Below are 57,671 nucleotides of genomic sequence, written 5' to 3'. Positions count from 1 at the left end.
GCGGCTCGCCGGGCGCGCTTCGCCTCGTGCGTGCTGGCTTCGCATGCGCGGCGGCGGGGCCGGGCGGAATTGCTATGTTGGCAGGCGTCGGCATGCATCCGACGGCGCGCCGCCCGCTGCACGACCGGCCGGCCCGTTTCCCTTTCTTCGCAGGAGTGCGTTGCCATGACCGTAGACACGCCCGAGTACCTGAACTGCAGCCCCGAATTCATTGGCGGGCTGATCGAGACCGTCTCCGTGGCGCTGCTGGACAATTTTCCGAACACGCACGTCGACCTGTTCGACATCGAGCAGGTGATCGACGCGTTGCGGCTGCTGCGCCCGCGCGTGGTCGAGATCGATGCGCTCGACGGCCTCCTTCGCATGGCGAAGGGGCAGTGGCAGGAAGCGAACCAGGTGCTGCTGCGGGTGATCGAGATGCGCCCGAAGTTCGGCTATGCGAAGGCGCTGCTCGCGTTCTCGCTGTCGTCGATGGGCGATCCGTCGTGGCGGCAGATCGCGACCGAGGCGCTCGCGGACGACCCGGACAACAAGGACACGCGCGCGCTGGTGCGGGCGCTCGAAGTGAAGGACGAGGTCGATCGCGCGATCCGCGAGCATCGTCCGGGCCAGCCGTTCGTCGCGCCGGCATCGCTCGAGGAAGCCGGCGCCAGCGCCGACGAGCCGGAGCACACCGCACGGCACGACTCCGCGCCGGCGGCCGAGATGTTCCACGGCGGCGCATTCCTGCGCGCGTGATCGGGAGGCACCGGCATGTCCATCGATCCCGTCAGCCAGCTCGCACCGGCCGCCCTCGACGCAACGGCGGCGACGCCCGCGACCGCCGCCCCCGCGACGACCGAACTGGGCGACAAGTTCACGGCGCTGATGGCGCGCGCGCCGATGGCGCCGCCCGAGCACGCGGGCAGCCATCTGTCGTCGTCGGTGTCGAAAGCCATCGAGGCGCAGGACGTGCAGTTCCGGCACACGATCGAGGATGTCGGCAAGCTGACGGCCGACCTGCCGGGCATGTCGATGACGGAGATGACCCACCGCACCATCCAGATGATGTACGAGATGACCAGCATGCAGATGAACATGCAGGTCAAGATGAGCCTGGCGGAATCGTCGAAGTCGTCGGTGCAGACGCTGATGAAGAACCAATGAGTCCCGTGGTCCGCCGGCGTGCGGAGCGGAACGTCGCGAACGGCAGTGCCCGAAGGGCGGGTGGCAATCCCATGAAGTCGAATCGTCGCGCGGCACGCATTGCGGTCGTCGCGCTGTACATCGCGCTGCTCGGCGGATGCAAGAAGGAACTGTACGGCAGTCTCACCGAGCAGGATGCGAACGAGATGCTGGTCGCGCTGCTGGAGCAGGGCGTGTCCGCGAGCAAGACGAGCCCGGACGGCGGCAAGAACTGGACGCTCGACGTCGACGACGCGCAGGTCGTGCGTGCGATGGAGGTGCTGCGTTCGCGCGGGCTGCCGCACAGCAAGTTCAACGATCTCGGCGAGCTGTTCAAGAAGGACGGCCTCGTGTCGACGCCGACCGAGGAGCGCGTGCGCTTCGTGTACGGCATCTCGCAGGAACTGTCGTCGACGCTGTCGAAGATCGACGGCGTGCTGGTCGCGCGCGTGCAGATCGTGCTGCCGAACAACGACCCGCTCGCGCAGGAGATCAAGCCGTCGTCCGCCGCCGTGTTCATCAAGTACCGGCCGGACGCGGACATCAACACGCTGATCCCGCAGATCAAGACGCTCGTGATGCACAGCGTCGAAGGGCTGACCTACGACCACGTGAGCGTCACGACGGTCGCCGCCGATCCGGTCGAACTGTCGAAAACCCCGCCGCCCGCGTCGAACCCGTGGTGGATGGTCGTGCTCGGCGCCGCGCTCGCGGCGCTCCTCGCGGGCGCCGGCTTTGCCGCGTACCGGTTCGGCGCGAAACGCGGCGCGAACAGCGGCGCGCCGTCGCTGCAGGGCTGGCTCGACGCATTCGCCGGGCGGTTCCGGCCGGCCCGCAAGGAGCCGTAGGCGATGGCAGGACTCGCAGCGCCCGCCGGGCTCGGCGCCGGCGTGCCGGCCGTGCGCGTCGCGACGGCGCTCGACCGCTATCGCGACAACGTCGACGGCGTCGCCGACTGGGTCGACCCGTCGTGGATCGCCGCGTCGCTCGGCGTGCCCGAAGCACGGCTGCAGGACTGGCGGTCGCTGCTCGCCGGTGCGCCGGCCGGCTCCGTCGTCAGATGCTCGCGCGCACTGGTGCGCGCGCTGGGCGTGACGCCGCCGGCGTTCGCCGACCTGTCGCAGGGCGGCTTCGTCCGCGTCGGCTCGGCCGTCGCGCCGCAACCGAACGCGTGCCTGCTCGACGTCGCGCCCGCGCCGCTGACGCTGCGGATCTGGCGGATGCGCGCGCTGCTGCTGCGCCGCGGCGAGGTGCGGCGGCTGATCGACCGCCATGCGCAACGGCGGCTCGCCGACTGGACGGGGCTCGACGTGGACGTGCTGATGAGCGGGCCGAACACCGACAGCGCAAACGACGCGGCCCGTCTCGCCGCCGTCGCGATGCCGCCGCTCGCGTCGCTCGATGCGCAGGCGCTCGCGATCGAAGGGATGCTGCTGGTGCTGCGCGACCTGAAAGGCGCGGCCGGACTGCCGTTTCCGCTGTCGCGGCTCGCGTTGCCGCGCCTGATCGACGTGCCTGCATGGCTCAACGCGTTGCCGACGCAGCACGACGAAGCGGGCACGGCCCGGCTGTTTCGTCGTCTGCCTGAATTGCTTCGGGAGTGGGCATGGTTATTTGGCTGAACAGCAGCCGGCTGACGGCCGGCACCGACGACGGCGGCGAGGGCGCGCCGGCGGTACGGTTCGGCGTGCACGGCGACGTGGTCCGGCGCGAGACGTTCGGCCATCTGCTGTCGATCGCCGAAGCCTACGCGCAGCTCGACGCGGATCGCGCGCGGGTGCTCGAGGCGGCACAGGCCGAGGCCGCCGCGATCGTCGCGGCGGGCGAGGAACAGGCCGAACTGCTGCTCGACGCCGCGCGCGACACCTACGAAACGGCCGAACAGCGCGGCTACCGCGAGGGCTCGAACCGTGCGCTGTCGGAATGGATGGAGCGGCTCGCCGACGCGACCGATGCGCAGAGCCGCCTGCAGGTCCGCATGCGCGAACGGCTGGCGGACATCATCGCGTCGGCGGTCGAGAGCATCGTGCAGAGCATGGATCGCGAAGCGCTGTTCGAGCGCGCGCTGTCGACCGTCGACCGGATCATCGACAACTCCACCTACCTGCGCGTCGCGGTGAATCCGCAGGATTACGACGCGGCGCGCGCCGCATTCGACCAGCTCGCGGCGAAATGGCGCGAGCTCGGCCGGCCGATTCCGGTGTCGATCGTGGCCGACCGGCAACTCGAGCCGGGCGCATGTGTCTGCGAGACCGATTTCGGCTCGGTCGATGCGAGCCTGAACACCCAGTTGCGGGCCATGCGCAGCGCCGTCGCCCGTGCGCTGAAGCGCTCGATCCATCTCGACCAGGCCGGCACGGACGATGACGAAGCGGCAAGCGGCGATGCCGCGACGGCCGAGGTGTCGGGATGAAGGACGGCTGGTTCGACCGGACGCTCGGCTTCGAGCGCCTGACCGACGAGATCGAGCGCGAGATCCTCGCGAGGCCGGGCGTGCTGCGCACCGGCAAGGTGATCGAGGTGATCGGCACGCTCGTCAAGGTCGGCGGCCTCGACGTGTCGTTGGGCGAGCTGTGCGAACTGCGCACGCCGGCCGGCGCGCTGCTCCAGCATGCGGAAGTGATCGGCTTCACGCGCGACTGCGCGCTGCTGTCGCCGTTCTCGCGACTCACGGACATCTCGCGCTCGACCCAGGTCGTCGGGCTCGGCCGGTCGCTCGCCGTCAAGGTCGGCGACATGCTGCTCGGGCGCGTGATCGACAGTCTCGGCAATCCCGTCGACGGCGGCCCCGACATCGAATCCGACACGCTGCAGCCGGTGTTCGCGTCGCCGCCCGAGCCGATGAGCCGGCGCATGATCGAGACCCCGATGGCAACCGGCGTGCGCGTCGTGGACGGAATGATGACGCTCGCGGAAGGGCAGCGGATGGGCATCTTCGCGCCGGCGGGCGTCGGCAAGAGCACGCTGCTCGGCATGTTCGCGCGCGGCACCGACTGCGACATCAACGTGATCGCGCTGATCGGCGAACGCGGCCGCGAGGTGCGTGAATTCGTCGAGCTGATTCTCGGGCCGGCCGGCATGGCGCGCTCGGTCGTCGTCTGCGCGACGTCCGATCGTTCGTCGATGGAGCGTGCGAAGGCGGCCTACGTGGCGACGGCGATCGCCGAATACTTCCGCGATCGCGGGCTGCGCGTGCTGCTGATGATGGACTCGCTCACGCGCTTCGCGCGCGCCGGGCGCGAAATCGGGCTGGCCGCCGGCGAGCCGCCGGCCCGGCGCGGCTTCCCGCCGTCCATCTTCGCGGAACTGCCGCGCCTGCTGGAGCGTGCCGGGATGGGCGCGACGGGCTCGATCACGGCGCTCTACACGGTGCTCGCCGAAGACGAGAGCGGCAGCGATCCGATCGCGGAGGAAGTGCGCGGGATTCTCGACGGGCACATGATCCTGTCGCGCGACATCGCCGCGCGCAACCAGTATCCGGCCATCGACGTGCTGGGCAGCCTGTCGCGCGTGATGTCGCAGGTGATGCCCGCGCCGTATGTCGACGCGGCCGCGCGGGTGCGCGCGTTGATGGCGAAGTACCGCGAGATCGAGATGCTGCTGCAGATCGGCGAATACAAGCCGGGGGCGAATGCGCTCGCCGACGAGGCGATCGCACGGCACGACGCGATCAAGGCGTTCCTGTCGCAGCGCACCGACGAAATCGTCGCGCTGGCCGACACCGAGGCGCGGCTGCATGCGCTGACCGCTGGCTGATGGCGGACGCCAACCGCCATCGCATCGCCGCGCTCGCGCACGCGAACGCGCGCCGCACGCGCGAGATCGACACGTGGCGCGGCGAACTCGCCGCGCGCCACGACGAACGCGCGGGATTGCTCGCACGCCGCGCGGCGAAGGTCGAGCAGATCGACGGCGAAACCCGGGTGATCGACGGCTACCAGGCGCGCGTCGCGCAGATGACGGGCGGCAGTGAAGGCTTTTCGATCGACGCGTTCAACCAGTGCGTGCGGTACATCGGCGTCGTGACCGATCGCAGGCGCGCGATGGTCGCGGAACTGTCGCAGCTCGACGGCCTGATCGACGGCGTCGAGAATGAGATCGCACGGATCCAGCGCGACATCGCACGCAATACGCAGCGGATCGACCAGTGCAGCGAACGGATCGCGGCCATCCGCCGGGCGCTCGATCTCGCGCGCGAGGACGCGCAGGACGAAGAAAACGAGGAAATCGCCACGTCCCGGTTCATCCGGGCGCGTGCCGCCCAGGGATGACACCGGATGATCCAGACGCTCGAACCGCTCGTCGGCCTGCATGGCCTCTTCATCGGCTACCTGACGGTCACCGGCGTCTGCTCGCTGCGGCTGTTCGTGCTGATGTTCGTGTTTCCGCCGACCGCGGACGGCGTGATCCAGGGCACCGTGCGCAACGCGATCGCGATCGTGTTCAGCGCGTACGTCGCGATGGGCCAGCCGATCGCGTTCATCGAATCGCTGCACGGCCTGTTCCTCGCCGAAGTGATGCTGCGCGAGGCAGCCATCGGGCTGGTGCTCGGCTATGCGGCGTCGACCGTGTTCTGGGTCGCGGAAAGCGTGGGCGTCTACATCGACGACCTGACCGGCCACAACAACATCCAGATCACCAATCCGGCCAGCCAGGAGCAGAGCACGCCGGTCGGCACGTTGCTGCAGCAGGTCGCGATCATGGCGTTCTGGGCGCTCGGCGGGATGACGTTCCTGCTCGGCACGCTCTACGAATCGTACGGCTGGTGGCCGGTCGCGAAAGGCGCGCCGATCGCCGGCGACATCGTGGAATCTTTCGTGCTGCGGCAGACGGATACGCTGATGCAGTCGATCGCGAAGCTCGCCGCGCCGCTGCTGTTCATCCTGGTGCTGGTCGACGTCGCGTTCGGCTTCGTGTCGAAATCCGCGTCGAAGCTGGATATTTCCAGCCTGAGCCAGCCGGTCAAGGCCGCGGTCGCGATCGCGATGCTGGCGATCTTCATCGGCTTGTTCGTCGACCAGGTGCATGGCCAACTGGCCCTGAATTCCCTCGAAGCTCAGTGGAATGGAATTTTCTCAAATCATGGGAACGCAGATAAACATTAGTTTACTAATTCATTTCAAACTCAATCTTTCTCAAAATCACGCGAAAGATTAGATTAATTGAGTTTCTTCATATTTCATTCCGCTACGCTGTTCTCCAAGGCGGCCTGACAAGCCGGCACGCACTGGAGTCAGCTATGTTCTCGACACTTTATTTCCCGCTTGCCGCGTATCTGGGAACCCCGGATTTCGCCAATGGGCGGGAACGTTTTGGCACCATGCTGTTCAACGGCGACATCGGCGTCGCCCGCCAGTTGGCCAGTCGCTGGGCGGACGAGGCCGATGCGCCGCGCAATCCGCCCCACGCGCTGCAACTGCACGCCGACATGCAGTTGCTGACCGGCGGCGACGTGGAAGCCGAGGAGGCCTATCGCACCGCCCAGCGCCTCAGCCATGCGTCGCGGCAGGCGATGCGCGCCGAGTCCTGCCGCAACACCGCGTGGCAGGCATTCTTCCGCTACCGGCTCAACACCGCGCTGGCCTGCTTCGGCCGCGCCGCCGACGAGGACGACATCCCGATCGATCGCGTGCTCGAAGTCCGCGTCGGCATCGTCTGCGTGCTCCATGAACTGGGGCGCGTCAGCGAAGCGCTCGGCGAACTCGACGAACTGCGCGAACTGGCCCGCGAGGCGTCGGAATCGACCCTGCCGGCATGGCACGAGCTGCTCGCGGCGCTGAAGCTCGACATTGCAATGCAGTGCGCGCTGCGCTCGTCGGCGTCGCTGCAGGATCACGTCTACTGGCAGTCCGGCTCGATGCACGGCCGCGCAGCGCGGGCGTCGCTGCACGAGTACCTCGACAGCGCCCAAAGCAGGATCGACCTCGCGAGCGTGCATCTTCCCGTGCTGCGCGCCCGCGTCGACTACCTGTGCCAGTTGCGCAGCGCGACCGGTGCCGACCGGAATGCGGTCGACGGGTTGCTCAAGCATGTGAACTGGGCGCGCGACCACAACCTGCGCGACTACCAGCGGACGCTGCGGCTCGAGATCGCGCTCGCGATGCTCGCGTGCGATGCGGCGCAGGTCGCCGACATGATCCTCGAGCCGCTGTACGGCGCCGCGCAGTCCGGCGTGGCCGGCCACCGGCAGATCGAATACCTGTACTGCGTGGCCAAGACCCGCCAGGCGCAGGGGCGGCTGAAAGAGGCACAGCAGTTCTACAGCCGCTATGCGCTGACCTCGATGGAGTGCCTGCGCGAAGCGCTGTCGGCCCGCGTGCCGTTCCTCGAACGCAAGATCCGCGAGACGTCGCAGCTCGACGACATCGGCGCACGCCTGCCGGCCCGCTATCGGCGCGCATACAGCTTCCTGCTCGAGAACCTCGAGCACGCCGACCTGTCCGTGCGCGACATCGCCGCGGAAGTCGGCGTGACCGAGCGGGCGCTGCAAAGCGCGTTCAAGAAATTCCTGAACATGTCGCCGACCGAGCTGATCCGCCGGCAGCGGATGGAGCGGATCCGTGCCGAGCTCGTGGACGGCTCGGCGTCCGACGGCGGCGTGCTGGCCACCGCGAGCCGCTGGGGCGTGCAGAACCGCTCGACGCTGATCAACGGCTATCGAAAGCAGTTCGACGAAGCGCCATCGCACACGCTCGAACGATAACGAACCGATTTTTCCTTCCGTAACGGGTGTGCGACAGCGATGAGATCGAAGGCGATATTTTGCGCGGCGTGGGCCGTGTGGGTAATCGGCATGGGCGCGACGGCGGCCGCGCACGCGGACGCGGTGCGCTGGCGCAGCAGCGTCGCCCACGTGACGGCCGAAGGCAAGGACCTGAAGGACGTATTGCGCGACCTGCTCGCGAGCCAGGGCGTGACGGCATCGATCGCCGACAACGTCCAGGGCACCGTGACCGGCCGCTTCGACATGCCGCCGCAACGGATCCTCGACACGCTCGCCGCGACGTTCGGCTTCGTGTGGTTCTACGACGGCAGCGTCATGTCGATCAGTAATGCGAACGACGTCACGCGGCAGATCGTCCGGCTCGACAACGCATCGATCAACGATCTCAACACTACGCTGCGCGGCATGCGGCTCGACGACAAGCGCTATCCGCTGACCTACGACAGCAGCGCGCGCACCGTGATCATCAGCGGGCCGCCGCAATACGTGCAGATGGTGGCCGGCGTCGCGAAGCATCTCGACGAGAACATGCAGCGCTCGAACGGCACGGTGGTGCGCGCGTTCAAGCTGAGCAGCGCGTGGGCGGCCGACCACAAGGTGCAGCTCGACGGCAAGAACGTGGTCGTGCCGGGCGTCGCGACGGTCGTGTCGAATCTCTATCATTCGAAGCAGTCCGGCGCGGGCGGCAGCAATGCCGCGCCGGCGATCGGCGGCCTGGAGCGGCTCTCGCCGATGACCGATGCGAGCGGCGGCACCACGGGCGGCTCGCCGGTGCCGCCGCTGCCGCCTGGCATGGCGGGCGGCGATACGTCGCGCAGCCTGGTGAGCGGCCTGCTCGGCGGCGGCCAGTCCGGTGGCGCGAGGAACGGCGCGGTCACGGATGCGTCGCAGGGCGGGGCGGGAAGCGCGATGGCGGCCGACCCGGGGCCGGGCGACCGGAGCCTGCCGGTGGTGGAAGCCGATCCGACCACCAACTCGGTGCTGATCCGCGACACGCCGCAACGCATCGGGCTCTATGCGCCGCTGATCGAGAAGCTCGACGCGCGCCCGAACCTGATCGAGATCGAGGCGCACATCATCGAGATCGACGACGACCTGCTGCGGCAGATCGGCGTGGACTGGCGCGCGCACAACAGCCATGTCGACCTGCAGACCGGCTCGGGCACGATGCAGCAGAACGGCTACAACGGCAATATCAACCCGAATTTCGGCGTGACGACGCTGGCCGACGGCACCACGTCCGTCGCGGCCACGCCTGTCGGCGGTGCGATCACCGCGGTGCTCGGCAATGCCGGGCGCTACCTGCTCGCGCGGATCACCGCGCTGGAATCGACGTCGGAGGCGAAGATCGATTCGAGCCCGAAGGTCGCGACGCTCGACAACGTCGAGGCCGTGATGGACAACAAGACGCGCTTCTTCGTGCGCGTGCAGGGCTATACGTCCGGCGACCTGTATTCGGTGTCGACCGGCACGTCGCTGCGCGTGCTGCCGATGGTCGTGCAGGACAACGGTGCGACACGGATCAAGCTCGACGTGCACATCGAGGACGGCCAGCTCACGGGCGACCTCGTCGATACGCTGCCGGTGATCACGAGCAGCGAGATCAACACGCAGGCATTCGTCGGCGAAGGGGAGAGCCTGCTGATCGCCGGCTACAGTACCGACAAGGATTCGAACGGCGTCGCGCGGGTGCCGTGGCTGTCGCGGATTCCGCTGGTCGGCGCGCTGTTCCGGAATACCGATCGATCGCACAAGCACATGGAACGCGTGTTCCTGCTGACGCCGCGGATCATTCATTTCTGACCGCGGCCCGGCGAGGCGTGCGCCGGTGCGGCGCTCGCCGTGCGTCATCAAGCCTTCGCGGCGTCCGACATCACGATATTGACCGTCTTGCTCGGGTCGCCCGCGAGGCCCATCGCGGCAGCATCGTCGGTCGAGTACAGGTACGGGCGGATCGCGTCGCCGTCGCCGGCCGTGCGCCCGTCGGACAGCGTCACGGTCATGTTCTCGTCGTTGCCGGCGAAATCCTTGTTGCCGTCGACCTTGCTGACGTCCGGATTGCCGGCACCGGACGCCTGACCGTTGTCGGCCCCGCCGTCTTCATACAGCACCTCGTTCGGATGCGTATTGCCGCTCGCGTCGGACGGCGAGATCCGCACGCCGATGTCGTGCGAGCCGCCGACGAACGTACCGGTCTGGCCCGGCGCGAGCGTGAGGGTCGCCTTGTTCTGGCCTTGCACCGAGTACGTGAACGACTCGGGCCGGTTCGTGTTGTTGGTGACGTTGAAGGTCTTGTCGTTGCCCGTACCGGTGTTGACGGTTTGCGTCGACGCCGGGTCGATGCCTTCTATCGCGCCGGCCTGCGCCACGCCGCCGGCGTTGGTCGACAGTTTTGCCGGACTTCCGGAAGCTGGCCCGCCGGCCGGCTGGGTCTGGTCGTTTCGGGCGTGCTGTGTATTCTGCGTGTTCGGTTCGATCGGCGCATTCTGGCCGTTCGGCGGCGAGGTCTGCGGCAACGCCTCGTAGTTGGCCAGCGGCGGGGCGGACCGGCCCGTGCCGCCCACCGCCGGCGACGATGACGAATCGTCGCCGTTCTGCCCCGACAACAGGCTCTTGAGCGCCGCCATCAGTTCCTGGATGATCTGCGCGACCTGCTGCGAACCGGGGTTGTCCGCCGATCCGGCATCGGACGTGGAATCAGCCCCGGAAATCGGGGCGTTGCCCTGGAGGGTGATGGTGATCATGGTCGCTGTTCTCCGCGGGGAGTGGACAGGGTAGGTGCGCGTCGCGCGCTTGGCGCCGGCCGGCACAGTTGGCCATTCGACTGTATGCCTCGGTGCAGCGTGCGTGCGGCACGACACGAAACGCCGGCGCACGGTGCGAAGTGCCGCGACGACACGGGGAAAACGATCGGCCACGACTTCGCATCAATGGCGCCGACTGCGCGCCGCGCCTCGTTCCGATTCGCAAACCCGTCGCCTGCTTCGCACGGGCCGCGCGGGCCGCCCGCCACGCGGCCTATAGTCCGTCGAAGTGGCCCGTCAAGCGATTCCCGGAAGGAGGCAGTCATGTCCTTGTCAGTGAGTGTGAATTCCACCGGGTCGACGAATTTCGACCCTTCGCAGGATTCCGGTTCGAACCAGGCGCAGATCGCGCAGGTGCTGGCGCAGCTCGAGCAGATCCTGCAGGCGGTGTTCGCCGCGCTCAAGCAAGCGTCGGCCGCCGACGGAACGCAGCCTGCCGGCGGGGGAAGCGCGGGAGCAATGCCGTCGATACGGCTTGCTAGCGACGACGGCGGCGGAAGCGGCACACCGCTTTCGTTCTCGCTGAACGGGCCACAGTCGAACAACGCACCGCCGGCAAATGCCGGCGTGCCGCAACCGCAAGGCGGCCAGGGCGACGGGCAGACCCACGGCCAGAACGCGTCGACGCTGCCCGCGAACACCGGCGGCGGCGCGGCGAACGCGATCGCGGACGACCTGCGCAGCCGCTACGGGCTGAACGACACGCAGATCGCGGGCGTGCTCGGCAACCTGCAGCAGGAAAGCGGGCTGAAGCCGAACGTCAACCAGGGCGGCGCCGAAGGCGCACCGTCGGGCAACTTCGCGGACGACAACGCGAACGGCTGGGGCCTCGCGCAATGGGGCGGCGCACGCAAGCAGGGCGAGATCGCATATGCGCATCAGCACAACCTCGATCCGGGCAGCCTCGACGCGAACATCGGCTACATGAACCAGGAACTCGACGGCCCGTACAGCAAGACGATCTCCGACTTGAAGAACACGACGAACGTGTCGCAGGCCGCGCAGGTGTGGGACACCGACTACGAGCAGGCGACCGATCCGCAGATGGACAACCGGCTCCAGTACGCGCAGAACTTCCTGAACGAAGGCCTCTGAGGCGTCTTCGCCGTTCGGCGCGGCGGCACGGGGTGGCGGACCGCCGCGCCGGCGTAGAGCAAGTCTTTTTTACCACCCCAAAGCGGGAGCGTGTCCGCTGGCTACGACTGAGTGGAAGCGAGACATCATCATGAGTACGTTCAGGATTCGAATCTGCCCGCTTTCTAGAGGGGTGTAAGGATGTTGAGCGGCGCGACGGCGACGTGAGGGACGAGCATCAAGATGCGTGGACCGTTTCCTTCGCCACCGACCACGGTACGCACAACATGACGACGATCATCACCTGTGATGGCGCAAGCGAGTTCTCGGGCCGCTAAGTCGCGCGAGCGAACATGGAAGTCAGTCATCACGACCGGCTTTTCTCATAGCGCCTCTTGAGCCTTCTCTTCACGAATTGTCGTAGGCTTCAAGTCGGGCATTTCGCGCTCGAACAGCGCTTCCAACTCAGGTATCAGCGATACCTCGCCGCATGTCTCCCTGTAGCGCTCACGCATCGTCGCAATTTCTTTTGTGAATGCGCTTCGGGACGCCTCTAGCTGCACCGCCCCGCCATTCCCTGCCTTGATGTCTCTGCGAATCTTGTCAGCAACCTTGAGCGCCTCCAAGCCATAAAACGCCAGGCGCTCCAACTCGTATTGATATTGATCTGCTATGTCCGCCCACAACCCGGTGCGATTGATCCACGCACCCGTATCATCGTATTCGCGACCCAGCGCCTTTATTGGGGCGATGAACGGCACCGGCAACTCCACCCATTTCGGCTCGGGGTCGAACTTGAACGGGATGCTGCGCTGGACGTTCGAGAACGCGTTCGGTTCTTGGCGGTAATGTTCGTCCATGCCTTCTTCGATGTCGTACATGAAGTTGGCGCAGCGGTTCGCAAACGATTCGAGCTGATCCATGATCTCCAGCTTGACGTGCGCTACAACTTGCGCTCTTTTTTTACTTTCACGATAAGCGTCAATCGCCTTCAACGACCAGTTCGAGAGCGCGCTGATAACTTGCCCAATCACCGCACCAATCACTGCGCTAGACGCTACCAGCGCAACCCAACCTGTCGGTGCTGACTGCGCCGCTTGAGCCATTTGCTGCACTACCGGTCCTTCCATAGTCCCTCCAAAATTTCCGCCAGTTTAAATCAATCGATGCGGGTATTTGCGACGAGCACATATAATCAGTAAATATCGCGGCCAGACCAATTCGGTCGGGCTTTTTCGTGACCTAAAATCAAAACGCGTAATGACGACTTTGTATCACGGCACCACGGTTGGTTGGCTTGATCAGATCAGGCTGGGCACGAACGAAATATACGGTTTCGAGGCGGGTCACTTCAAATATGGCGAAACATCAAGCTCTCTTCCGTTCATCTGGCTAACAGAAGATCGCGACCACGCGGTTTTTATGGCGAGTCACGCCAAAACCTCTGTAGCGCCTCGGCTTGCAAAGCTCGGGCCCGGCACCGACAGATTTCCGGGAGATCCCATGCCGCTAGCTGAGTGGATCTATGAGGTCGAAATTGAACCGGATTCACTGATTCTCGACTTGAGTGCAAAAAAACTTCGAGGCGACCTTAACCGTCGCGTCAAAGGGGCCGTAAAGACAATGACGACCGAGATGTTTGGTACGCCATCTCGACGCGACTCGATTTTGATGGACACGCCGGTTGGTCGACGTTGGCGATACTCCCGCGCTAACCAGTGGCTAAATTGGCTAGAACGCGAGATCCTGTTGCGCCCCGCCCCCGGAACAGGAAGCGTTGGGGATGATGAGCACTATATTCGGCTGCACAAGGTGTGTGACATCGCCGGCATCGCGTATGTGATACATCCCAAAGCGAGTTTTATCGAAACTGGTCGCGTGAGGGCAGATGCTTGGGAGGGACGGCGCGAATGGGCGATGATGATGTTCCAAGATAATCTCACTGGCACTCCAACTTACAAGATCAAGAGCAAGCATCAGATCTAACCGCAACTTTGCAGGCACCACAACTCTTTGATTTTTCACGTTGATTCTCGCATGTGTGGCGAGCGTCGACTATAACGAGAAGACACGCGTGGGGGCGATTACCGTTTTCGCGACAACCGGCGAGCCCTTTGGCCGTAGCTTCCGAAACCCTCTGCATAAATGAAACCTTAGTCAGACTTTTGCGAGGTCGCGAAATGAAGCTGCGTTTCCTCCGCATAACACCAAAGGCCGCAGAGTGGGCATGGCACGTTGCAAGCTGGATTGCCATTGGCACAGCAATCTGCTTGATCCTCGAGGGCTTTGTACATGCTTCGGCAAAGATCGTCGCCCTGACCGGGATCTTCTCGGTTCTTGCAATGTGCATCACCTATATTGCAGGCAACGTTCGCGAGCGAGTATCGCGGACTACTATCGATAGTGCTCGTTTCGAAATCGAGCGACTACGTAATCGCACTGAACGGCGCAATCTCAGCGACGGCCAACGCGCAGCACTCGTTGCAGCCGCCAAAGCAGAGGGCGCACAAAACATTTGGGTGCCACACGTAGCAAGTGACCACGAAGCCTCCGAGTACGCGAAACAGCTCAGAGATGCCTTCGCCGAAGCAGGATGGAGTACCGGGTACGCGGCGTTTCAGGTTGGAACGCCAATTTATGGACTTATGGTCGGCATGGGCCCTCCATTCAGTATCGCACCTGCTCGCAGCGAAATCGATCGGGTGCGTCGAGTCCTTGCAAATGCGGGCATTGCCTCAACCGAAACAGCGGCGTTTCCCCCTCAGTCGCCAGCTTTTGGCTGGAGTCCGCGTCCGCATCCAGGGCCGAATGCCGCGGTTTTGCTGGTCGCCTCCAAGGCCTCTGAACCGGATCAGTTGAGCTAGAGGCAAGCGAGCGTACGTGAGCAGCATCAAATAGCCGTCGATGGACTGGTAATCAAAGATCGACGCAGTGGTCGAGCCCAGCAGGCGAGGCCCGCTAACCGGAGACATCTGCGAGTACCGCAGAGCAATTTGCTCGAGCGTCATGAAGTGCGTGATCGCCATCCGCCGTGTTTGCGGTAATACGCTTCACATTTTGTGATGATCCAAAGAACCGCCAGCAAGATGACAGGCCTGCCGATCCAATCGGTATGTCGCCGAATAGGTCAACCAGCAGTTCCCAATCCCCGCCGTAGTCAAAACACAGCATCCGTGTCCTGGGCTCGCCAGAAAACTGATCGAGCCACCCGAGCGACGTACCGCGCAATTTTTCGCGCGTGAACACTCGATCAGGGAATTGCCCCAGTTGCGACAAGATAGCCGCGCGCACGGATTCAATGCAGCCCTGGACATCGAAATCGGACCGCTCACCATAAAACTCTCGACCGTCCGCCGAGCCAATTGCGATGCTGCTCAGGTCTCAATCAAGAGAATCCGTGAACTCAGTGTCCACGTATAAACGCAAAGGGGCACGCGTACTCCACCGGTGGCGCCAGAGCACGTGCCTCGCTTCTACCATACGGAAATACCGGATCTGCAGCGATCTGCACTATGTCGGGTGGTTACAAATTTACGAAATCCCCCCGTCGCCTGCCGTCCATCAGGTGACGCCATCTCCGCGCAAGAGCCCTTGATCCAATTTTGGACGCGCGATATGCCGCTGCGCCTTACTGGGTGGGGTTTGAGCCGTACCTCAGTCGCTTTGAGAAGACGGTTGGTTACAAATTTTTTGCAACCAGACGGATGAAAAACAGTGGACGAGGCCGAGAGATCCTCCAATTCAACATTATAGAAATAATGTCAAATTATAAGATTCGAATGATTGGATATTTAACGGTTTACGTTATATTATTTACGAAATTCCAGCCGAAACCCGCCATGTCCGATCTCGCCGCCGAAGAACCCCGCCTGACCGCCGAAATCGAGCGCCTCAAGGCCGACTTCCCGAAAACCCGCGAGCTGTACCGCGAAGCCTGCGCGCTGCTGTTCTTCCGCTTCGGCATCACGCCCTCGGCCAACCGCCTGTACCAGCTCGTCCGCAAGGGCAGCATGAGCACGCCGACGGCCGTCCTCGGCGAGTTCTGGGCCGAGCTGCGCGAGAAGAGCCGCGTCCGCATCGAGCATCCCGACCTGCCGGCCGATTTGCAGGCGGCAGCCGGCGAACTGGTCGCCGCGCTGTGGAACCGGTCGAGCACCGACGCAGCGGCCGCGCTCGACACGTTGCGCGCGGAAGTCGAAGCCGAACGGGTCGCGGCGAAAGCGGAAGTCGCGACGCTGCAGGCCGAGCTGGCCCGCACCGAAACGGCGCTGGAGCAACGCACGGCCGCACTGCTGGCCGCGCAGGTGCGCATCCAGGAACTGGAGCAGGCGAGGGCGGCCGACGAAGCATCGCGACACGCGCTGCAAGCGGATATCGAGCGCCTGAAGGCCGACAACGCGGAAGGCGACCGCGCACTCGCGCAGGCACGCGCGGATTTCACGACGCAGCTCGACCGCTTGCGCGACGACGCGGGCCGAGCCGAGGAACGCTTGCGCGCGTCGGAAAAGCGGGCGCTTCACGAGATCGATCGCGAGCGGCTCACGGCCGCGCGATTGCAAAAGGAACTCGACGCGTCCGCCTCGCGTACGGAACAACGCGATGCGCAACACCGGAAGGACATCGCCGACCTGCAGGCGCAACTCGGCGACGCGCTGCATCGATGCGGCGTGCTTCAGGGGCAGCTCGACGGCGCACAGGCGACCGACGCGGCACGCGGCAGGGAACTCGACGCATTGAGGCGCGAGATGGCCGTACTCGCCCGGCGGGCGCCGCTGCGCGGCGTCAAGACGGCACCGGCCGCGCAGCGGGAAGCACGCACGGCCCGCACGAGAAAGCGCGCCGGCGAAGCGCCGCGCTGACGAGGCAACCGCAAACGTGCGCCGACCGAAGTCGGCACACGCCAAAGGCGCCGGGCGGCAGGCAAGCGCACCCGATCCCGCGCGCCCGAACGCCTGCCCGCCCGATCCAGCTCAACTCGTCACATACTTCGACGGCAGCGGCGGCGCATCGGCCGGAATCGTCACGAGCGACGTATTCAGCCAGCCCTGCGGCGTGCCGTTCGACTGCGCATAGGCGCCGACGTACGGCATCATCCGCGTCGTCTGGTAGACCTGCGGCGTCCAGCCGGCCGGTGCGAGAAAGATCGACGTCGCACGCTTCTCGCTGTACGCCGATGCCCCGTACGTCGAGATGTTCCACAGCGTCTGCTGATACGTCGCGTAGTCGGCGTTGTGACGCGAGCCGCCGGCCTGCCATCCCTCGAGCTGGATGAACGTGTTGTACGTGCCGGCACCCGCGAGCAGGTTGTTCACCGTGCGCCCGTACAGGAACGACAGGATCAGCCCGCAGTTCACCGGCGCGAAATCGCTGCCGACGCTCAGGTAGTAGCGGCCCGTCGTGTTCAGGACCGACGCGTAGTGCGAGTTGCCGATATCCGTCGACGTCGTCAGCCCGCTTGCGCCCATGAAGCTGTCGAACGCCTGCATCGTGACGCCCGCGGGCAGGTCGCTCGCCGCGCTGATCGCGACGAGGTGCGAACCGGCAGCCAGCAGCGTCAGGAACGCGGACAACGTCGCCGCCACCCAGTTGCCTTGCGCGTCGACGAACGGAAACGCGCGATAGCCGGTCAGCGCGAAGACCGCCGGGTCCGTGCCGGCCTGCCACGCGATCTGCGGCACCCACATCGTCAGCGGGCCGGCGTTCGATGCGCTCGACACGTATTGCTTCAGCGCATCGACCAGCTGCGCATCGGCCGCGGGCAGCACCGTGTACGACGCGCCGTCCTGCCAGCGCCGCACCCATTGCGCGACGAAGCCCGCAAGCTGGCCGCCGGTGAAATCGGCGGGCGGTACATAGCCGAGCGACCCGGTGCCCTGGTACGCGGACTGGATGGCCGCGGCCGTGCGCACGTTGCTGCCGAACATGCTGTTCGCGAAATCCTGGCAGTTGTTGGACGGCAGCGTCGCGAGCTGCGCGAGCGGGACGACCCACGCGCCGTTCGCGGTCGCGACGCCGCGATACAGGGTGAGGTTCGCGACCGAGTCGTGGCCGGGAAATGTCGCGGCGTCGGCGCCCGACACGTAGCCGGCCGACGGCGAGACGCTGACGGTGGTCGGCTGCGAGCCGAACGGATGCGTGTACGCAATCGCGAACGACGCGTCGCCGCCTGCAAGGCTGAACGATCCCGTGCAATCGCCCCAGCTGTTCGATGCGCCGACGGCCGTCGATTGTCCGGTCGCAATCGACGCTTGCGAAGCCTGCGGCGTCGAGCCGCTCTGGCTCGCCGCGTTGCCGAACGCGAGCGTCGTCGACGGAATCGCATTGGTGACGTTGATCGTGATCGAGCGATCGGCGATGCCGTAGCTGCGCGCGGAGGTATTCGCGGCGCCGGTCGCGCCCAGCGACGACGCGGAGGTCGTATTGCCGTCGCCGCCGCAGGCGGCCAGCGTGCCGACGAGCGGCGACAGGGTCAGCGCGGCGCCGCGCTGGATGAAGCGCCGGCGGTTCGGCGCGGGCGGATGGGCGGGTTTCGAGGCGGTCATGGAGCGTTCCTGGTCACGGGTTCGAGAGGAGGCAACGACGGTCCGGCGCATTGCACACGTGTGCAATGCCGGCCGCGTTTTCGCGATTGTCGGCACATGCGCCGCGCGTATTTAAGCGGGAGATCGATGAAACGCCTGCGACGAAACCGAGTCGCTCGTGTGACGCCGCGCACGCCGCGGTGCAGGGGAACGCCGGCCGGGCATTGGGCACCCGGCGGGGATCGGGTAAAGTGCCGCTCAACATGCCGGTTCGACGTTGCTAGACGACCGGTCTAATCGTTGCTAACATACGCCATCATGAATGCATCTTCAGGCGCGGAAGTTCGCCAGCACATCCTGAATATCGCGAAGCCGATCATGCTCCACAAGGGGTTTTCGGCGGTCGGTCTGAACGAGATTCTCGCCGCGGCGGGCATCCCGAAGGGCTCGTTCTACCATTACTTCGGCTCGAAAGAGGCATTCGGCGAAGCGCTGCTCGAATCGTATTTCGACGGCTATCTCGCGCATCTCGACAACCTGCTCGAGCATCAGGCCGGCACGGGCGCCGAGCGCCTGATGACGTACTGGGGCAACTGGCTGCACACGCAATGCGCGGACGATCCCGAAGGCAAGTGCCTCGCGGTGAAGCTCGGCGCGGAAGTGTCGGACCTGTCGGAAGCGATGCGCGCGGTGCTTCGACGCGGCACGAGCCAGATCATCGAGCGGCTCGCGGGCGGCATCGAAGCCGGGCTGGCCGACGGCTCGCTGCGTGCGGTCGACGATCCGTCGCACACGGCCGCGATCCTGTACGAGCTGTGGCTGGGCGCGACGCTGCTGGAAAAGATTCATCGCAACCGCCAGCCGCTCGAAAGGGCGATGGTCGAAACGCGGCGCATGCTGAACCTGGCGCAGGCCGCGCAGGGCGGTACGCAACCGTAAGTGGGGCGCGCTCTGGCGCGCCTTGTTTTTGCCCCGATTCTAGACGACTGGTCTACTCAATCATTCATGACGAACGCATCACGCCGCGTTACGCTGTCCCGACTACTCCAACCGCACGCGCGCGACCTCGACGGCCCGAGTGCCGACTCGGCCGCGGGCGCGCATCTTCTGCTGGTCCATCCCTGATCCGATCGTGCCCACGAAGCACGTTCATTCCTGTTGACGGAGGCTCACATGCCGCAAAGCAAGACCGCAAATCGCCAGATCATCCTGACTTCCCGCCCGGTCGGCGCACCGACGCCGGACAACTTCCGCGCCGAAACCGGTGACGTGCCGACGCCCGGCCCCGGCCAGGTGCTGCTGCGCACGGTCTGGCTGTCGCTCGACCCGTACATGCGCGGCCGGATGAGCGACGCGCCGTCCTATGCGCCGCCGGCCGAACTCGGCCAGCCGATGGTCGGCGGCACGGTCAGCCGCGTCGTGGCGTCGAACCTGCCGGCGTTCCGCGAAGACGATCTCGTCGTCGCCGGGGCAGGCTGGCAGGACTATGCGCTGTCCGACGGCCGCGACCTGATTCCGCTCGGCCGCGACTTCGCGCATCCGTCGTACGCGCTCGGCGTGCTCGGCATGCCGGGCTTCACCGCGTACACGGGGCTGCTGAAGATCGGTGAACCGAAGGCCGGCGAAACCGTGGTCGTCGCGGCCGCGAGCGGCGCGGTCGGCGCGGTGGTCGGCCAGATCGCGAAGCTGAAGGGCTGCCGCGTGGTCGGCGTCGCGGGCGGCGCCGACAAGTGCGCGTACGTGACCGACTCGCTCGGCTTCGATGCGTGCGTCGACCATCGCGATCCCGCGTTCGCCGCGAAGCTGAAGGAGGCGTGCCCGAACGGCATCGACGTCTATTTCGAAAACGTCGGCGGCGCCGTGTTCGATGCGGTGTGGCCGCTGCTGAACGACCATGCGCGCGTGCCGGTGTGCGGGATCATCGCGCACTACAACGACGCGGCGTACGACGACAAGGCGACGTCGACCGGCCGCGACCGCGTGCCGGCACTGATGGGCACGATCCTGCGCAAGCGCATCCGGATGCAGGGTTTCATCATCCTGGATCACTATGCAACGGGCTATGCGCCGTTCCTGAAGGACATGAGCGAATGGGTCGCGCAGGGCAAGGTGAAGACGCTCGAGGACGTCGTCCCCGATCTCGCCGATGCACCGGAAGCGCTGATCGGCTTGCTCGCCGGCAAGAATTTCGGCAAGGTCGTCGTGCGCGTGGGCCCCGACGAACTGGCCTGATCGCTCCGCTCGACGACATACAACCGCTGCATGCTGGCGTCGCGAAACGCCGGCTTGTGGCATGCTCGTTTCCGTTTTCAAAGGAGTGGAAAAATGGCACTTCACGTGATTGCTTCGCTGTTCCTGAAACCCGAACACGCACAGGCCGCCGAGGCCGAGCTGCGCAGCATGGTCGCCAGGACGCGCACCGAACCGGGCAACCGGCGCTACGACCTGTTCCGCGAGCAGGACGGCTCGCCGAACCTGCATCTGTACGAGATCTACGACGACCAGGCGGCGTTCGACGCGCATCTCGCGAGCCCGTATTTCGGCGAATTCCGCAGGAAGTCGGCCGACTGGTTCACCGCACCGCCGGTGATCAAGGTGCTGTCGGCCATCGACGTGGCCGAGTAACGACGCAAGCCCGCAACACCACCGCCGCGGCTCGCCCGCACCCGGGCCGCGCGGCACCCGTTGCGCACGACGCAACGGCGATGACGACGACCACATGACGCAGCGCGCGTCGTTCACGCCGCTCCCCCAATACAACGGCCCCGGAGGCTGAATGATCACCCTCAACATCAACGGCGAAACCCGCCCGGTCGACGCCCCCGACGACATGCCCTTGCTCTGGGTGCTGCGCGACGTCGTCGGCCTCACCGGCACCAAGTTCGGCTGCGGGATCGCGCAATGCGGCGCGTGCACCGTGCATCTCGACGGCGTTGCCGCGCGTTCGTGCGTGCTGCCGGTCGCCGCCGTCGCGGGCCGCAAGATCACGACGATCGAGGCCGTCGGCGCGACGCCGGCCGGCCACAAGGTCCAGCAGGCGTGGCGCGAGCTCGACGTCGTCCAGTGCGGCTACTGCCAGTCGGGGCAGGTGATGGCCGCCACCGCGCTGATCGCGTCGAACCCGAACCCGAGCGACGCCGACATCGACGCGGCCATGGCCGGCAACATCTGCCGTTGCGGCACGTATCACCGGATTCGCGCGGCCGTCAAACAAGCCGCGAAGGAGGCCTGACATGTCGCGAGGACTGATCGAAGCAGGTCGGGCTACGGCGGGCGTATCGCGCCGTTCGTTTCTGAAACTCGGCATGTCGCTCGGCGCGGCGGCCGGCGGCGGCTTGCTGCTCGGCTTCAGCCTGCCGGCGGCGGGCGACGATACGCGCCGCTCGGTGATCGGCGGTGACGCAGCCGAACCCGCGCAGCCGGGCGTGTTCGCGCCGAACGCGTTCGTGCAGATCGACCGTGCCGGCAAGGTCACGCTGGTGATGCCGAAGGTCGAGATGGGGCAAGGTGTCTATACGTCGCTGCCGATGCTGATCGCCGAGGAACTCGAAGTGCCGCTGTCGAGCGTGACGCTCGATCATGCGCCGCCGAACGAGAAGCTGTTCCTCGATCCGCTGCTGGGCGGCCAGCTCACCGGCGGCTCGACGTCGATACGCTACGCATGGGAACCGCTGCGGCGTGCAGGCGCCACCGCGCGCACGCTGCTGGTCTCGGCGGCCGCGAAACAATGGAACGTCGATCCGGCCAGCTGCCGCGCGGCCAACGGCGAAGTGCAGCATCCGCCGAGCGGCAGGCGCGCGTCGTACGGCCAGCTGGCCGATGCCGCGGCGAAGCTGCCGGTACCGAAGGACGTCGTGCTGAAGAAGCCCGAAGATTTCAAGCTGATCGGCACGCCCGCGAAGCGCCTCGATTCGCCGGAGAAGGTCGACGGCACCGCGCAGTTCGGGCTCGACGTGCGGCTGCCCGGCATGCTGTACGCGGTGATCGTGAACAGCCCGGTGTTCGGCGGCACGGTCGCGAGCGTCGACGATACGGCCGCGAAGAAGCTGCCCGGCGTGCGCCAGGTCGTGCGCGTCGACAACGCGGTCGCGGTGATCGGCGATCACACGTGGGCCGCGAAGCGCGGCGCATCGGCGCTCGTCGTGAAGTGGAACGAAGGCGCGGGCGCGAAGGTGTCGACGAAGGATCTTTTCGCGGATCTCGCGCAGGCGGCGGCGAACGGCAAGGGCGCGGTCGCGCGCAAGGAAGGCGACGTCGGCAAGGCCTTCGCGAACGCGAAGACGCGCGTCGACGCCGTGTACGAACAGCCGCTGCTCGCACACGCGACGATGGAGCCCGTGAACTGCACGGTGCACGTGCGCGGCGACGGCTGCGAGATCTGGGTCGGCACGCAGGTGCCGACGCGGGCGCGCGATACCGTGCAGCAGCTGACGGGCCTGGCGCCGGACAAGATCGTCGTGCACAACCACCTGCTCGGCGGCGGCTTCGGCCGGCGGCTCGAAACGGACATGATCGGCCAGGCCGTGAAGGTCGGCAAGCAGGTCAACGCGCCGGTCAAGGTGATCTGGACGCGCGAGGAGGACGTCCAGCACGACATGTACCGGCCGTGCTACTACGACCGGATCTCGGCGGGGCTCGACGCGAACGGCAAGCCGGTCGCGTGGCAGCACCGGATCGTCGGCTCGTCGATCCTCGCGCGCTTCGCGCCGCCCGCGGTCAAGGACGGCGTCGATCCCGACGCGGTCGAGGTTGCGTCCGAACTGCCGTACGACCTGCCGAACCAGCTCGTCGACTACGTGCGCCAGGAGCCGCGCCACGTGCCGACCGCGTTCTGGCGCGGCGTCGGTCCGACGCGCAGCACGTTCGTCGTCGAGAGCTTCATCGACGAGCTCGCCGCGCAGACCAAGACCGACCCGGTGCAATACCGCCGCGCGCTGCTCGACAAGACGCCGCGCGCCCGCAACGTGCTCGACGTCGCGACGAAGGCGGCCGGGTGGGGCGCATCGCTGCCGAAGGGGCAAGGGCGCGGCGTCTCGGTGATGCACGCGTTCGGCAGCTTCTTCTCGATCGTCATCGACGTCGCGGTGGAGGGCGGCGAGGTGCAGGTCAAGCGCGTCGTGTGCGCGGTCGATTGCGGCATGTTCGTCAATCCGAACACGATCGAGGCGCAGGTGCAGGGCGGCATCGTCTTCGGGATCACCGGCGCGCTGTACGGCGAGATCACGATCGAGGACGGCCGCGTCGTGCAGACCAACTTCACCGATTACCGGATGATGCGGATCAACGAGGTGCCGCCGATCGAGGTCCATCTGGTGAAAAGCGGCGAGGCGCCTGGCGGGATCGGCGAGCCGGGCACGGCCGCAACCGCGGCGGCACTGGCGAACGCGATCTTCGCGGCGACCGGCACGCGGCTGCGCAAGCTGCCGGTCGGCAACCAGCTGAAGACGGCTTGACGGAGACGACGATCATGCGAAACCTCACGCTGAACACGCTCCGCGCGTCGCTGCTTGCCTTGTCCGCGCTGCTGGCCGGCACGGCCGCGCACGCTGCCGGGACGGCGCCGGCCGACAGCGCGCTCGTCGCGCGCGGCGCCTATCTCGCGAAAGCCGGCGACTGCGTCGCGTGCCACACCGCGCCGCGCGGCACGCCGTTCGCGGGCGGCCTGAAGATGGTCACGCCGATGGGCGCGATCTACACGACCAACATCACGCCCGACCCGGAAACCGGCATCGGCGGCTATACCGAAGCCGAGTTCGCCGGCGCGCTGCGCAAGGGCGTCGCGAAGGACGGTCACAACCTGTATCCGGCGATGCCGTATCCGTCGTACGCGAAGCTGAAGGACGACGACGTGAAGGCGCTGTACGCGTACTTCATGCACGGCGTCGAACCGGTGAAGCAGGCGAACCGGCCGTCCGACATCCCGTGGCCGCTCAACATGCGCTGGCCGCTCGCGTTGTGGAATAGGGTGTTCCTCGATACGACGCCTTATGCCGACAAACCGGACAAGGATGCGATGTGGAACCGCGGCGCCTATCTCGTGCAGGGGCTCGGGCACTGCGGGTCGTGCCACACGCCGCGCGGCGTCGGCTTCCAGGAGAAGGCGCTCGACGAAGGCGGCGCGGCGTTCCTGTCGGGTGCGCCGATCGACAACTGGTTCGCGTCGAACCTGACCGGCGAGCACAACACGGGTCTCGGCCGCTGGAACGAGGCCGACGTCGCGCAGTTCCTGAAGACCGGCGCGAACCGGCACGCGACCGCGTTCGGCTCGATGGTGAGCGTGATCAACCACAGCACGCAGGCAATGACCGACGACGATCTGGCGGCGATGTCCCGATACCTGAAATCGTTGCCGGCCGCAGGCGGCACGGGCGCGCCGCCGTACAGTTATGATCCGAAGCCGACGCAGGTGGCACTGGGCCGGCCGGCAGCCGATCCGGGCGCGAAGGTGTATAACGCTTACTGCCTGCATTGCCACGGTGCGGACGGGCGCGGCTATGCGCCGCTGCTCGCGCCGCTCGCCGGCAATCCGAACGTGCTCGAAGCCGATGCATCGTCGCTGATCAACGTGACGCTGAACGGCAGCGACACGCTCGTGATCGGCGGTGTGCCGTCCGCGTATCCGATGCCGGCGTTCTCGAACCAGCTGAACGACCAGCAGATCGCCGACGTGCTGACGTTCATGCGCGCCGGCTGGAACAACGGCGCACCGGCCGTGCAGGCGGCGGACGTCGCGAAACTCCGCAAGGCGACGGCGGCCGCGCACTGAGCGCGGCACGCTGCGCAACGATGGCGGGCCGCCGTGCCTGCCGTCGACGCCACCGGGTGCGTGCCTGCCCCGGCGGCCTCGCTCTTTCTGTCAACCGGCGCGCGGCCGTTCGCGGCAGCGCGCGTTTTATCGACGCAATGTAGGGGTGTCTGGATGGCTAACGTGACTTATACGGATACGCAACTGCTGATCGACGGCGAGTGGGTCGACGCCGCGAGCGGCAAGACGATCGACGTCGTGAACCCGGCGACCGGCAAGCCGATCGGCAAGGTGGCCCATGCGGGCATCGCCGATCTCGACCGGGCGCTCGCCGCCGCGCAGCGCGGCTTCGAAGCGTGGCGCAAGGTGCCCGCGCACGAGCGCGCGGCGACGATGCGCAAGGCGGCTGCGCTGGTGCGCGAACGTGCCGACGCGATCGCGCAGCTGATGACGCAGGAGCAGGGCAAGCCGCTCACCGAGGCACGTGTGGAAGTGCTGTCGGCAGCCGACATCATCGAATGGTTCGCGGACGAAGGCCGCCGCGTGTACGGCCGGATCGTGCCGCCGCGCAACCTCGCCGCGCAGCAGACGGTCGTGAAGGAGCCGGTCGGCCCGGTCGCGGCGTTCACGCCGTGGAATTTCCCGGTCAACCAGGTCGTGCGCAAGCTGAGCGCGGCCCTCGCGACCGGCTGCTCGTTCCTCGTGAAGGCGCCGGAGGAAACCCCCGCATCGCCGGCCGCGCTGCTGCGCGCGTTCGTCGACGCAGGCGTGCCGGCGGGTGTGATCGGCCTCGTGTACGGCGATCCGGCTGAAATCTCGTCGTACCTGATCCCGCACCCGGTGATCCGCAAGGTCACGTTCACGGGTTCGACGCCGGTCGGCAAGCAGCTCGCCGCGATGGCCGGCCTGCACATGAAGCGCGCGACGATGGAGCTGGGCGGCCACGCACCGGTGATCGTCGCCGAGGATGCGGACGTCGCGCTCGCGGTGAAGGCCGCCGGCGGTGCGAAGTTCCGCAACGCGGGCCAGGTCTGCATTTCGCCGACGCGCTTCCTCGTGCACAACAGCATCCGCGACGAATTTACGCGCGCGCTGGTCAAGCATGCGGAAGGGCTGAAGGTCGGCAACGGTCTCGAGGAAGGCACGACGCTCGGCGCGCTCGCGAACCCGCGCCGCCTCACGGCGATGGCATCGGTCGTCGACAACGCGCGCAAGGTCGGTGCGCGCATCGAGACCGGCGGCGAGCGGCTCGGCTCGGAAGGCAACTTCTTCGCGCCGACCGTGATCGCGGACGTGCCGCTCGACGCGGACGTGTTCAACAACGAGCCGTTCGGCCCGGTCGCGGCGATTCGCGGCTTCGACAAGCTCGAGGATGCGATCGCCGAAGCGAACCGTCTGCCGTTCGGTCTGGCCGGCTACGCGTTCACGCGTTCGTTCGCGAACGTGCACCTGCTCACGCAGCGCATGGAAGTCGGGATGCTGTGGATCAACCAGCCGGCGACGCCGTGGCCGGAAATGCCGTTCGGCGGCGTGAAGGATTCGGGCTACGGGTCCGAAGGCGGGCCGGAAGCGCTCGAGCCGTACCTCGTCACGAAGTCGGTTACCGTGATGGCGGTCTGACGGTCGGCCGTGCATGGCGATGCCGCCGCTCCCGCGACTGTCGGGGGCGGCGGTTTTTTTTAGGGCCCGCAACGGGTTCCGCCGCGGACGCCGACTGCATTGCGAAGCATTGACCCATCGCCTATCCTCAGATCAATACGGCTGCACGATTTCGCGGACGGCAGGAGCGCCGGCAGCAGAAGAACGATAGCCGCGCGCGAACTGAAAGGCTGCGCCCGTGACCGGGCGATCGGCATGCCGTCTCCATGACTTTCCGACACCCGGGCCACGCACCGGTGCTTTCGACGCACAACGCAAAACACAAAGCGGGAGCAGTTTGGTCAACCACCACTATGGGGATATCGTCATGGCCAATTCGGTAGCAAATCAATTCGTCGATTGGGGTTCCGAATATCACGCGCCACCCTGGCAAGCGAACGACAACATCGCAATTGCGCCCGGCGTGACGACCGTATTCGATCTCCTGACCGCCGACGGCGTGTCGCCCGCCCTCAACCCGCAATCGCAGGGATCGGGCGCAAGCCTGTTCGTGACGGCCCTGGGCGGCGTGCAGGCGAATCAGGGCGGAAACGGCTACTGGTGGGTGTATTTCGTCAACGGTAAGATGCCCGACGTCTCGTGCGCGGTCTACACGCTGCAACCCGGCGATAGCGTGGCCTGGGACTACAAGCACTACTCGAGCGGCCTGAAGCAGGCCGTTCATCCGCCGCTGGCCTGACGGCTGCGGATGCGGCACCGGCGGGAAGGCGAATCGTCTTCCCGTGCATCCGCTTCGTCAATGCCGCCCGCTGCCGCGATAGCTTTCCACTTCCGCGTCGTACGCGGCCAGGAACGCCTTGCCGAATACCGACGCGAAATCGTCCTCGATCGCGAACACCGTATCACGATGGGTCGCCGCGTAGCGATCCCACATCCTTGCCTTGTACAGCGCGGGCACGCGCTTCTCGTACCAGCGCATCGCGTCGTCGCGTTCGCGCAGCCGTTGCGGCGAAAAACGCGTGAGCAGGTCCATCAGCGCGGCGCGCATGCCGGCGACCATGCCGATCTGGTGCGCGTGCAGATCCTGGAACGCGTCGCTGACCGCGCTCTGCGGCGACATGAAACCCGGCAGCGGCAGCCCGAACATCTGACGCAGCACCGCTCCGCCGTCCGGCAGCAGTTTCAGCGGGTTGTTCTCGCGGTCGAGCAGCATCGTCATGTGCGCTTTCACCTCGCGCTTCAGGATGCTGCGCGAAGACAGCAGTTCGACCGTGCCGTTCGCGAACAGCGCCAGCAGCTGGCCCGCAATGTACAGCTGTTCGGCCGACCACTGGTGCGATTCGGCGGCCGTATCGAGCCCCGCGCCTTCGAAGAACGCGTTCAGCAGCTCGTCGGGTGTCGGCGGCGCCGGCGTGGCATGCGCGGCAGGTGACGCCGGCTCGTCGGCCGGCCGTGTGTCGGCACGCGTGGCTGCCGGCTGAACGCGCACGTGCTGCGTCCACTCGGGCGCATGGTCGGCCTGCGTCGCGTGCGACGTGTCGCGATCCGCGTTGCCGTGCCCGGCCGGCGGCGCCGTGCTCGGCCCGCCGGGATCGCCCGACGCATGCGCAAACAGATCCAGCGGATCGATCGACAACTGGTTCAGGTCGCGCTGCGACGGCGCGGGCGGCGCGGCCCGGGCCGCGCGGTTCGCCGGCTGCGGCGCATCCGGGCGGGCGGGACTGCCGGGCCGTGCGGCGGCATCCGCCGCCTTGCCGCGTGGCGCGAGGCGATCCTGGAGCAGCCCCCACAGCCGGTTGCCGGCGCCTTTCGGCAAAGGCGAGGGCGCCGCCGCGGCCGCCCCGGCCGCACCGCGCACGTCGACAGGCGCACCGGTATCGGGGGCCATGTCGATGACCGGCGCGTCGTCGCCATCGCCGCCGTCGTCGCGTTCGGCCCGCAACACGTAGGGCCCGATACGGATGATGTCGCCGGTATTGAGCGGCCGCTCCTGCGCATAACCGACCGGTTCGCGATTCACCTCGATCGTCGATACGCTGCTCAGGTTCTTCAGCAGGCACGCGTCGTCACCGACCTGCAGCAGCGCCTGCAGCCGCGAAATCTGCCGGGTGTCGTCGCGCAGCACCAGATGGTTGTCGGTCGCGCGGCCGATGGTGCCGCCCGGCGGATGAAACACGACGGCGTCGTAGGAGTCGTTTTCGACCGGCTCGCCGGCATGTTCGATCACGATCAGTTGCATGTCATACGTCGCTCGGTGGATGAAGCGCTCGCGTGGAAACCGGTTCGCTCAGGACGACGCCGCATGCCTGCGGCGCGCGAATTCGAACGCGGGCCCCCAGATCGGATGCCCCTTCTCGGCGGGGGACAAGTCGAAGCGCGGGTTGAGGTCGAGAATCTTCGAGAACTCGGCGCGGCACGGCGCGATGCGGTTCGTCACGCAATAGCTGAACGCCAGGAGCTTGTGCGCGGCGACCTGCGTCTCGGTGTCGGCGCCGTCGATCTCCTTCGCGTGGCTCAAGAGCGCGATCGTGCGCCCGTAGTCGCCAGCGGCGTATGCGGCACGCGCGCTGTCGACCGTTGCATGCGCGGCCGACTGCGTCGGCGACGTGCTGCATCCGCCGGCCCCCAGCAGCAGCGCGCCAAGGAAAAGAACGATCGATGCACGTCCTTTCATTATTGAAATTAAGAATTCGCGTAATTGGAAGAGGGCTCGCAAGTGCTGTTGGATTCTAGTGCCAATCATCGGCATCGATGGTGCTGTTACGTTTTGTTTCAAATCGCCGATCCGATTCCATTTAAACCTGAAAATAGACTACGAATTTCAGTGCTTGTTAATCCAGAAAAACGATCTATAGTTCGCTGTGTTTTTCGGATTTGTCAGTTGTTTGGCCAGCGCTCGTCAATGCCGGAGAAAACGGGACATCCGTTCGGGCAACACGAATAGCCTGGCCCATCATCAGCGCCGCACAGCCCTTGTCCGGCGGCCGGCCGGCTCGTACCCTCCGAGCCCATCCGAAAGACGTCGACGCAATAGAACCGGGCCGCCCAGGCGAACCGGTTGGATTAACTTTTCCGTCAAATGATTCATATCAATTCAATTGCCAATCATCCAGCCAAATCGAATTTCGAAAAACTCGAATGATTTGACCCGGCTTCAGACAAGAACAATTTGCCGATACCATTTTCAATGGATGGACATGCCAGTCACATAATTACCAGTCAATTAATTGTCCCTTTTTTAATCCGGTCAACCGGTTTCGCACTCGGAAACCGGCGCACGGCTATTGGGTGGCGAGGGTGGAATATGCAATGGCGGTCGAGCAGTTTCATCGTATGGGGATGCGCGTTGCTGCTGCCGGGGTGCGGCGCGACGGAGCACGCGGCCGCGGTGCCGTATGCGATCACGGTCGACGTGGCGCCCGACGTCAACCCCGACATGAATCGCAAGCCCTCACCGATCGTACTGAAGGTGTTCCAGCTTCGCGCGGCGTCGGGATTCGACAGCGCGGATTTCTTCTCGCTGCAGGACAAGCCCGAGAATGTGCTCGGCGCGGACCTGCTCGGCACCGACCGCGTGATCCTGCGGCCGGGCGAGTCGCGCACGCTGCACTATCGCGGCAATGTCGAGGCCGGCGCGATCGGCGTCGTTGCCGAATACCGGATGCTCGAAAGGAACCGCTGGCGGCTGACGGTACCGTTGCCGCGCGCGAAGCAGCTCAACCTGTACAAGTTCTGGCAGACGTCGCCGGGCGAGTTGAAGTTGTCGATCGCGGTCCGGAACGGCGGCGTCGCGCTGAACAATCCGCAGGGGCGACCATGACCGAACCGACGATGTCCGCGACGCCGGTTGCGGCGCTGCGCCAGCGCGTGGTGTGGACCGAAGGCATGTTCCTGCGCCCACAGCATTTCCAGCAGCTCGAACGGCACTGGGAACGCTACGTCGCGTTGCGCTGCCTGCCGCTGCAAGGCTTCTACTGGGGCTTCGACACGCTCGAGATCGATCGCGAGCAACTGGCGTTCGGCAAGGTCGCGCTGCGCGCCGCGTCCGGCGTGATGCGCGACGGTACGCCGTTCGACCTGTCGCATCCGGACGATCTCCCCGAGCCGCTCGACGTACCGGGCGACGCGAAAGACCAGCTCGTCGTGCTTGCGCTGCCGCTGTGGCGCGGCGGGGGCGAGGAGGTGTCGTTCGGCGCAGGCGCCGCAAACGGCGGAAGCAGCGCGAGCGCCGACGCGGACGTCGCGCGCTATGTCGTGCGCGAATACGAAGTCGCCGACGCGAACGCGGTTGCGCTCGGCCCCGCGCTGCTGCAGACGGGCCGCCTGAACGTGCGGCTGATGCTCGAAGCCGAATTGACCGGCGACTGGCACGCGCTCGGCGTCGCGCGGATCGTCGAGCGGCGCACCGATGCACGACTGCTGGTCGACGACGGCTACATTCCGCCGCGGCTCGTCGCGCAGCGCGATCCCGTGTTGCTCGCCTATGCACGCGAGCTGCACGGGCTGCTTGCGCAGCGCAGCGAGGCGCTTGGGGAACGGCTGTCGGAACCGGGGCGCGGCGGCGTGTCGGAAGTCGCGGATTTCCTGTTGCTGCAACTCGTGAACCGTTACCTCGCGCTGACCTGGCATGCGCAGCAGCATGTGGCGACGCATCCGGAAACGCTGTTCTGCGACTGGCTGAAACTCGCGTGCGACCTGAGCACGTTCACGGCTGCCGGCCGGCGCCCGCAGTCGCTCGCGGTCTACGTGCACGACGACCTGCGCACGAGCTTTGCCGAACTGATCGCAGAACTGCGGCGGTCGCTGTCGACAGTGCTCGAACAGAACGCGATCCAGATCGAGCTGCGCGATGCCGGCAACGGCATCCGCGTCGCGACGCTGGCCGATCCCGCGCTGCGCGACACGGCCGGCTTCGTGCTCGCGGTGCGCGCGGACGTGCCGGCCGACAGCCTGCGCACGCGCTTTCCCGCGCAGGCGAAGCTCGGGCCCGTCGAGCGGATCCGCGATCTCGTGCAGTTGCAGCTGCCGGGCATCACGATGCGCCAGTTGCCGGTCGCGCCGCGCCAGATCCCGTATCACGCGGGCCATACGTACTTCGAGATCGACAAGGGCAGCGACCTGTGGAAGCAGTTGGCGCGTTCCGGCGGTCTCGCATTTCATTTCGCCGGCGAATTCCCCGGACTCTCGATGGAGTTCTGGGCGATACGCGGGTGACGCCGGGGCGACGCGATGAATTCTTCTTCCGATCCGATCTCCGCCGGTGCGGGCGGATTCGTGCCGCCGAATCCGGGCGGCATGCATCCGGCTGCCGCGTCGGGCACGGCCGGGCCGACGGCCACGCAGCCGCGGCCGGGCCGCTGGGCCGCGAGCGGCACGAACCCGCTCGTCGCGGCCGCGAACCCGCTGCTCAACCTGGTGCCGCAGATCCGCTCGACCGTCCACCATCCGAATCCGGCGTGGCTGCGCGAGCATCTCGTGGTCGAGATCCGGCAGTTCGAGGCACGCGCGCAGGCAGCCGGCGTGCCGTCCGAGGCGATCATCGGCGCGCGCTACTGCCTGTGCACGGCGCTCGACGAGGCGGCCGCTCTGACGCCGTGGGGCGGCAGCGTGTGGTCGTCGCACAGCCTGCTCGTGTCGTTCCATAACGAGACCTGGGGCGGCGAGAAGTTCTTCCACCTGCTCGAACGGCTGTCGCAGCAGCCGCGTCAGCATCTCGACCTGCTCGAGCTGCTGTATTTCTGTCTCGCGCTGGGCTTCGAGGGCCGCTATCGCGTGCTCGACAACGGCCATGCGCAGCTCGACGCGCTGCGCCACCAGCTCGCGCTCACGATCCGCTCGGTGCGCGGCGAATTCGAGCCTGCGCTGTCCCCGCACTGGCGCGACGTCGTCACGCGCGACGTCGCCCGCCGGTTCGTCGTGCCGCTGTGGGTGTGCGTGGCGCTCGCACTGCTGATCGGCTTCGGCCTGTTCGTCGGGCTGCGCATTGCGCTCGCCGGGCATTCCGACCGGCTGTTCGCGTCGATCGACGCGCTGCACGTGCCGAAGCTGCAGCCCGCGCAGGCGCCGCCGCGCCCGGCGCCGGCACCGCGGATCGCGAAGTTCCTCGCGCCCGAGATCGCGGCCGGCCTCGTGTCGGTGCGCGACGATGCCGATCGCAGCGTGATCGTGCTGCGCGGCGACGGGCTGTTCAAGTCCGGCTCGACGTCGGTGATCGACCGTTACGCGCCGGTGCTCGCGCGCGTCGCCGATGCGCTGAACAAGGTGCCCGGCAACGTGCGCGTGACCGGCTATACCGACGACACGCCCGTGCATACGGCGCGCTTCGCGTCGAACTGGGACCTGTCGCGCGAACGCGCGGAAGCCGTGCGCACCATGATCGCCGCGCGGCTCGACCATCCGGAGCGGCTGGCGGCGGAAGGGCGCGGCACGCTCGATCCGGTCGCACCGAACGATTCGCCCGCGAACCGGGCACTGAACCGGCGCGTCGAGATCACGCTGCTGCCGGCACCCGGCAGTGTCTCCGGCGCGACGCAGGGGGCGAACTGAAATGAACCAGGCTGTCGCGCGTTTCGTCCGGCCCTTGCCGTCGCGGGAAATCTGGACCTTCGCCGGTCTCGTCATGCTCGCGTGCTTCGTGTGGCTCGCGGGCCCGCTGTTCGCGTTCGCCGAGGTCCGGCCGCTCGAAAGCGGTTGGGCGCGCGGGCTGACGATCGCGGTGCTGTTCATCGCGTGGGGCGCACGCGTCGCATGGCGCAGCTGGCACGCCGGCCGCCTCAACGCGCAGTTGCTGAACCAGTTGCGCGAGGCCGCGCCGGGGCCGGCCACCGCCGACGATCCGGCGAAGGCGCAGCTTGACGAGTTGCGCAGCCGCTTCGACGAAGCCGCGACGCTGTTGAAGAAAGTCCGCTTCGGGCAGGCCGACACCGTGCGCCACGGCGTGCCGCGCTGGTTCGACCGGATGTCGCGCCAGTATCTGTACCAGTTGCCGTGGTACGTGTTCATCGGCGCGCCCGGTTCGGGCAAGACGACCGCGCTCGTCAATTCGGGGCTCAGCTTCCCGCTCGCCGAGCAGTTCGGCCGCGCGGCGATTCGCGGCGTGGGCGGCACGCGCCATTGCGACTGGTGGTTCACGAACGACGCGGTGCTGATCGACACGGCCGGCCGCTACACGACGCACGAAGGCAATCGCGCGCTCGACGAGGCCGAGTGGAAAGGCTTCGTCGAGCTGCTGAAGAAATACCGCACGCGCCAGCCGCTGAACGGCGCGATGCTGACGATCAGCGTCGCCGACCTGCTCGGCGCGTCGGAAGCCGAGCGCACGCAACACGCGATGGTGCTGCGCAAGCGGCTGCTCGAACTGCGCGCGCAGCTCGGCATCCGCTTTCCCGTGTACCTGCTCGTGACGAAGGCGGACCTGCTGGCCGGCTTCGCCGAATATTTCGGTGCGTATGGCCGCGCGGAATGCGCGCAGGTGTGGGGCTTCACGTTCCCGCTCGCGCAGAGCGAGGCGCCGGGCTTCGACCTGCGCGCGGCGTTCGAACGCGAATACCGGCTGCTGCACCAGCGGCTGAACGACGGGCTGCCCGAACTGCTCGCCGCGCAGACCGACGCGCGCCAGCGTGAGATGACGTACCTGCTGCCGCAGCAGATCGCCGACCTGCAGGACATGCTCGGCCAGTTCGTCGCCGAGGTGTTTTCGGTGTCGAGCTACGAGCCGATGCCGATGCTGCGCGGCGTCTACTTGACGAGCGGCACGCAGGAGGGCACCGCATTCGATCGCGTGATGAGCGGCATCAAGCGCTTCCTGAAGATCGAAGGCGTGCCGCCGGTCGCGCAGGTCGGGTCGACCGGGCGCAGCTTCTTCCTGAAGTCGCTGTTGCAGGAGCACATCTTCCGCGAAGCCGCGCTCGCCGGCAACGACCTGCGCTGGCACCAGAAGCGGCGCGCGCTGCAGATCGCCGGCTACGTGCTGCTCGCGCTGGCGTGCGTGGCCGTGCTGGCCGCATGGCTGCGCAGCTATGCGAACAACCGTGCGTATCTCGACCATATCGCCGCGCGCGTGCCGGCCGTCGATGCGCAGATCGCCGGCTCGAAATTCTCCGATGCGTCCGACATCGCACGGCTGCTGCCCGTGCTCGACGCGCTCGGCGGCCTCGCGAATGCGGGTGGCGTCGACCTGCAGCATCCGCCGCTCGCGTACCGGTGGGGGCTGTTCCAGGGCGAGAAGATCGACGAGGCCGTCGACGCCGTGTACCGGCGCGCGCTCGAGGACGTGCTGCTGCCGATCGCCGCGAGCCGGATGGAAGCCGCGCTGCGCGACGCGCGGCCCGACGAAACCGAATACGCGTATGCGGCGCTGAAGGCGTACCTGATGCTGTACGACAGCGCGCACTACGATCCCGCGTTCGTGCAGGCCGTCGTCGACCTCGAATTGGAACGCTCGCTGCCGCCCGATTTTTCGCCGGCCGAACGTTCGGCGCTGCGCGCGCATCTCGCCGCGCTGTTCGGCAGCCGCGTCGCCGTGTCGCCGTATCCGATGAACGAGCGGCTCGTAGCCGACGTGCGCGATCGGCTGCGGCAGGTGCCGCTCTCGCAGCGGCTGTACCGGCAGCTCACGCGCACGCTGCGCCCGGCGACGGCGGCGTTCGACTTCAGCGTCGCGCGCGCGGTCGGCCCCGACGCGTCGCTGGTGTTCCGCCGCCAGAGCGGCAAGCCGCTGTCGGAAGGCGTGCCGGGCTTCTATACGCGCAACGGCTATCGCAACGTGTTCGCGCCGCGCCTGGCCGGCGAAGTCGAAGCGTACGGGCGCGAGGAAGTGTGGGTGCTGAACCTCGGCCTGTCCGAGATCCCCGGGCCGAACGACGCGGCCGCGTGGGCGCGCGACATCCGCCAGCTCTACCTGAACGACTACCTGAAGATCTGGGACGACTATCTCGCCGACATCAGGCTGCAGCGCACGGCGACGCTCGCGCAGAGCATCCAGGTCGCACGCGCGCTGTCGTCGGCCGATTCGCCGCTCACGCGGCTGATGGTGGCGCTCGCGCGCGACACCGCGCTCGGCGACGCGCCGGGCGGCGCGCGCAATCTGGCAGCGCGTGCGCAGGACAAGGTCGACGAGGCGCGCAGCTCGCTGTCGCAGATCTTCGCGGGGCAGACCAGCGACGCGAATCCGGCGACGGCGGCGCCCGCGAGCCCCGAGCAGGTGGTCGACAGCCATTTCGCCGGGTTGCGCGCGTTCGCGCCGGGCAGCAGCGACCAGGCGCAGGCATTCGACGCGGTGCTGAAGTCGATCGACGCGCTGTACACGTACCTGACGGCCACCGACGACGCGCTGAGAAGCGGCGCGCAACCGCCGCCGTCGGACGCCCCCGCACGGCTGCGCGCGCAGGCCGGCCGCCTGCCGACGCCGTTCCGTGAAGTGCTCGACGACCTGTCGAACGTCGCGAACGGCAGCGTCGCGACCGTCGAACAACGCAGCGTCGCGCAGCGCGCCGGCGCGAACGTCGGCGACTTCTGCCGGCAGGCGATCGCGGGCCGCTATCCGTTCGCGCGCGGAGCGTCGCGCGACGTCGCGCCGGCCGATTTCGCGCAGATGTTCGCGCCGGGCGGGCTGATGGACGACTTCTTCCAGAAGAACCTGCAGACGATCGTCGATACGACCTCGCACCCGTGGCGCTTCGCGAACCGCAATGCGGACGCCGATCCGTCGGCCGCAGCGATGCTCGCGTCGTTCGAGAAGGCCGCGGTGATCCGCGACGTCTATTTCGGCGGCGGCGCCCGCACCGCGCAGCTGAAGGTGCAGGTCCAGCCGCTCGAAATGGATCCGTCGATCACCGAGATGGTGCTCGACGTCGACGGACAGATCGTCCGCTACGCGCACGGCCCGCTCGTGCAGAGCGCGGTCGAGTGGCCGGGCCCGCGCGGCAGCAACCAGGTGCGGCTGCAGGTGTCGGGGCAGGCCGGCGCGACCGACGGCTTCTCGACCGACGGGCCGTGGGCGCTGCACCGGTTGTTCGACCGCGCGGTCGTGTCGGCCGGGCGCGGCTCGGACCAGATGATTGCGCGCTTCACGGTCGACGGCAAACCGATCGTGCTGCAGGTGAATGCAGGCAGTGTCCGCAACCCGTTCCGACTGCCCCAGATGGAGTCCTTTACATGCCCTCCGAAGCCATGAGCCCGACACCGCCGCTCGCGCGCGCCGACGGCGACGCGCCGGCCTGGTACGGGAAGATTCCCGGCGCCGGCGACTTCGTGAACAGTCGGTTGCCGCATGCGCTCGCGCTGTGGTGGGAACGCTGGCTCCAGCAAGGGATGGCTGCGATGCGCCAGCGCGGCACGGACGAGATCGAGCGCCACTACACGGTCGCGCCGGTCTGGAACTTCCTGATCCCCGCGGGTGCCGGCGCGTCGTGCGTGCAGTCGGGCTGCCTCGCGCCGAGCTGCGACCGCGTGGGGCGCTATTACCCGGTGATCGTCACGCTGCCGACACGCGCGGCCGATTACCGGAACGGGCTGCCGGACACTGCCGACGCGTTCTACTGGCAGGTCGGCCATGCGTTGCTCGACGCGATCCGCCATGCGCGCGCGCCGGGCGATCTCGAGCAGACGCTCGAACGCGTGCGGCTCGCGCCCGACGTCGGCCGCGATGCGGCGGACCTCGTCGACGGCACGCCGGCAGCGCTGCCGGCACAGCCTGCGCCGGCCGCCTGGCCCGGGCTGTCCGGCTATTTCGATCCGCACGGCGGCACCAGCTTCTGGTGGACCAACCGCGCGGACGGATCGCCGTTGCGCACGCATGCGCATACGGGCACGCCCGACAGCGCACTGTTCCTGACGCTGTTCGGCGGCAGTTAGCGGCCCGGGTGACGGTCGACGGGCCGCCACGCGCGGCAGGCGGAAAGGACGCAGTTTCGAGAGGTGGTGGACATGAAGGACGCTGGATCGAGAGACAACGAGCACGACACGGCGACACGCGGCGACGCATCCGAATTCACGGTGCGGCCGCTGCCGCTCGGCCATCGCCTCGGTGAACTGCAGCTCGACGAGGTGCTGGGCATTGGCGGTTTCGGCATCGTCTATCGCGCGTTCGACCGCACGTTGCGGCGCGCGGTCGCGATCAAGGAGTACATGCCGTCGATGCTCGCGACGCGCGGCGGCGACTATACGGTGTCGCTGCGTTCGGAACGGTTCGCGCAGGCGTTCGACGCGGGGCGCGGCGCGTTCCTCAACGAGGCACGCCTGCTCGCGCAGTTCGATCATCCGGGGCTCGTCAAGGTCCTGCACTTCTGGGAAAGCCACGGCACCGCGTACATGGTGATGCCGTTCTACGAAGGCCGCACGCTCAAGCAGCTGCTCGACAGCGGGATGCGGATCAGCGAGACGCAGTTGCGCAACATCGTCGGCGCGCTGCTCGGCGCGCTCGACACGCTGCATCGCGCGCAGTGCTTCCATCGCGACGTCGCGCTCGACAACGTGCTGATCCGCCCGAACGGCAGCGCGATCCTGCTCGACTTCGGCGCGGCGCGCAAACGGATCGGCGATATGGTCGACGACGGCGCGATGATGATCAAGCCGGGCTACGCGCCGATCGAGCAGTACACCGACGATCCCGCGTTCAGCCAGGGGCCGTGGACCGACCTCTATGCGCTCGGCGCGGTGATGCACGCGATGATCACCGGCGAATTGCCGCCCGCGGCCGTCGTGCGCAGCATCAAGGACACCTACCGGCCGCTCGCGTCGCGCGAACTGCCGGCCGGCGAGGTGTACAGCCCGGCATTTCTCGCGGCGGTCGATCATGCGCTGCAGTTGCGGATACCGGAGCGGCCGGAATCGGTCGCGGCGTTCGCGGCGGAACTCGGGTTGCGCGACTTCGACCGGACGGGCAGCGCGTATGGCGCGGCAGTCGTGCCGCCGGCGGGCGATGCCGGCAAGGGCGGGGAAGGGCAGGCTACCGCGGCTCCCGGTACCGCGTCGTCGGCGGCGTCGACGATCGGTGACGGCGGGACCGCTTCGGGCGGGGCCGGGTCGGATACGCAGGCTTCGCAACCCGTGCGCTCGAACAACGTGTCGACAACGGAGGAAACCGCCTCCGCTTCGCCCGCCGCGTCGTCCGGCGGCGCTGCTCCGCCGACCGGCACCCCGCGTGCGGCGGCACCCGCCGGATCGCGCAACCGCCGCATGCCGGCCTATGTCGGCGCCGCAGTCGTTGCGCTGATCGCCGTCAGCCTCGCCGCGACCTATCTGTCGCGTCCGTCCCGCGTCGCTGACGACACCGTGCCCGCCGCGAGCCAGCCACTCGCCGGCACGTCACCGCCCGCAAGTACCGCGGAGCCTACGCTGGCCCAGCAGGGGCCGACACCGACCGTCGTGCCGCCGTCGAGCCTGCCGGCCGGATCGTCCGCGGATGTTCCGCCGCCGCCCGTCGCCGCCGCACCGGCCAGCGCGCCTGCCGTCGAAGCCGCCGTGCCGGCGCCGCAGGTCGCGACGACCGTCACGAACCCGCCCCCGGCGCGCGTCGGCGCCAGTTCGACCATCGCACCGGCCGGCAGCCTCGACGCGTCGGAACGCGTCGTCAACGTACCGCCGTCGGAAGCGGCCGCGACACCCGCAACAGCACCGACTCAAGCGCCGAAGGCGCCGTCGGAAGCTGAGACGGCCGTCGCCGCCGTCAACGCGCCGACGGCCGAATCGCAACCGCGTCCTCCGAAGACGCAGGAAACCGTCCAGGTCCGTTTCAGTGTGCGGCCGTGGGGCGACATCTACGTGAACGGCGCAAGGCGCGGCGCGAGCCCGCCGCTGCGTTCGGTGTCGCTGACGCCGGGCGTCTACGTGATCGAGATCCGCAACGGCGCGCTGCCGCCGTTGCATCGTACCGTCGCGATCGATTTCGGCAGCAAACCGGTCAACATCGACTATGCATTCGAATGACGTCAGCCAGGCGGCGCTGGCCGCCGCCGAATCTTCCGCGGCATCGCCCGGCGTGCCGGCGTCGCCGCGCGCCGACCTGATCGGCCGGCTGCTCGCGGACGTCGCGCCCGATGGACCGTGCGGCGCGAACCTCGAATACGACGCCGAGTTCCTGCGCCTGCAGGAGCGCGCGACGCCGCGCGCCGAGCAGCAGTACGGCGACACCGTGATCCCGGCCGAGGCGCCCGACTGGCGGACGGTCGAGCGGCTTGCGCTCGCACTGTCCGCCCGCACGAGGGACTTGCGCGTCGTCGCGTATCTCGCGCGCAGCTGGACCGAGCAGCACGGCATTCCCGGCTATGCGGACGCGCTCGCGGTCGTCGCGATGCTGCTCGAACACCGCTGGGACGACCTGCATCCGCGGCTCGATGCGGACGGCGAGCCGGACCCGACGCCGCGCATGAATGCGCTCGCCGACGTGGCCGGCGCGCACGACTGCGCACGCGCGGCGCGCCGCCAGCCGCTGTTCGACGGGGGCCCGAGCGTGCGCGACGCCGAACGGCTGCTCGACGGCCGCGACGAAACGGGCGCCGCCGCGACCGGCAGCCGCGAAAGCCTGATCGCCGCGCTGTCGGCCGCACGCGACGACGGCACGATGCCGCTCGACGCTACACGCACCGCGTTGCAATCGCTCGATGCGATCCGCGCGTGCGTGGCGGGCAAGCTCGGCCCCGAATGGGCGCCCGACGAAGGCGATGCGGAAAAAGCGTTGCGGCGGATCGTGCAGGAAGTCCCGCTGCCCGAGGCGTCGCAGCACGTACCGGCCGGCGCGACGCCCGCGCGGCAGGCCACGCCCGGCAGCGCGGCAACCGCCGCACCGGCGGCTCCGCCGAACGCTCACGCGTGGCGCGACGCCGAAGTCACGAGCCGCGACGACGTCCGCATCGGCCTCGACAAGATGTGCCGCTATTTCGAGCTGCACGAGCCGAGTCATCCTGCGCCGCTGCTGCTGCGGCGCGCCCAGCGGCTGCTCGCGCTCGACTTCTACGCAATCATCCGCGATCTCGCGCCGGAGAGCCTGCCGAAGCTGGACCTGCTGAGCGGCGAGCGGAGCGAATGAACCGTACGAGGGAAGCCGCCACGCGGGCGGCAACGACCTGCGCAACCTGATCGAAGTGAAGGAGTGGACGATGACGGACAGAACCAAGGCAGCGGGCAGCGGACAGAAGTTCATCGCGCGCAATCGGGCGCCGCGCGTGCAGATCGAGTACGACGTCGAGACCTACGGCGCCGAACGCAAGGTGCAGCTGCCGTTCGTGATGGGCGTGATTTCGGACCTGGCCGGCAAGCGCGCCGAGCCGCTGCCGGATTTGCCGGAGCGCAAGTTCCTCGAGATCGACGTCGACAACTTCGACGAGCGGATGAAGTCGGTCGCGCCGCGCGTCGCGTTCCAGGTGCCGAACACGCTGACCGGTGAAGGGATGCTCAACGTCGACATGACGTTCGAGCAGATCGACGATTTCTCGCCGGCCGCGATCGCGCGCAACGTCGACGCACTGCGCCGGCTGCTGGAGGCGCGCACCGAGCTGTCGAACCTGCTGTCGTACATGGACGGCAAGCACGGCGCCGAACAGCTGATCGAGCGCGCGATCAACGATCCCGACCTGCTGAAGACGCTCGTGCGCGAACCCGCGCAGGGCGGTGACGCGCCCCAACCGGAGGCCCGCGATGAATGATCCCGTCCAGTCCCGCGCCGACGCGCGCCCGCCCGCGCAGCCGGCCGTCGCGCACGGTGAATTCGCGGCGCTGCTGCAGAAGGAATTCAAGCCGAAGACGGCCGAGGCGCGCGAGTCGGTCGAGCGCGCCGTGCGCACGCTCGCGCAGCAGGCGCTCGAACATACGGTCGGCATGACGAACGACGCGTACGGCAGCGTGAAGCAGATCATCGCCGAGATCGACCGCAAGCTGTCCGAACAGATCAACCAGATCCTTCACCACAACGAATTCCAGACGCTCGAAGGCGCGTGGCGCGGGCTGCATTACCTCGTCACGCACACGGAGTCCGACGAACTGCTGAAGATCAAGGCGCTGCCGGCATCACGCAACGAGGTCGCACGGATGCTGAAACGCTACAAGGGCGTCGCGTGGGACCAGAGCCCGCTGTTCCGCAAGATCTACGAGGAGGAATACGGGCAGTTCGGCGGCGAGCCGTTCGGCTGCCTGGTCGGCGACTTCCATTTCAACCACAGCCCGCCGGACGTCGAGATGCTCGGCGAGCTGTCGAAGATCGCGGCGGCGGCCCATGCGCCATTCATCGCCGGCGCGTCGCCCGAGTTGATGCAGATGGATTCGTGGCAGGAGCTGTCGAACCCGCGCGACCTGACGAAGATCTTCCAGAACACCGAATACGCGGCGTGGCGCAGCTTGCGGCAATCGGAGGATTCGCGCTACGTCGGCCTCGCGATGCCGCGCTTTCTCGCACGGTTGCCGTACGGCGCGCGTACCAATCCGGTCGACGAATTCGACTTCGAGGAAGACACCGACGCCGCGAACCACGACCGCTACACGTGGGCGAATTCGGCGTACGCGATGGCCGCGAACATCAACCGCTCGTTCAAGCAGTACGGCTGGTGCTCGTCGATCCGCGGCGTCGAATCGGGCGGGGCCGTCGAAGGGCTGCCGAGCCACACGTTCCCGACCGACGATGGCGGCGTCGACCAGAAATGCCCGACCGAGATCGCGATCAGCGACCGCCGCGAGGCCGAGCTCGCGAAGAACGGCTTCATGCCGTTCGTCCACCGGAAGAATTCCGATTTCGCGGCGTTCATCGGCGCGCAGTCGCTGTACCAGCCGGCCGAGTACCACGACCCCGACGCGACCGCGAACGCGCGGCTGTCCGGCCGCCTGCCTTACCTGTTCGCGTGCTGCCGCTTCGCGCATTACCTGAAGTGCATCGTGCGCGACAAGATCGGCTCGTTCCGCGAACGCGACGACATGGAACGCTGGCTGAACGACTGGATCATGAACTACGTCGACGGCGACCCCGTGAACTCGTCGCAGGAAACCAAGGCGCGCAAGCCGCTCGCGGCCGCGCAGGTGGTGGTTGACGAGGTCGAGGACAACCCCGGCTACTACACGTCGAAATTCTTCCTGCGTCCGCACTACCAGCTCGAAGGGCTCACCGTGTCGCTGCGGCTCATCTCACGGCTGCCGACCGCGAAGGCGGCGAACGAGTGAGCGGCGCAGCGGGCAACGATCGGTATCCACCGCGGCATTCATCCTGACATCGCACTGAAACGGAGACGGCAATGGGCGTGGCAATGTTTATGAAAGTGGACGGCGTGACCGGCGAATCGGCGGACGCGCAGCACAAGGGCTGGACCGACATCCAGTCGTTCACGTGGGGCGCGAGCCAGCCGGGCGCGATGGCGAGCGGCAGCGGCGGCAACGCGGGCAAGGCGAGCTTCAACGATCTCGTCGTCGCCGCGTACATGGATAAGGGCGCGCCCGCGATCATCAAGAACTGCGCGAACGGCAAGCATCTGTCGTCGGTCGAGATATCCGCGTGCAAGACCGGCGGCACGCAGGTCGAGTTCATGCGCGTGACGCTGCAGGAGGTGCTTGTCACGTCCGCGCAGGTCGCGGGTATCGATCCGGGCGACGTCGCCGACCGGCTGATGATGCATTACGGCTTCCAGGCCGCGAAGGTGAAGAAGCAGTACTGGCAGCAGAACGACAACGGCGGCAAGGGCGCCGAGGTGACGGTCGGCTGGAACATCAAGGAAAACACCGAGATGTAACGGCGCGGAGACGACCATGGACGACCCGCGAACCCACGACGGCCGGGAGGGCAACCTGCGCGACCGGCTGCAGCCGGCGTTGCTCGACCGGCTCACCGACGACGCACCGCAGCGCGCCGCCGAAGCACCCGGCGCGCAATGGATCGGCACCGAACGCCTGCGTGCGGCCGTGCTGCGCGATCTCGCGTGGCTGCTCAACACGCGCAATGGCGAGGACGGCTTCGTCGACTGGTCGGCGTTCGCGCACGCACAGGCGTCGGTGCTCAACTACGGGATGCGGCCGCTCGTCGGCAAGCCGATGTCGGGTGTCGAGCGGATGTCGGTCGAGGCGTCGATCCGCGATGCGATCGTCCGCTTCGAGCCGCGCATCGCGCCCGACAGCATCGAGGTCCGCAGCGTGACCGACGCGCCCGGCGGCCGCGCCGGCGAACGGCGCCACAACGTGCTGCTGTTCGAGATCCGCGGCACGCTGTGGTCGATTCCGCATCCGCTCGAATTCGTGCTGCGCTCCGACCTCGATCTCGAGACGGGCGCGATGTCGCTGAAATCGGCGGCGGGAGGCTGACGTGATGGATACGCGCCTGCTCGACTACTACAACCGTGAACTCGCCTACCTGCGCGAGCTCGGCGGCGAATTCGCGCAGCAGTTCCCGAAGGTCGCCGCACGGCTGAGATTGAATGAATCGGGGCCGCCCGACCCGTACGTCGAGCGGCTGCTCGAAGGCTTCAGCTTCCTCACCGCGCGCGTGCAGCTGAAGATGGACGCCGAATTCCCGCGCTTCACGCAGGCGCTGCTCGATGCCGTGTATCCCGGCTATATCGCGCCGTTGCCGTCGATGGCAATCGTGCGCTTCGCGCCGATGCTGAACGAAGGCAGCCTCGCGCAGGGCTGGCGGCTGCCGGCCGGCACCGCGCTGCGCGCACGGCCGGTTGCGTCCGAGCAGACCGCGTGCGAATTCCGCACCGCGCACGACCTGACGCTGTGGCCGCTCGAACTGACCGATGCGACCGTCACAGGTGCGCCGTCGTGGCTGCCGCGCGGCGCCGTCGCCGCCCGCCAGGACGTGCGCGGCGCGCTGCGCATCCGGCTGAAGGCGCGCGGTGGCGCGAAGCTGTCGCAACTGCCGCTCGACCGGCTGACGTTCCATCTCGCGGGCCCCGAGCGCGATGCGCTGCATCTGCTCGAACTGATCGCCGCGCATGCGCTCGGCGTCGTGTGCCACGACCCGGGGCAGCCCCCGCGCTGGCTGCATACGCTCGACGCCGATGCGATCGTCCACGAAGGTTTCGATCCGGCGCAGGCGATCCTGCCCGACGACGGCCGCAGCTTCCACGGCTACCGGCTGCTGCGCGAGTATTTCGCGTTTCCGGCGCGCTTCCTGTTCTTCAGCATCGGCGGGCTGCTCGCCGCGCTCGCGCGTGCGACCGGCGACGAGTGCGAGCTGACCGTGCTGTTCGACCGGCACGACGCTGCGCTCGAAGCGGCCGTCGATGCGCGCCATCTCGCGCTGAACTGCACGCCGGCCGTGAACCTGTTCGCGCGCCGCGCCGACCGCATTCCGCTGCAGCCGGGCGCACGCGAACACCATGTCGTCGTCGACCGCAGCCGGCCGCTCGACTACGAGGTCTATGCGGTGCAACGGCTCGCGAGCGAACAGCGCGACGACGGCCAGTCGCGCGAATTCCGGCCGTTTCACGCGTCGTTCTCCGGCGACGACGGCAATTACGGCGCGTATTACACCGTGCGGCGCGAGCCGCGGCTGGTGTCCGCACAGGCACGCTCGAACGGCACGCGTACCGGCTACGTCGGCAGCGAAACCTACGTGTCGCTCGTCGACAGCCAGTGCGCGCCGTACGACGAGACGATGCGCTACCTGTCCGCCGACACGCTGTGCACGAACCGCGATCTCGTGCTGCTGCAGCCGCCCGGCGACGCGAACACGTTTACGCTGCGCGTGTCGGCGCCGGTCGAGCGAGTCGTCGCGATCCGCGGCCCGTCGCGGCCGCGCCCGCCGATCGCCGATGCGCAAACCGCATGGCGCCTGATCCGCCATCTCGGGCTCGCGCGCCACACGCTGACCGATCTCGACGACGACGAGGGCGCGCATGCGCTGCGCGAACTGCTCGGCCTGCATGCGGATCCCGCCGACGCCGCGATGCGCCGGCAGATCGACGGCGTGCAGCGCGTCGCGTTCTCGCCGGTGTTCCGCCGGTTGCCGGCATCCGGGCCGTTGATGTTCGGGCGCGGCGTGCAGGTCGACGTGACCGTCGACGACCATGCATTTTCCGGCGACAGCCCGTTCCTGCTCGGCGCGGTGCTCGAACAATTCTTCGCGCGGCATGTCTCGATCAACGCGTTCGCCGAATGCGTGCTGACCAGCACGCAGCGCGGCACGCTCGCGCGCTGGCCGGCGCGTATCGGCAGGCGGCCGGCCATATGAAGCGCGAACCGTCATCCGGTATCCAGCCGGCCGCCGAAGCCGCGCGCCGCGACGCGTGGTGGGCGCGGCTGCGTGCGGCGCCGCACGGCTACGACCTGTTCCAGGCGCTGCGCTGGCTCGACGCGCTGTCGCCCGGACGCCCGCCGCTCGGGCGCGCCACCCGGCCGCGCGACGAGCCGGTGCGGCTCGGGCAGCAGCCGTCGCTCGCGTTCGCCGCGTCGATGCTGGCCGGCGTCCACGACGAAGGCGGCACCATGCCGCCGCGCATCGCGATCCACGGGTTCGGGCTGTTCGGCCCGAACGGGCCGCTGCCGACGCACCTGACCGAATACGCATACGAACGCGCGGCGCAGCACGACGACCCGACATTTGCCGCATTCGCGGACGTGTTTCATCACCGGCTGATCCTGCTGTTCTACCGCGCATGGGCCGACGCACAGCCGACGGTGAGCCTCGATCGGCCCGGACGCGCACGATTCGACGGCTATGTCGCGAGCCTGATCGGGCGGGCCGCGCATGGCGACCAGCCGAACGCACCGGCCGACGCCGACACGCTCGCGCCGCATGCGCGCTATTTCCATGCGGGCCATCTCGTGCGGCACACGCGCAACCCGGAAGGCCTCGTGCAGATCCTGCGCCGGCACTTCGGCGTCGACGCGCGCATCGTCGAGCACGTGCCGCAGTGGGTCGCGATCGAGCGCTCGCAGCGCTGCACGATCCGCGCGACACGGCCGACGTTGCGCGTCGGTGCCGTCGCGCTCGGCATCGCGGTGCGCGACGCGCAGTCGCGGTTCCGGATCGTGCTCGGCCCGCTGTCGCTCGACGCATACCGCCGCTTCCTGCCGGGTGGTCCGCACGCACGCCAGCTCGCGCAATGGGTGCGCGAATACGTCGGCATCGAATTCGACTGGGACGTGCAACTCGAACTGGCGGCCGACGCGGTGCCGGCGCTCGCCCTCGGCGAGCCGCAGGGCATCGGCCGTACCGCGTGGCTCGGGCAGCGGCTCGAACCGGGCCCGGCCCGCGACCTCGTCGTCCGCTACGACGTGCGGCGCGGCGGCACGCCCCTTCGTCGCGAAATCGCCTAACCGGGAACCGTCATGTCCGATATCGGCCGCGTCAACCTGTTCGGAAAACTGAATCCGTTCCTCTACGAGACGCTCGAGCAGGCGACCGGGTTCTGCCGGCTGCGCGGCAATCCGTACGTCGAACTCGCGCACTGGTTCAAGCAGATGCTGCAGCGGCCCGACGGTGACCTGCAGCGCGTGCTGCGACGCTTCGAGATCGACGAAGCCGCGATCGACCGCGGGCTCGTCGCCGCGCTCGACAAGCTGCCGCGCGGCGCGGGATCGGTGTCGGACCTGTCGGCGCACATCGACGACGCGGTCGAGCGCGCGTGGGTCTATGCGACGCTGAAATACGATGCGACGCGGATTCGCGGCGCGGTGCTGCTGCTCGCAATACTGAAGACGCCGCAGTTGCGCAACGTGCTCGTGGCGATCACGCGCGAATTCGAGCGAATCGTGCCCGACGTGCTCGCCGATGCGCTCGAATCGATCGTCGACGGGTCGCCGGAGGCGCAGCCGGCGTCTCAATCCGCTCGGCGTGGTGACACCGCTGCACGTGGCGCGACCGCCGCCGAAGGCTCCGCACTCGCACGCTTCGCCGTCGACCTGACCGCCCGTGCACGGGCCGGCGAGATCGACCCCGTCGTCGGCCGCGACGCGGAGATCCGCCAGATCGTCGACATCCTGCTGCGGCGCCGGCAGAACAACCCGTTGCTGGTCGGCGAGGCCGGCGTCGGCAAGACGGCCGTCGCGGAAGGCTTCGCGCTGCGGATCGCCGCCGGCGACGTGCCGCCGTCGCTGCGCGACGTCGCGCTGTACCTGCTCGACATCGGGCTGCTGCAGGCCGGCGCGAGCGTGAAGGGCGAGTTCGAGAGCCGGTTGCGCGGCGTGATCGACGAAGCGATGTCGTCCGAGCGGCCGGCGATCCTGTTCATCGACGAAGTGCATACGCTCGTCGGCGCGGGCGGCGCAGCCGGCACCGGCGACGCCGCGAACCTGCTGAAACCGGCGCTTGCGCGCGGCCTGCTGCGCACGATCGGCGCGACCACGTGGTCCGAGTACAAGCAGTACATCGAGAAGGATCCCGCGCTGACGCGGCGGTTCCAGCTCGTCCACGTGCACGAACCCGAAGAAGCGGCCGCGCTGACGATGCTGCGCGGCCTGGCTGCAAAACTCGAGGCCCATCACCGCGTGCTCGTGCTCGACGACGCACTGCAGGCTGCCGTGACGCTGTCGCACCGGTATATTCCCGCCCGCCAGTTGCCGGACAAGGCGATCAGCCTGCTCGATACGGCCTGCGCGCGCGTTGCCGTCAGCCAGCATGCGGTGCCGGCACCGGTCGAGGATGCACGACGCCGCATCGACGGCCTGCGCGTCGAGCAGGAACGGATCGGGCGCGAGTGTGCGCTCGGTACCGGCGATGCCACACGGCGCGATGCGATCGACACCGAGATTTCAGTTGCACAGGCGGAACTCGACCGGCTCGACACACGCTGGCAAACCGAACGAGCCGCGCTGGCGGCGGTCGTCGAATCGCGTGCCGTGTTGCTCGACGACGATCCGTCCCACGCGCTCGATGCAGACGCCCGTACCGCCGCGCAGGCGCGCCTCGCCGCCGCCCAGCAGGCGCTGGCCAACCTGCAGGGCGATACGCCGCTCGTGCTGCCCGCCGTCGACATGCACGCCGTGGCGGCCGTTGTCGCCGACTGGACCGGCATTCCGCTCGGCCGGATGGTGCGCGACGAGACGCAGGCCGTGCTGAAGCTTGCCGATACGCTCGGCGAACGCGTCGTCGGTCAGCGGCATGCGGTCGAACTGATCGCCGAACGCATCCAGACCGCACGCGCGAAGCTCGACGATCCGACCAAGCCGCATGGCGTGTTCCTGCTGTGCGGCCCGTCCGGCGTCGGCAAGACCGAGACCGCGCTTGCGCTCGCCGACACGCTGTACGGCGGCGAACACAACGCGATCACGATCAACATGAGCGAGTTCCAGGAGGCGCATACAGTGTCGACGCTGAAGGGCGCGCCGCCCGGCTATGTCGGCTACGGGCAGGGCGGGGTGCTGACCGAGGCCGTGCGCCGGCGGCCGTACAGCGTCGTGCTGCTCGACGAGATCGAGAAGGCCCACCGCGACGTGCACGAGATCTTCTTCCAGGTGTTCGACAAGGGCGGGATGGAGGACGGCGAGGGGCGCGACATCGATTTCCGGCACACCGTGATCCTGCTGACGTCGAACGTCGGCGCCGATCGCGTGATGGCGCTATGCCGCGACGCCGAGCGCCTGCCCGACGCGCAAACGCTCGCCGATGCGCTGCGCGCGCCGCTGCTCGACGTGTTTCCGGCCGCGCTGCTCGGGCGGCTCACCGTCGTGCCGTATTACCCGCTCACCGACGCGACGCTCGCACGGATCGTCGCACTGCAGTTGCGGCGCATCGAGAAGCGGATCGACACGCATCACGGCATCCGGCTCCACTGTACCGACGCGGCGACCGCGCTGATCGTCGAACGCTGCCGGACCATCGAATCCGGCGGCCGCCTGGTCGACGCGATCCTCACGCATACCGTGATGCCGCGCATCAGCCGCGCGATCCTGCAGGCCATGCTCGAAGGGCGTGTGCTGGCCTCGATCGAGGTGAGCGCGGCCGACGGCGAATTTGCCTACCGGTTCGACGAGGAGGTCACGACGTGAATCGCGTATTCACCCTCGACAGCCCGCACGGCGACGACCTGAAATTCCACACGCTCGACGGCAGCGACGAACTCGGCCGGCTGTTCGAATTCCGGATCGAGGCGCTGGCCGACAGCCATAGCCTGTCGCTGAAGGACATGCTCGGCAAGCCCGTGACGGTGCGCATCGAGCAGCAGGACCAGTCGACACGCTACCTGAGCGGCATCGTTGCCCGCGCATCGCTCGCCGGCCGCCGCGCGGAGCGGCATTACGGCTACGAGTTGATCGTGCGCCCATGGCTGTGGCTCGCGACGCGACGCTCCGATTGCCGGATCTTCCAGCACAAGACCGTGCCCGAGATCGTGCAGGAAGTGCTGTCGACGTACGGCTTTCCGATCGAGAACCATCTCGCGGAAACGTACGCGCCGCGCGAGTATTGCGTGCAGTACAACGAGACCGATGCCGCGTTCGTGTCGCGGCTGATGGAGTTCGAGGGCATCTATTATTGGTTCCGGCATGCGGAGGACACGCATACGCTGATGCTCGGCGACGCGATGTCGTCGCATACCGCGCTGCCAGGCTACGAGACGATTCCGTACATCGCGCGCGACCGCACCGCGATCGCGGACGAGGAGCATATCAACGGCTGGCTGCCCGCGCAGGAGGTCAGTGTCGGCAAGCACCAGACCACCGACTACGACTATACGAAGCCGCGCGCCGATCTTTCGGCGCAGAAGGTCAATCCGCGTGGTCACGATCACGACAGCTTCGCGTCGTTCGAATGGCCGGGCGGCTATCGCGATGACGCGCCCGGTGCCCATTACAGCCGCGTGAGGCTCGAGGAACAGCAGGCCGAACACGAGCGGGCGAGTGCGGATACCGACGTGCTCGGTGCCGCGCCGGGTTACCTGTTCACGCTCGCGCATTGCCCGCGAGCGGACCAGAACCGCGAGTACCTGATCGTGCGATGCCAGTACCGGTTTCAGGAGAACGCGTATGCGAGCGACCAAGGTGCGGCGGCCGTCGTGCATCAGACGATGATGCTCGTGCAGCCGTCGAGCTTGCCTTACCGGTCGCCGCGCGATACGCCGCGACCTCGCACCAACGGCCCGCAAACGGCGACCGTCGTCGGGCCGCCGGGCGAGGAAATCTGGACGGATCAGTACGGGCGCGTGAAGCTGCAGTTTCGCTGGGACCGGTACGGGCAGAGCAATCAGGATTCGTCGTGCTGGGTGCGGGTGTCGAGTCCCTGGGCCGGTGGTGGATTCGGCGGTGTGCAGATTCCGCGAGTGGGCGATGAGGTGGTGGTCGATTTTCTCAATGGCGATCCGGATGAGCCGATCGTCACCGGGCGGGTTTTCAACGGCGAGAAGATGCCGCCGTGGGGACTGCCGGGGAGTGCGACGCAGAGCGGGCTGCTGTCGCGATCGTCACCAGGCGGGACGACCGACCATGCGAATGCGTTCCGGTTCGAGGACAAGAAGGGCGCCGAGCAGCTGTGGATGCATGCGGAACGGAATTTCGATGCGGAGACGGAGGCCGATCACACGCTGTCGGTGGGGAACAACCATACGCATACGGTCGGGAACGATGAAACGATGCACGTGAAGAACAACCGGCAACGCAGTGTGGGGCAGAACGAGACGGTCAATATCGGGCAGAACCGGGTCGCGCAGATCGGCGCGAACGAGACGCATGGGGTGACGGGGAATCGCACGCGGACTGTTGGACAGAACGAATCCGTGGCGATCGCCGCCAATCGAGATGCGACCATCGGTGGCGTGCACAACGAGACGGTCGCGAAAGGCAAGACCGAGACGATCGGCGAGGCCAAGACGCTGAACGTCGGGCAGCTTTATCACACGACATCACAGGACATGAAGACGCAGGTCGCATCCACGCATACCGAAGAGATCGGTGCGCGCACCTCGACGATCGCGAACGCGCATACGCACACGGTCGGCGGCGAACACACCGTCAACGTCGGCGCGAACCACACGACGAACGTACAGCATCAGGTGCTCGTCAACGCCGGCGACCAGCTTTCGCTCGTCTGCGGGATGTCGAGCATCGTGATGAAGAGCGACGGCACGATCACGATCCAGGGCGTCAATGTCGCGTCGACTGGCTCCGAGAGCCACAGCGTGCGCGGGACGAAGGTGACGTCGTCGGCTACGGGCGAGCACACGGTCGAAGGCACGGTCCTGAAGCTGAATCCTTGACGGAGGCCGCACGAATGCAGAATTGGCAGCCGACCAATCCGGTGGAACGCAGGTTCATGGATGCGCATACGGACTGGATGAGTTTCGCGAAGGACAAGACCGCGAGGTTGATGGTCTGGCATACGGAGAAAGCGGATACGCCGCTGGTACGGCTGTATTTTCAGGCGCAGGAAGACACGTCGTGCGCGGTGCGAACGATGCATGCGGCGTTCACGAACGAGGCTGGCTACGCACAGGTGCTAACCGACGAACTGATTGCCTTCTACGACAGCTGCCGCGACGCGTCCGGTGCGCCGGGGATGCGCGCCGATTGGCAGCCTCCGTTCTTCGATGGCGCGGATCCGGTGCGGTATCTGCTGACAGTGGCCAACAGCCTGATCGAACATCACCCGGACGTGTTCCCCGCGCTGGTTTTCGTACTTGCGCCGGCCCGCGTGGACGACGAAGCCGCCTGGGTACGGTGGATCGATCGCTTGTTGTCCACCGTCGCCGCATCGCCGCCGCTCGCCGAGCATCTGCGCTTTGTCGTGCTCCGGACCAACATCGAGCCGTTCGCCCCGCCGGTCCAGCATCATCCGACGCTCGTCAAGATTGTGCACGGTCGATATTCGATGGCCAGCGTGCCGCGCGAGCTGCTGGCCGAATCCGGTGAACGCGGCGCAAGCGGCGAATTCCGGCGGTTGTTCGTTACGATGAGCGAGACGATCGAAGGTGGTAGTCCCGCTCGTCTCGAGGAACTCCGCACCGCGGCGCTGAAGGTGGCCGAGCGCGAGGAGTGGTTCGACCAATGCGTCGTCGTGCACCTCATCGCCGGCGCCGCCTACCTGAAATGGCGCGACCGTGAACAGGCGATCGACGCCTATCAGCGTGCGGCCGGCAGCGGCATGCGCGCGGTCGAGGCAGGTCATCCGGTCGGACACAAGCTCGTCGCGAACGGCTTGTTCGGCGAAGCGAGCGTACATCTGACGCACAAGGATCATGCGCGCGCCGCCTATTGCTACGAGCGCGCAGCGGCTGCCACGACAGCCGCACACGATGCACTGATGACCGTCGAAGCGTGGCGCATGAGCGCCGTGTCCTGGGAGCGGGCAGGGGAGCACGAGCATGCGCTGGAAGCCGGCTTCAACGCGCTCGACGCGGGATTGATGCTCGACGATGCGATGCGCGTCAACAGCAATCTGCCGCTCGTCGTCGAATGGATGGTTTCGCAGGTCGGCGCGTTCGACCGGCGCAGGGCCGAACTCGGCGAGAAAGTCGCCGCGTTGCGCGGCAGCCGCTGAACGGGGACGCCCATGGAATTGCCAGCGGTCAAGCATCTCGATCCGGTCGTCGGCGTTGACCTGCATTCGGTGCTTGTCGCGCCGAGCCCGACGCCCGTGTTCCTGCCGCACCCCCATATCGGGTACATGCTGGACCTGCGCGAGTACGTGAACGCCGCACTGGGCGTCATCGGCTCAATCGCCTTCACGATCATCGAGGAAAAGGCGGTCGACTATCTCGAACACCATCCGGAAGACGCCAAAAAACTCGACGACGCGGTCACTTCGGTCTCCAACGAAGCAAAAAAGCTGGCAAGCGATCCGACCGTCGCACAGGGACTGAAGGGCGCGGCAATCGCTGCCGGCGTCGCGAACGCGATGGGTGCAGGCGTCGGAATGGGCAGTGTCGCCGGGCGGCCGATCTTCGTGAACGGGATGCTGCGGGCGACAGCAGGCACGCATGCCTTTCATGCACCATCGCTGCATTTTCCGCTCGGTGAATCGTTCGCGCCGCCCGACCCGGATCCGTCGAACGACGCGGAAGCGTACATGGGCAGCAAAACCGTGCTCGCGAACAACGATCCGCTGGCATTCCTGGCACTGCCGGCGATGAGCTGCTGGGCGGTCGGGCTGGAGCCGCCGATGCACAACGGCGCGCATACGAAGCGCGAGCACCTGTCGTTGCCGACGTCGTTCATGCTACCGATTCCGACCGGACGCCCCGTGCTGGTGGGCGGGCCGCCGATCGTCAACATGGCAGCGCTGGCGAAGGGGCTGTTCAAGGCGTTTCGCGGGTCGGAGTGGGCGAAGACGCTGGCGGATAAATTGCATCTGAAGCCGGGGTTCCTGCGGTGCAAGGTACTGGATGCGGAGCCCGTCGATTCGATTACCGGCGAGGTGATCGTCGAGCAACACGACTTCACGATAGCCGGACGGTTACCGCTCGTCTGGAGCCGGCGCTACGCGAGTCACGATACGTGGCGAGGGGCGATCGGCGCCGGCTGGCAGACACCGGCCGACATTCGACTGGAACTGCTTGGGCACACCGGCGACGCAACGGGCGTTGCGGCATATCTCCCTGAACACGCGACGGCATTCGATACGATGCCGGGCTCGGCCGGTTGGCCTGCGCGCGTCTACGACTGGCAGTATGGATATGCACTATATCGACGCGACGAGCGGCTCGTCATGAGAACGCGCGCCGGAATCGAATACGAATTCGTCTTGCCCATCCACCGGCAGCAGGTGAAGACGATGTCTGGGGAAAATGCTGCGTTGACGCTACCCGTCGCAAAAATCGCAGACCTCAACGGTAACGCCTGGGTGTTCGAGCGAAGGCCGGACGGCACGCTGACCCGCCTGCTCGAGTGGATGCGTAACGGGGCAAGTGGACGAGCGATCTGGTGCGAATCGGACACAACAGGCCCGACCAGGATGCAGGCACATTTGCTCAACGCGCTGATATTGATCGACGCCAACGGTCGCGCTCATCCACTGGTCGGTTACGAGCACGATCGGAACGACAATCTCGTTTCCGTGATCGATGCAATGGGACAGCCGTATCAATTCGCGTACATTGAAGGTCATCGACTGTCGTGCCACTCGACCCCCGCTGGCATTTCGTTTTACTACACTCATAGACTTCACGATGACGAAGTATGGCGTGTCGATCATGCATGGGGCGATAACGGGATTTTCGACTATCGCTTCGACTACGATATCGATCGTCACGAAACCAGGATCACCGACTCCAGAGGAAACCTGACAATCCTGCAGGTGAACGAGCGCGGCTTGCCGGTGTACCGAATCGATCCTCTCGGCGGTGTCACGAGCTACCTGTACGATACGCAATGGCGCACTAGCAAAAGCGTCGATCCAACTGCACGCACCACCTCGTGGGAGTACGACCTGTATGGCAATTTGCTTGCGAGAACGCGACCGGACGGGAGTGTCGTGCGCGCATCGTACGACGCGGATCAGCGCGTGGTATCCATCACGGCTCCGGGTGGGCGGCAATGGCGGTACGAATGGGACGAGTGCTGCAGGCTGTTCAGACAGATTTCGCCTGCAGGTGCAAGTTCACGGTATGCCTACGATGCGCACGGGCAGTTGATATCGCATACGGAACCCCGCGGCGCAACGATGCATTTTTCCTACGACAACGATGGCAATCTGATCGAAGTCATCGATGCGCTCGGCCACCATACGACTTATGCCCACGACGCACGGGCCAACGTCACCCGAAAAATCAACGCGATAAATCAGGTCAGCTGCTACGAATTCGACCGCAACGGTAATCTGACTCGAGCAATCGAGCCTGGCGCCAGGGAGATACTTCTTGAGTATGACGCCGATGGCAACCTGACGCGTTATCGTGACCCCAACGGCCAGGTTACGCAAATGGAATATGCGGCACTGGGTCAGATGCGCAAACGGCTGGCACCAGATGGGAGCGTGGTGGAGTATCGGTACGACACCGAGCAACAGTTGATCGGTGTCGTCAATGAGCGCGGGGAACTGTATCAACTCGTGCGCGATGCACTGGGACGTATCGTCGAAGAGACCGACTATTGGGGACAAACGCGTCGCTATCGTTACGGCACGGCCGGCGAACTGCTTCACAGCATCGACCCGCTCGGGCAAACGATCGAATACGCTTACGACCGATCCGGCCGTCTCGTCCAGAAGCGCGCAGTAAACCCGACACGTGATGACGGCGTATCCAGCGATTGCTTTTCGTACGATTCGAACGGAGATCTGGTGCTCGCGCAGAACCTGTTCAGTCGTGTCGAAATCCGCCATGACGAAGACGGTAGGGTGACGGAAGAATGTCAGTATGACGTAGAGCAGGGCAGTGCCTTTACGATCGCCAGCGTATACGACGCATCGGGCAACCGAATCGAACGCGCGACTCGACTTGTTGCCGGCAGCGACATCATCGAGCATGTCGTACGTTATACGTACGATGCGTCAAATGCAGTGGCTTCTATCCAGATCGACGGCGCCGCGCCGGTTGTCATCGACCGGGATCCGCTCGGACAGGCTCGAACCGAGCACTTGAGTGCCGGCTTGCAGCGCGAACTCTCATATGAATCCAACGGCCGGCTTGCGTCCCAGATTCTGTTGACCTCAGCCGGGGCCATCACGCTGCTCACAAGCGAGTACTTGTACGATGCGAATGGCGAGTTGGTCGAAAAACGCGATGCTCGCGGCAATACTGAATACTTTCAATATGATCCTCTGGGCCGTCTGACCGAGCATCTTGATCCCTTCGGACGTCTCAATCGCTTGTTGCGCGATCCTGCCGGCGATCTGCTGAAAACGCGAGTCCGCGAACGCCTCACGGCAGGTGCCACGAATCCAGGATTAGGCGGGATCTGGGTCCGTGAAGGCGAATACGACGGACAGCACCACGAATACGACCGAGCGGGAAACTTGATACGGCGACACAACCGCAGTCAGGAGATGACGCTGCATTGGGATGCAGCGGGGCAACTGGAGGAGTTGGTCGCGGTACGACTCGATGTTCCAGACGCACAAGGACTGCCGGCTCGCATCCGTGCACATTACGAATACGATCCATTTCAGAGGCGCGTGCGCAAAATAACGAATGTGGAATCGCCAGGCGGCGAAAAATCGATATCTCCATCACACATCAGTCGTTTCTTCTGGGACTGTAATACGCTCGTGGGCGAATATACGACCGTAGAGCGCGCGAGCGGCCATCAAACGGAGCCAACACCAGGATCGGCACCCGCGCCGGGTTACGCACGTGAATGGGTGCATTACCCGGGAACATTCCGAACGCTTGCAACGGTACATACCGACTTGATTGCAGGAAAGGAGGCGGCATCGACCACGGGCTCGTTACCACAACCCGGCGTAACGTATTTTTTTCAGAACGATCCAAACGGCGCGCCAGTGCGAATGCATGACCTCCACGGCAAGGTTGCCTGGGAGGCATCTTACAGCCCGACGGGAGCCGCGACGGAACTCGCCACGATAGCGGCTGCTGGCCAGCCGCTTAGATTGCAAGGGCAATACTTCGACAAGGAGTCAGGTCTGCATTACAACCGGCACCGTTACTTTGATCCCGCAACCGGGAGTTTCATCAGCCCGGATCCGATCGGCCTCGAAGGCGGGCGCAATCCTTACATGTTCGCCCCCAATCCGTATTCGTGGATCGATCCGCACGGGACTGATTGCAAGAGCGAATTCAGAAAATGGGCGCTGGAAAAAATCTGGGCCAAAGCCGATCATCCGTTGCGGTTTCTGCTCGGACAAGACGCCACCGGCAACAGGATCAAGGCATTCACGCGTCCGCCTTCGCGCAAGCACGAAGATCTCATCGACTGGGCGAATGGGCCGACCATCGAAGCCGGACACGTCACGAGCAAACATTCAGGCGAACCGGAACTCCTCGGTTTGCAGGACGCCTGGGAAAATCAAATGGACAATTGGTTTGGTGAAAGGCACGGAGTCATCGTCACTCGCAATGGTGTCGTCGAAATCGGCGGCGTCCCAGTACATACGAGAACGGCTGAAGAATGGGAGGAATACGGATACTTGCCGGCGGGCACGGTCGCCAACGCGCCGAAAAGCACCGGCTGGTCACAACCGTGATCGGCATCGGCCGATGCGTGAAAGTTGGGCCCTCGTTATTTTACATAACGTG

General features: G+C 66.7%; 44 protein-coding genes. 39 read left to right on the top strand and 5 right to left on the bottom strand.

Going from position 1 to position 57,671, the window contains the following annotated elements; genetic code table 11:
* Positions 1–165 precede the first annotated feature (165 nt).
* From U5798_RS14045 to sctC, 10 genes are all read left to right on the top strand, one after another.
* Positions 166–738, top strand: a complete 573-nt coding sequence (locus tag U5798_RS14045) for an HrpB1 family type III secretion system apparatus protein (protein WP_322082396.1) — start codon at positions 166–168, stop codon at positions 736–738.
* A gap of 15 nt (positions 739–753) precedes the next feature.
* Entirely contained in the window at positions 754–1,146 is a 393-nt protein-coding gene (locus tag U5798_RS14040) for a type III secretion protein HrpB2 (RefSeq protein WP_124447557.1), read from the top strand.
* Positions 1,147–1,217: 71 nt separating this feature from the next.
* Complete coding sequence (gene sctJ, locus U5798_RS14035) at positions 1,218–2,012, top strand: type III secretion system inner membrane ring lipoprotein SctJ (RefSeq protein WP_322082395.1); 795 nt, start codon at positions 1,218–1,220, stop codon at positions 2,010–2,012.
* Between the two features lie 3 nt (positions 2,013–2,015).
* Complete coding sequence (locus U5798_RS14030; RefSeq protein ID WP_322082394.1) at positions 2,016–2,786, top strand: type III secretion protein HrpB4; 771 nt, start codon at positions 2,016–2,018, stop codon at positions 2,784–2,786.
* Positions 2,771–3,577 carry a type III secretion system stator protein SctL gene (sctL, locus tag U5798_RS14025; protein ID WP_124447551.1) on the top strand — a complete coding sequence of 269 codons (807 nt, stop codon included), beginning with the start codon at positions 2,771–2,773 and terminating at the stop codon, positions 3,575–3,577. Before U5798_RS14030 ends, sctL begins: the two co-directional genes overlap by 16 nt.
* A complete protein-coding gene (gene sctN, locus U5798_RS14020) occupies positions 3,574–4,920 on the top strand; it encodes a type III secretion system ATPase SctN (protein WP_124447549.1) in 1,347 nt (448 codons plus the stop codon). Before sctL ends, sctN begins: the two co-directional genes overlap by 4 nt.
* Entirely contained in the window at positions 4,920–5,435 is a 516-nt protein-coding gene (locus U5798_RS14015; protein ID WP_124447547.1) for a type III secretion protein SctO, read from the top strand. The genes sctN and U5798_RS14015 overlap by 1 nt, the downstream gene beginning before the upstream one ends.
* A gap of 6 nt (positions 5,436–5,441) precedes the next feature.
* The gene (sctT, locus tag U5798_RS14010) at positions 5,442–6,269 is read left to right on the top strand and encodes a type III secretion system export apparatus subunit SctT (protein WP_124447545.1); all 828 of its coding nucleotides are present in this window, start codon (positions 5,442–5,444) and stop codon (positions 6,267–6,269) included.
* Between the two features lie 134 nt (positions 6,270–6,403).
* A complete protein-coding gene (locus tag U5798_RS14005; protein ID WP_322082393.1) occupies positions 6,404–7,867 on the top strand; it encodes a helix-turn-helix transcriptional regulator in 1,464 nt (487 codons plus the stop codon).
* A gap of 39 nt (positions 7,868–7,906) precedes the next feature.
* The gene (gene sctC / locus U5798_RS14000) at positions 7,907–9,691 is read left to right on the top strand and encodes a type III secretion system outer membrane ring subunit SctC (protein ID WP_124447541.1); all 1,785 of its coding nucleotides are present in this window, start codon (positions 7,907–7,909) and stop codon (positions 9,689–9,691) included.
* 47 nt (positions 9,692–9,738) lie between these two features.
* On the opposite strand, the gene U5798_RS13995 is transcribed toward sctC, so the two are convergent.
* Complete coding sequence (locus tag U5798_RS13995) at positions 9,739–10,632, bottom strand: hypothetical protein (protein ID WP_124447539.1); 894 nt, start codon at positions 10,630–10,632, stop codon at positions 9,739–9,741.
* A gap of 324 nt (positions 10,633–10,956) precedes the next feature.
* Here U5798_RS13995 and U5798_RS13990 point away from each other — a divergent pair, with 324 nt between their 5' ends.
* The gene (locus U5798_RS13990; RefSeq protein ID WP_322082392.1) at positions 10,957–11,787 is read left to right on the top strand and encodes a phage tail tip lysozyme; all 831 of its coding nucleotides are present in this window, start codon (positions 10,957–10,959) and stop codon (positions 11,785–11,787) included.
* 362 nt (positions 11,788–12,149) lie between these two features.
* On the opposite strand, the gene U5798_RS13985 is transcribed toward U5798_RS13990, so the two are convergent.
* Positions 12,150–12,896 carry a hypothetical protein gene (locus U5798_RS13985; protein WP_322082391.1) on the bottom strand — a complete coding sequence of 249 codons (747 nt, stop codon included), beginning with the start codon at positions 12,894–12,896 and terminating at the stop codon, positions 12,150–12,152.
* 130 nt (positions 12,897–13,026) lie between these two features.
* Between U5798_RS13985 and U5798_RS13980 the strand changes: the two genes are divergently transcribed.
* The 3 genes from U5798_RS13980 to U5798_RS13970 all read left to right on the top strand — a co-directional run bounded on the left by U5798_RS13980 (position 13,027) and on the right by U5798_RS13970 (position 16,625).
* Positions 13,027–13,752 (top strand): hypothetical protein, encoded by a 726-nt coding sequence (locus tag U5798_RS13980; protein ID WP_322082390.1) that lies wholly within the window; start codon positions 13,027–13,029, stop codon positions 13,750–13,752.
* A gap of 194 nt (positions 13,753–13,946) precedes the next feature.
* Complete coding sequence (locus tag U5798_RS13975; protein WP_322082389.1) at positions 13,947–14,630, top strand: hypothetical protein; 684 nt, start codon at positions 13,947–13,949, stop codon at positions 14,628–14,630.
* Between the two features lie 975 nt (positions 14,631–15,605).
* On the top strand, positions 15,606–16,625 hold the full coding sequence (locus U5798_RS13970; protein ID WP_322082483.1) for a DNA-binding protein: 1,020 nt from the start codon (positions 15,606–15,608) through the stop codon (positions 16,623–16,625).
* Between the two features lie 111 nt (positions 16,626–16,736).
* On the opposite strand, the gene U5798_RS13965 is transcribed toward U5798_RS13970, so the two are convergent.
* Entirely contained in the window at positions 16,737–18,308 is a 1,572-nt protein-coding gene (locus tag U5798_RS13965) for a hypothetical protein (protein WP_322082388.1), read from the bottom strand.
* A gap of 297 nt (positions 18,309–18,605) precedes the next feature.
* Here U5798_RS13965 and U5798_RS13960 point away from each other — a divergent pair, with 297 nt between their 5' ends.
* From U5798_RS13960 to U5798_RS13925, 8 genes are all read left to right on the top strand, one after another.
* Positions 18,606–19,226 (top strand): TetR/AcrR family transcriptional regulator, encoded by a 621-nt coding sequence (locus U5798_RS13960; RefSeq protein ID WP_322082387.1) that lies wholly within the window; start codon positions 18,606–18,608, stop codon positions 19,224–19,226.
* A 234-nt stretch (positions 19,227–19,460) separates the two neighbouring features.
* The gene (locus U5798_RS13955; protein ID WP_322082386.1) at positions 19,461–20,519 is read left to right on the top strand and encodes an NADP-dependent oxidoreductase; all 1,059 of its coding nucleotides are present in this window, start codon (positions 19,461–19,463) and stop codon (positions 20,517–20,519) included.
* A gap of 93 nt (positions 20,520–20,612) precedes the next feature.
* Positions 20,613–20,912, top strand: coding sequence for a putative quinol monooxygenase (locus U5798_RS13950; RefSeq protein WP_322082385.1), 300 nt, complete (start codon positions 20,613–20,615; stop codon positions 20,910–20,912).
* A gap of 151 nt (positions 20,913–21,063) precedes the next feature.
* On the top strand, positions 21,064–21,519 hold the full coding sequence (locus U5798_RS13945; RefSeq protein ID WP_124447527.1) for a (2Fe-2S)-binding protein: 456 nt from the start codon (positions 21,064–21,066) through the stop codon (positions 21,517–21,519).
* A 1-nt stretch (position 21,520) separates the two neighbouring features.
* On the top strand, positions 21,521–23,740 hold the full coding sequence (locus tag U5798_RS13940) for a xanthine dehydrogenase family protein molybdopterin-binding subunit (protein WP_322082384.1): 2,220 nt from the start codon (positions 21,521–21,523) through the stop codon (positions 23,738–23,740).
* 14 nt (positions 23,741–23,754) lie between these two features.
* Positions 23,755–25,053 carry a cytochrome c gene (locus U5798_RS13935; RefSeq protein WP_322082383.1) on the top strand — a complete coding sequence of 433 codons (1,299 nt, stop codon included), beginning with the start codon at positions 23,755–23,757 and terminating at the stop codon, positions 25,051–25,053.
* Positions 25,054–25,206: 153 nt separating this feature from the next.
* Complete coding sequence (locus tag U5798_RS13930) at positions 25,207–26,652, top strand: NAD-dependent succinate-semialdehyde dehydrogenase (protein ID WP_322082382.1); 1,446 nt, start codon at positions 25,207–25,209, stop codon at positions 26,650–26,652.
* Between the two features lie 346 nt (positions 26,653–26,998).
* A complete protein-coding gene (locus tag U5798_RS13925) occupies positions 26,999–27,370 on the top strand; it encodes a DUF4430 domain-containing protein (protein WP_124447519.1) in 372 nt (123 codons plus the stop codon).
* A 57-nt stretch (positions 27,371–27,427) separates the two neighbouring features.
* Here the strand turns inward: U5798_RS13925 and tagH are convergent, their stop codons facing one another.
* Both tagH and U5798_RS13915 read right to left on the bottom strand, forming a co-directional pair.
* Positions 27,428–28,870 (bottom strand): type VI secretion system-associated FHA domain protein TagH, encoded by a 1,443-nt coding sequence (gene tagH / locus U5798_RS13920; protein ID WP_124447517.1) that lies wholly within the window; start codon positions 28,868–28,870, stop codon positions 27,428–27,430.
* 48 nt (positions 28,871–28,918) lie between these two features.
* Entirely contained in the window at positions 28,919–29,305 is a 387-nt protein-coding gene (locus U5798_RS13915; protein ID WP_124448126.1) for a TssQ family T6SS-associated lipoprotein, read from the bottom strand.
* A gap of 630 nt (positions 29,306–29,935) precedes the next feature.
* On the opposite strand from U5798_RS13915, the gene tssJ reads away from it, so the two are divergent.
* The 17 genes from tssJ (at position 29,936) to U5798_RS13830 (ending at position 57,619) form a co-directional block, all read left to right on the top strand.
* Positions 29,936–30,451, top strand: a complete 516-nt coding sequence (gene tssJ / locus U5798_RS13910; protein WP_124447515.1) for a type VI secretion system lipoprotein TssJ — start codon at positions 29,936–29,938, stop codon at positions 30,449–30,451.
* Entirely contained in the window at positions 30,448–31,845 is a 1,398-nt protein-coding gene (gene tssK / locus U5798_RS13905) for a type VI secretion system baseplate subunit TssK (protein ID WP_322082381.1), read from the top strand. The genes tssJ and tssK overlap by 4 nt, the downstream gene beginning before the upstream one ends.
* Positions 31,846–31,860: 15 nt before the next feature.
* Positions 31,861–33,177, top strand: coding sequence for a DotU family type VI secretion system protein (locus tag U5798_RS13900; protein ID WP_124447511.1), 1,317 nt, complete (start codon positions 31,861–31,863; stop codon positions 33,175–33,177).
* A gap of 1 nt (position 33,178) precedes the next feature.
* A complete protein-coding gene (gene tssM / locus U5798_RS13895) occupies positions 33,179–36,805 on the top strand; it encodes a type VI secretion system membrane subunit TssM (RefSeq protein WP_322082380.1) in 3,627 nt (1,208 codons plus the stop codon).
* Positions 36,787–37,485 carry a type VI secretion system-associated protein TagF gene (gene tagF / locus U5798_RS13890; protein WP_322082379.1) on the top strand — a complete coding sequence of 233 codons (699 nt, stop codon included), beginning with the start codon at positions 36,787–36,789 and terminating at the stop codon, positions 37,483–37,485. Before tssM ends, tagF begins: the two co-directional genes overlap by 19 nt.
* A 72-nt stretch (positions 37,486–37,557) precedes the next feature.
* The gene (locus tag U5798_RS13885) at positions 37,558–39,558 is read left to right on the top strand and encodes a protein kinase domain-containing protein (protein WP_322082378.1); all 2,001 of its coding nucleotides are present in this window, start codon (positions 37,558–37,560) and stop codon (positions 39,556–39,558) included.
* Positions 39,545–40,657, top strand: a complete 1,113-nt coding sequence (tssA, locus tag U5798_RS13880) for a type VI secretion system protein TssA (protein ID WP_322082377.1) — start codon at positions 39,545–39,547, stop codon at positions 40,655–40,657. The genes U5798_RS13885 and tssA overlap by 14 nt, the downstream gene beginning before the upstream one ends.
* Before the next feature lie 70 nt (positions 40,658–40,727).
* A complete protein-coding gene (gene tssB, locus U5798_RS13875) occupies positions 40,728–41,273 on the top strand; it encodes a type VI secretion system contractile sheath small subunit (protein WP_322082376.1) in 546 nt (181 codons plus the stop codon).
* Positions 41,266–42,774 (top strand): type VI secretion system contractile sheath large subunit, encoded by a 1,509-nt coding sequence (tssC, locus tag U5798_RS13870; protein ID WP_322082375.1) that lies wholly within the window; start codon positions 41,266–41,268, stop codon positions 42,772–42,774. The genes tssB and tssC overlap by 8 nt, the downstream gene beginning before the upstream one ends.
* 71 nt (positions 42,775–42,845) lie before the next feature.
* A complete protein-coding gene (locus U5798_RS13865; RefSeq protein ID WP_027791618.1) occupies positions 42,846–43,337 on the top strand; it encodes an Hcp family type VI secretion system effector in 492 nt (163 codons plus the stop codon).
* A gap of 16 nt (positions 43,338–43,353) precedes the next feature.
* A complete protein-coding gene (tssE, locus tag U5798_RS13860) occupies positions 43,354–43,902 on the top strand; it encodes a type VI secretion system baseplate subunit TssE (protein ID WP_322082374.1) in 549 nt (182 codons plus the stop codon).
* Between the two features lie 4 nt (positions 43,903–43,906).
* A complete protein-coding gene (gene tssF / locus U5798_RS13855) occupies positions 43,907–45,778 on the top strand; it encodes a type VI secretion system baseplate subunit TssF (RefSeq protein ID WP_322082482.1) in 1,872 nt (623 codons plus the stop codon).
* Positions 45,775–46,866 (top strand): type VI secretion system baseplate subunit TssG, encoded by a 1,092-nt coding sequence (gene tssG / locus U5798_RS13850; protein WP_322082373.1) that lies wholly within the window; start codon positions 45,775–45,777, stop codon positions 46,864–46,866. Before tssF ends, tssG begins: the two co-directional genes overlap by 4 nt.
* 12 nt (positions 46,867–46,878) lie before the next feature.
* A complete protein-coding gene (tssH, locus tag U5798_RS13845) occupies positions 46,879–49,536 on the top strand; it encodes a type VI secretion system ATPase TssH (protein WP_322082372.1) in 2,658 nt (885 codons plus the stop codon).
* The gene (gene tssI / locus U5798_RS13840; protein ID WP_322082371.1) at positions 49,533–51,737 is read left to right on the top strand and encodes a type VI secretion system tip protein VgrG; all 2,205 of its coding nucleotides are present in this window, start codon (positions 49,533–49,535) and stop codon (positions 51,735–51,737) included. Before tssH ends, tssI begins: the two co-directional genes overlap by 4 nt.
* 14 nt (positions 51,738–51,751) lie before the next feature.
* Positions 51,752–53,017: a hypothetical protein gene (locus U5798_RS13835; RefSeq protein WP_322082370.1), complete on the top strand. Its 1,266-nt coding sequence runs from the start codon at positions 51,752–51,754 to the stop codon at positions 53,015–53,017.
* A 12-nt stretch (positions 53,018–53,029) separates the two neighbouring features.
* On the top strand, positions 53,030–57,619 hold the full coding sequence (locus U5798_RS13830; RefSeq protein WP_322082369.1) for an RHS repeat-associated core domain-containing protein: 4,590 nt from the start codon (positions 53,030–53,032) through the stop codon (positions 57,617–57,619).
* The last annotated feature ends 52 nt before the right edge of the window (positions 57,620–57,671 follow it).

Origin of the sequence: Burkholderia sp. BCC1972, from assembly GCF_905339605.1 — a bacterium.
Classification (GTDB): domain Bacteria; phylum Pseudomonadota; class Gammaproteobacteria; order Burkholderiales; family Burkholderiaceae; genus Burkholderia.
This window is presented reverse-complemented; position numbering and strand designations above follow the sequence as displayed.

What these genes read in the sequence shown, in the direction of transcription:
- tssA (WP_322082377.1), top strand. Translation starts at nt 39,545, where the DNA reads ATGCATTCGAATGACGTCAGCCAGGCGGCGCTGGCCGCCGCCGAATCT.
- tssJ (WP_124447515.1), top strand. Translation starts at nt 29,936, where the DNA reads ATGCAATGGCGGTCGAGCAGTTTCATCGTATGGGGATGCGCGTTGCTG.
- U5798_RS14030 (WP_322082394.1), top strand. Translation starts at nt 2,016, where the DNA reads ATGGCAGGACTCGCAGCGCCCGCCGGGCTCGGCGCCGGCGTGCCGGCC.
- sctN (WP_124447549.1), top strand. Translation starts at nt 3,574, where the DNA reads ATGAAGGACGGCTGGTTCGACCGGACGCTCGGCTTCGAGCGCCTGACC.
- tssC (WP_322082375.1), top strand. Translation starts at nt 41,266, where the DNA reads ATGAATGATCCCGTCCAGTCCCGCGCCGACGCGCGCCCGCCCGCGCAG.
- sctJ (WP_322082395.1), top strand. Translation starts at nt 1,218, where the DNA reads ATGAAGTCGAATCGTCGCGCGGCACGCATTGCGGTCGTCGCGCTGTAC.
- U5798_RS13930 (WP_322082382.1), top strand. Translation starts at nt 25,207, where the DNA reads ATGGCTAACGTGACTTATACGGATACGCAACTGCTGATCGACGGCGAG.
- U5798_RS14040 (WP_124447557.1), top strand. Translation starts at nt 754, where the DNA reads ATGTCCATCGATCCCGTCAGCCAGCTCGCACCGGCCGCCCTCGACGCA.
- tssK (WP_322082381.1), top strand. Translation starts at nt 30,448, where the DNA reads ATGACCGAACCGACGATGTCCGCGACGCCGGTTGCGGCGCTGCGCCAG.
- tssB (WP_322082376.1), top strand. Translation starts at nt 40,728, where the DNA reads ATGACGGACAGAACCAAGGCAGCGGGCAGCGGACAGAAGTTCATCGCG.
- sctC (WP_124447541.1), top strand. Translation starts at nt 7,907, where the DNA reads ATGAGATCGAAGGCGATATTTTGCGCGGCGTGGGCCGTGTGGGTAATC.
- U5798_RS13960 (WP_322082387.1), top strand. Translation starts at nt 18,606, where the DNA reads ATGAATGCATCTTCAGGCGCGGAAGTTCGCCAGCACATCCTGAATATC.
- U5798_RS13945 (WP_124447527.1), top strand. Translation starts at nt 21,064, where the DNA reads ATGATCACCCTCAACATCAACGGCGAAACCCGCCCGGTCGACGCCCCC.
- tssF (WP_322082482.1), top strand. Translation starts at nt 43,907, where the DNA reads ATGGATACGCGCCTGCTCGACTACTACAACCGTGAACTCGCCTACCTG.
- U5798_RS13965 (WP_322082388.1), bottom strand. Translation starts at nt 18,308, where the DNA reads ATGACCGCCTCGAAACCCGCCCATCCGCCCGCGCCGAACCGCCGGCGC.
- U5798_RS13865 (WP_027791618.1), top strand. Translation starts at nt 42,846, where the DNA reads ATGGGCGTGGCAATGTTTATGAAAGTGGACGGCGTGACCGGCGAATCG.
- tagF (WP_322082379.1), top strand. Translation starts at nt 36,787, where the DNA reads ATGCCCTCCGAAGCCATGAGCCCGACACCGCCGCTCGCGCGCGCCGAC.
- tssG (WP_322082373.1), top strand. Translation starts at nt 45,775, where the DNA reads ATGAAGCGCGAACCGTCATCCGGTATCCAGCCGGCCGCCGAAGCCGCG.
- U5798_RS13940 (WP_322082384.1), top strand. Translation starts at nt 21,521, where the DNA reads ATGTCGCGAGGACTGATCGAAGCAGGTCGGGCTACGGCGGGCGTATCG.
- U5798_RS13900 (WP_124447511.1), top strand. Translation starts at nt 31,861, where the DNA reads ATGAATTCTTCTTCCGATCCGATCTCCGCCGGTGCGGGCGGATTCGTG.
- tagH (WP_124447517.1), bottom strand. Translation starts at nt 28,870, where the DNA reads ATGCAACTGATCGTGATCGAACATGCCGGCGAGCCGGTCGAAAACGAC.
- tssH (WP_322082372.1), top strand. Translation starts at nt 46,879, where the DNA reads ATGTCCGATATCGGCCGCGTCAACCTGTTCGGAAAACTGAATCCGTTC.
- U5798_RS13975 (WP_322082389.1), top strand. Translation starts at nt 13,947, where the DNA reads ATGAAGCTGCGTTTCCTCCGCATAACACCAAAGGCCGCAGAGTGGGCA.
- tssM (WP_322082380.1), top strand. Translation starts at nt 33,179, where the DNA reads ATGAACCAGGCTGTCGCGCGTTTCGTCCGGCCCTTGCCGTCGCGGGAA.
- U5798_RS13995 (WP_124447539.1), bottom strand. Translation starts at nt 10,632, where the DNA reads ATGATCACCATCACCCTCCAGGGCAACGCCCCGATTTCCGGGGCTGAT.
- tssE (WP_322082374.1), top strand. Translation starts at nt 43,354, where the DNA reads ATGGACGACCCGCGAACCCACGACGGCCGGGAGGGCAACCTGCGCGAC.
- U5798_RS13885 (WP_322082378.1), top strand. Translation starts at nt 37,558, where the DNA reads ATGAAGGACGCTGGATCGAGAGACAACGAGCACGACACGGCGACACGC.
- U5798_RS13990 (WP_322082392.1), top strand. Translation starts at nt 10,957, where the DNA reads ATGTCCTTGTCAGTGAGTGTGAATTCCACCGGGTCGACGAATTTCGAC.
- U5798_RS13915 (WP_124448126.1), bottom strand. Translation starts at nt 29,305, where the DNA reads ATGAAAGGACGTGCATCGATCGTTCTTTTCCTTGGCGCGCTGCTGCTG.
- U5798_RS13950 (WP_322082385.1), top strand. Translation starts at nt 20,613, where the DNA reads ATGGCACTTCACGTGATTGCTTCGCTGTTCCTGAAACCCGAACACGCA.
- U5798_RS14005 (WP_322082393.1), top strand. Translation starts at nt 6,404, where the DNA reads ATGTTCTCGACACTTTATTTCCCGCTTGCCGCGTATCTGGGAACCCCG.
- sctT (WP_124447545.1), top strand. Translation starts at nt 5,442, where the DNA reads ATGATCCAGACGCTCGAACCGCTCGTCGGCCTGCATGGCCTCTTCATC.
- U5798_RS13980 (WP_322082390.1), top strand. Translation starts at nt 13,027, where the DNA reads ATGACGACTTTGTATCACGGCACCACGGTTGGTTGGCTTGATCAGATC.
- U5798_RS14015 (WP_124447547.1), top strand. Translation starts at nt 4,920, where the DNA reads ATGGCGGACGCCAACCGCCATCGCATCGCCGCGCTCGCGCACGCGAAC.
- sctL (WP_124447551.1), top strand. Translation starts at nt 2,771, where the DNA reads ATGGTTATTTGGCTGAACAGCAGCCGGCTGACGGCCGGCACCGACGAC.
- U5798_RS13970 (WP_322082483.1), top strand. Translation starts at nt 15,606, where the DNA reads ATGTCCGATCTCGCCGCCGAAGAACCCCGCCTGACCGCCGAAATCGAG.
- U5798_RS14045 (WP_322082396.1), top strand. Translation starts at nt 166, where the DNA reads ATGACCGTAGACACGCCCGAGTACCTGAACTGCAGCCCCGAATTCATT.
- U5798_RS13835 (WP_322082370.1), top strand. Translation starts at nt 51,752, where the DNA reads ATGCAGAATTGGCAGCCGACCAATCCGGTGGAACGCAGGTTCATGGAT.
- U5798_RS13955 (WP_322082386.1), top strand. Translation starts at nt 19,461, where the DNA reads ATGCCGCAAAGCAAGACCGCAAATCGCCAGATCATCCTGACTTCCCGC.
- U5798_RS13985 (WP_322082391.1), bottom strand. Translation starts at nt 12,896, where the DNA reads ATGGAAGGACCGGTAGTGCAGCAAATGGCTCAAGCGGCGCAGTCAGCA.
- U5798_RS13830 (WP_322082369.1), top strand. Translation starts at nt 53,030, where the DNA reads ATGGAATTGCCAGCGGTCAAGCATCTCGATCCGGTCGTCGGCGTTGAC.
- U5798_RS13925 (WP_124447519.1), top strand. Translation starts at nt 26,999, where the DNA reads ATGGCCAATTCGGTAGCAAATCAATTCGTCGATTGGGGTTCCGAATAT.
- U5798_RS13935 (WP_322082383.1), top strand. Translation starts at nt 23,755, where the DNA reads ATGCGAAACCTCACGCTGAACACGCTCCGCGCGTCGCTGCTTGCCTTG.